This window comes from Phascolarctobacterium succinatutens CAG:287 (assembly GCF_000434895.1).
In the GTDB taxonomy this organism is placed as follows: Bacteria; Bacillota; Negativicutes; order Acidaminococcales; family Acidaminococcaceae; genus Phascolarctobacterium_A; species Phascolarctobacterium_A succinatutens_A.
In genome coordinates this window covers 1-57,671 of the sequence record NZ_FR892810.1, presented here as the reverse complement: position 1 = coordinate 57,671, position 57,671 = coordinate 1, and the positions used below count along the sequence as shown (strand labels likewise).

The following is a 57,671-nucleotide window of genomic DNA, read 5'->3' as shown; positions in this document are numbered from 1 at the left end:
TTAAGGATTTTACCGCGCATATGGATCAGGGACAGCATATTCTTAACGGTACAGTTAACCTGCAGGGTGCAGAGCCTGTGGCGGACCTTATGCTGACAACGAAGAATGTGCGCATTGAGCCGCTGATGGTGCTTGTGGGCAAGCCCGATATAGTTACCGGTAATCTTGATAATGTGATGCAGGTAAAGGGCAGCCTCAGTCACCCCTATATTCATGGTGAAGTGCATGCGTCCGACGGCAGTGCCGCTAAGCAGCTGTTTAATAATATCAGCGGTCATTATGCTTATGAGGACGGCCTGCTGCGCTTGCAGGATTTTGTAGTAGATGCCTTCTATGGACGTCTTACCTTGGATGGCACGATGACTGTCGACCGTAGGCTGAACTTTGTTATGGATGCCCAAAATGTAGATCTGGAGCATTTGCCAATTAGTGACGAAACAGTTGCTTTAGGCGGCAAGGTTAATGCCAAGGGACATCTGAGCGGTACACTGACAGCTCCCTTCTTTGATGGTGAAGTCAGCAGTGACAGAATAACGATTAACGATGAACCGTTGACGGAGCTCAAGGGTACGCTGGCCAGCAATGGTCGTGATGTGAATAAGCTGAACGCTTCCTTTAAGCAGCCTTATCGTGATGATCCAATCAACTATGGCCTGTATAGTGCAGATCTTAATATTAACCTGGTTCAGCACTTTATTGAAGGCAAAGTAGAAAACCTTTGGGGCGATATTGGTGGCCTGCTGCGCATGGCGCGCCAGGATTACGATATCAATGGCCTGATGCAGGGAGAGCTGCTGTTCAGCTACAAAGGCCATGGCGAGGGTGTAAAAATTAAAGCTGCTGCTGATAACGTCAAAATCCATGATTTGAACTACGCGCAAATGCGTTTTGAAGGACGCATTGATAAGGGCGGCGTGCTGCATTTTGACAACGTCAAAATGCAGGAGCAGGATGGCGTAAGCGATAGAGGAATTATTGCTGTCGGCGGTTCGGTAGATCTTAAGCAAAGAATGCTGGATATCGAGGTTGCAGCAGTGAAGGCTAACCCGGCGATTGTTACGGCAGTTATGAAGGATCCGCCGGAAATTAAGGGCGAAACCGATATGCTGGTGCAGGTGCAGGGCAGCTTTGATAATCCCAAGGGAACTGCTTCGCTGGAAATTGCCAACGGTTCTGTTGCAGGCGTAAGTGTAGACGATATGACGGCGATGCTGGCTTTGGCAGATGATAACATTAAGCTGCAGCAGCTGATTGCGACGAAGGATGCTTATGGCGTCAGTGCTTCCGGTGATATTCCGCTGGATCTGTTCCGTGATAAAAAGCAGCGTCATAACCCTGATGCGCAGATGAACATTGTGATGGACCTGGATAAGGCGCGCTTGGGAATTTTGCCGGCGCTTACCAAAATGGTAGAATGGGGCGTAGGCGATACGCAGGGCAAAATCCGTTTGGCAGGCACGCTGGAGGAGCCACTGCTGTTCGGTTCGGTAAAAATCGCCGGCGGCAGTGTTAAGGTTAAATATATAAATACTGTTTTTGATGATATCAATCTGGACGTACTGTTTAACGGTAATACTGTACAGCTGAAGAACCTGTCTGCTAAGTTAGGCAAGGGCATGCTCAGTGCCGAAGGCAGCTATGCACTGCATACCGATGCTGATACAGCCTACAGTCTGCATATCAAGGCAGATAAGGCGCAGCTGGCCTCCAAGATTTTCACCGGTACGATTACCAGTGACGTAACTCTGCAGCCGGAAAAATACCCCGATATGAAAAACCGCAAGGGCAATGCTGCGCCGCCTATGGCCTTCCGCCCGCGTATCAGCGGCAGTCTGCGTCTGGATGACGTGCTGATTAATATGCCGACGGTTCCCGAGCTGAGCGAGGGGGACAGCAATATCGGCCTGGATATGAAGCTAATACTGGGGCCGAAGGTGCACCTTTATAACAGCTATCTGTATGATATCTGGCTTAAGGGCGGTATTGATATCAAGGGCAGCACGCTCTTCCCAATGATTGACGGTACGATTAAAGCTGATAAGGGCACTGTTAAATATTTACGTACCGACTTTAAGCTGAATAATGCCAGTCTGGTATGGGTTGATCCGGGAAGCTTTTTGCCGAATGTCAGCCTCGACAGCACGGCGCGCTTCAGCCGTTATAACATTTTTATGAAGATTAATGGGCCGGTAAGCGAAATGGATCTGCAGCTTACCAGTGATCCGCCGCTGACGCAAAATACGATTGTGCGTATGCTGACGCTGCAGCGCGAAAGTGCCGGCAGCAATGAGGTTACCAGTGATGATATGGCAAATCTGATGACAGTTGGCCTGCAGATGACGGTGCTCGGTGACGTAGAAATGTTTGTCAAGCAGACACTGGGCTTGGATCAGTTCCGCATTTATACCGGTAAAACGCGCTCTGGCATAGGCTTTGAAAGCGTTCATGACCGTAATAAAGAGTTGACGGCAGACGAGAAAAACCAGTATAATGTTCTAGTAAGCAAATATCTGAATAATAACTTTATGATTGGTTATACAACAAGCTTCGATGCTGTCGACAGAAGTATTTTCGGACAGTATGATATCAGTAAGCACATGAATATAACATATTCCCGCAGCTATGACCTGGCCAAGGATCCCAAGGATTGGTATGGCCTGGAATATAAGATATCGTTCTGAGCATTGCTGTGCAAATGTAGATAAGAAGGGAGGTGAACAGATGCTGCAAGGCTATTTGGAAGAGCTGAGAAAGACTTTGCTGCTGGAGCCGGAGGAAGAGCTGGAGCTTTGGCGGCGTGATGCTGACGGTGACGAAGCGGCGCACCAACGCCTGATGACGGCTTATCAGCCGTTAGTTTTTAAAATTGCTGCCAGCTTCAGGCTGCCGGAGGCAGAGACAATGGAGCTGATTCAGGAGGGCATGGTTGGCCTGCTGGAGGCTGCAGAAAGCTACGATTACAAGCGGCAGGTAGCCTTCAGCCTGTTTGCTTCCTATCGCATTAAGGGAAGCATGGTGGATTATCTGAGGAAAAGCTCAGAAAAGGGCATGCTTTACCTGGACAGTGAATTGTCCAATGGTTTTACCCTCAGTGATGCGTTGCCTTCGGAGCTGGCTTCGCCCAGCGAGGTTGCCGAACAGCAGCTGCTTTGCGAAAAGGTGGCGCAGGCTATGGACCGCCTGCCGCTGAAGGAGCAGCAGGTGCTGCAGGGCATGTATCTGGAGGACAGGCCGGCGCAGGCAGTTGCCGACGCTATTGATGTAAGCCTCGGTCATGTTTACCGCCTGCAGAAGCAGGGAGTTCGTCGCATCCGCGGCATGCTTTCACGCTTCATCCATGAATTTAACAAGGAATAATATATAAGTCAATATATGACGAAAAATAGCGAAATTGCCAGTTAGCCTTACTAAATCTGCTGTAATCATCTTAAATGGCTTGTGAAAATACAGGACGTCAGCTGATTATATAAGACATAGTTATTAAAAACAATTATGTACAGAAAGGGGTAAAAGCATGACGCAGCCAAGCCGCACATTGTTCCATCGCATTCGCTGCATAAAAAGTAGTCTGGATAAGGCGGAGCAAAGCTTTATGGATAATAAGGATATACGGGGCGAGCTTGATTTGATGCTGGCGGAGGCCGAGCTGAAAAACCTGCGTCGGAAAAAGGACCGCCCCTGGAGCTGGAACCGTCAGGTTCTGGCAGTCTGTGCAGCATTTTTGTTAGTAGCTGCTGGTTTTGGCGGCTGGTGTTTTGCCAGAAACCATTACCGTGCCAAGGCGCAGGCCGTGTTGCCGCCGCCTGCGGCAGCACCCGTGGTTAAGCCGGAGCAGAAAATGCCGGTACAGGATTCTGTGCCCAAGACTGCAGCTATACAGAAACAGCCTGCTAAGGATACACCGGTACGGGAGAAGCAAGGCGCTTCCGACCGTGTTACTATATCTAAAGCCGATATGCACAAATTAGTGCAGTCAGCGCGAGTTGAGTTGAGTGACTCTAAATGAATCATGAGGAGGAATATCGATTGAAGAAACAATACTTATGGCGGCCTTTGACAGTAGGCCTGGCAGCAATGCTGCTGGCTGCTCCTGTTTACGCCGAAGAAATCCCGACACCTGCTGCAGGTGCTGGTACCTCTGTAACGCAGACTGCACCGGAAAGCCAGCAAGAAACAAGCCTGGCACCATATTTGGGAAAGACCATTACCAAGCAGATTATTGCCGGTAATAAGACTGTGCCTGAGGCAGAGATTGCTGCTGCTTTGAAAACCAAGCCTGGCATGCAATTTACTGAAGCTGGCCTGAGCGAGGATTTGAGTGCTATTTATGACATGGGCTGGTTCTATGACCTGCGCCCGGAATTCAAGCTGGTTCCGGAAGGCGTACAGGTAATCTATCATGTGATGGAAAACCCCGTTTACCAGAAAACTGAGGTTGAGGGCAACACTGTGCTGAATAAGCAGAAGGTGGCAGGCTTCTTTGACCTGGAGCAGGGTAAGATTGCTAACCTGAAGGATATCAATAAATGCGTCCAGAAGCTGGAGGAGGAATACCGTTCCAACGGCTATATCCTGGCGCGTGTTACTGACGTGCATATGGAGCCGGACGGTACCTTGAAGGTTACTGCCAACGAGGGCATCGTAGAAGGCTTTAAGGTTAAGGGTAATGTTAAGACAAAGGATTATGTTGTTACCCGTGAAATGAAGCTGAAAAAGGGCGAACCCTTTAATGCCAAGGCTGCACGCCGCAGCATGCAGCGTGTCTATAACCTGGGCTATTTTGAAGACGTTAACATCAAGCTGAACCCTGGCCGTGAGCCTAACGGCGTTGAGGTGGAGATTTCGGTAGTAGAAATGAACACCGGTACCTTTGGCATTGGCGCAGGCTACAGTAATGCTGACGGCTTTGTCGGTATGGTTTCTATCGGTGATAAGAACTTCCGCGGTATTGGCGATAAGATTAATGTACGCTGGGAGTTCGGCGGTGAGGATAACAAGAACTATGACTTCAGCTATACCCGCCCCTGGCTGGACGACAAGGAAACCAGTGCTACCATTAACCTTTATGATATCACTAACGAATATGCCGATTACAATATCGATGGTGACGAAATTGCCCGCTACGACAAAAAGCGTCGCGGTCAGGAAATTACCTTCAGCCGTAAAACCCATAATGAGTTCGTAAGTAACTACATTACGCTTAAAAACCGTGATGATATCTACAAGGGCGAAGCTGACGGCTACGAAGGCGATTCTAACCAATATTACGAACCTGGATTTAACAAAAGTGATAAATTTGAGAAGGACTGGATGCCTGAAGATTATCGTGAACGCCGTAAGGAAAACTTTGGTGTTACCCGCAGTATTACCTTCGGCCGTGTATATGATTCCCGCGACAACATCTATGATCCGCATGAAGGTAAGCGCATCGGCTACAGCGTAGAATGGGCCGGCGGCATGGGCGGTGACTTTGACTTCACCAAATGGACCGCTGATTGGCGCTATTACTATCGTGCAGGCGGCGAAAGCGTTTGGGCACTGAACCTGGGTGTAGGCTATGCCAGCGGCGATATGCCGTTGTCTCAACGCTTCACCATGGGCGGCAGCGATACCCTGCGTGGCTACGAGGATGACCAGTTCCGCGGCAACAGCATGCTGAAGGCTACTTTGGAATACCGCTTCCCGATTGTCAAGAAGGTACAGGGCGTGCTCTTCACCGATAACGGTTATGCCTGGGATAAACGTCATGAGGATGAATTTGATATGGGCCTGCTCAAGAACAGCTACGGCGTAGGCCTGCGTATCAACTCTCCTTTGGGACCGGTTAAGCTGGACTATGGCTATGGTGAAGATGGCGGCAAATTCCACTTCAGCTTTGGTGGACAGTTCTGATTTTGCGGAGAATATTTAGGCTATGAAGCTGAATAAGATTCTGTTCTGTGCTGCAATGACAAGCATCTTGCCATTGCAGCATGCTTTTTCTGCACCGGTTAACAGAGTAGAGGTGCAGGTTATAGATACAAACGGTGGCACCAGCCAGCTGCTGCTGCAAAAGATGAGCGATAGCATGCAGGTGGTCGCAGACCAGCTGTTTCTTGATAAGGATGCGGTGAAAATTGCTGCAGCCAGGGAGGATTATGCCAGGTTGCTGACGGAAATCGGTGACAGGGTATTTACCGGCTACGAGCTGACTGATGTTCAGCTTGATGTAGGTGAAGCGACACAGGTGTGCTTGTATGCACGTCCCTGGAACAAGGTTATCGAAAAGCCCTTTATCGATTTGCAGTTTTCCGGCGTAGAGCCGCAGACAGCAGCTTTGCTTGAGCGGCGTATTCCGGCGCTGCAGGCTCAGCTGGAGCAGGCCATCAGCGGTGCCTCGGTAGATGCAGGTGACTGGGCTGGCGGCGTACTGCGCAAGCTGGTACGCAGCGAGGTGCAGGCACAGCTGCCTGAATTTAAGCCGGCTGTTGACGTGCTGCAGGAGGACGGACGCACTGTAGTGCAGGTTGTTATCTATCCCGTAGGGCAGTTGGTGCGCGACATTCGCTATGAGCTGCGCAGTGAGGATATTCCCAATGTGCTTTTGATGCAGATGAAGTACAAATATGCCGGTGAGTGCGACAAGCTGCGCGGCTTGCCGGTGGCTTATGTGCAGCGGCACCGACAGGAGCTGGAGCAGCAGCTTTTAGAGAAGCTTATGACTGAACCGGAGGTAAAAAACTATCAGCTGCGGCCACAGGTGAAAATCACCCCGGGTGCGGATCTGGGTGTCAGCATTATGATTGAATCAGATGATTACAAAATCTGGTTTGAAGGCTATGGTGATATCGGCCGTGATAAGGATAACCTTTCCGGCAAGGCGCATCTTGGTAAATTTATTTCGCCGCGTGACGAGATTTTTGGCGAGGCAGAGGTTATCCTGGATGATGTCCAGTGGCGCTTCGGCACCGGTTATACGCATTATTGGGGCAAGAGCAGCTGGAGCTATGTACGGCGTATGCCTATGGGTGACAACAATTACCGTCTGGAATATTGCCTGAGTCCTAAATGGCGCTTGCGGGCGGAACATTTTTCCGGTGATGACCGTAACGAATTTGGCGTGCGCTACCGTATTCATGAGTTCCTAAGTGCGGAATATATTTATGGCGGGCAGGAATTTTACCTGCGTCTTATAGGAAATCTGTAGCAATTCTTGAAAGAATGAGCGTAGACTGATATAATAAGATATATTATTGCAACAGACGGGACAGAAGCAGATGACAGCAGCTTACTGTTGTTTTCTGCTCTTGCCGCTTCTGAATTTTTGTATGAGGAAAAGAAGGTAGGGATTTAGATTATGATGCAGAAATTGCGTAACCCTAAAAATGTAAAACTGATCTCCTTGTTTATTGCAGCCATTTTTGTACTGGGCTGCTTTGCGCTTTCTGTAACGCAGAGCGGTGTTGGCAAGAGTGCTTTTGCAGCCTCCAGCGAATCTGCTATCGGTGTAGTTAACTATCAGATGCTGGTAGCACAAAGCCCGGATTTGAGCAAAGTTAACGAAGCTATGAACAAAGAAATCGAATCTGCCCAAAAGGATTTCAATGAGAAAAGCAAAACCATGAATGAGGCAGAAAAGAGAAAGTACTATACCCAGACTCAGGAACGTCTGGCTAATAAGCAAAAAGAGCTTATGGACCCCGTACTGAAGAAAATTGAAGCTAGCATCAAAAAGATTGCTGACAAAAAAGGTTTGGCAGTTGTAGTAGATAAGAACACTGTTGTTTTCGGCGGTGTAGATATTACCGATGAGGTTGCCAAGGCTATGCAGGCAGGAAAATAACAGCTTCTGCAGCGCATTGCTGCTCTGAAGTTGGCAGATTGCCTTGCGCAATGTCAATTTAATCGCGGTATTTACGGATGTACAGCAATGTTATTGGAGGCAGGAATGAAGAAGAACAAGCTGGTAAAAATAAGTGCTATTATTGCAGCTGCTCTGCTGATTTCGGCATGCAGTACCAATGTCCGGGGACCGCAGGAAAAAATTGCTGTTATCAACTGGGAGCAGGCGGTAAGCGCCCATCCTCAGTATACTAAGCTGGAGCAGGGCGAAAAAATCCTGCAGGATCTGCTGAACAAGCGCAAGGGGCAGGAGGAGTTGGCCAAGGCGCAGCTAAGCAGCTTGAATAAGCTGCGCAGTCTGCGGCAGCTCAGCCAGCAAAGCTTCATGGAGGCTGATTTCAATACCCGGATGGTAGAACAGAGGGAGATTGAAAATGCTAAGCTACAGAAGTTTGTAGCACAGGCTGAGGCAGAAGCAGACAGCAAGCTGGCTGCACGCAAAACAGAGGTTGAAGAAGCCTATAAGCTGAAGCTGTTTAATTTACGCGCGCTGCTGGAGACCGTAAAAATGAAGCCTGATGAACGTCAGGCGGTTGAAAAGCAGCTGCAGCATTTGCAGCAGGAGCGTGGTGTGCAGATTGGTGAGCTGCAGGCGGAAAAACGACGCCTGGTTGATGCCAAGGTACTGCCTTATAAAGAGCAGGCTGAGCAGCGGATGCGTGAGATGGCACAGAAGTATCATGCTCAGGCTATGCAGCAGCTCAAATCGCCGGAGGAACGCGACAAGGAAATGCTTGATACGGCACCGAAGGCCTTAAACAATGCGCTGAGTGTTATCGACAGAGAAATTGATAAGCAGCAGGAGAAGAATGATAGCTTGAAGAAGCAAATCAATCAGGATATCGAAAGTCAGGCTGTGAAGCTGGCGCATGAACGCGGTTATACTATTGTTTTTAATAAGTTTAGAGTTAATATGAAGGCGGAGGATATTACCGATGCCATAATCAAGGCCTTAAAAAAGACGTGATACGTTCACGTGCCCGGGCCTGATTCATGCTATAATTAAGTGAGGTTAAAAATTATGAAAAAAATTATTGCTGGTTTGATGATTGCAGCATCTATGTTTACTTTTGGCTGCAGCGGACGCAATGCTGATTTTGGTACTGTTGATATGAGCAAGATTGAAGCTGAAGCTCCTATCGTAAAAACAACTCAGGAAGATGTTACTAAAAAAATGACTGACCTGAAAACCCAGATGGATAAGGATATGGCAGGCAAAACCGGCGATGATGCCAAAAAGGTTGCCGAAGATTATGGTGCTAAGGCTAAGCTGATTCAAAGCGAGGCTCAAAATAAACTGAAGGCCAGCCTGGATACTGCACTGAAGCAGGTTTCCGATGAGAAAAAGCTGGGCGCTATTTTAGATAAGCGCGCTGTTCCACAAGGCGGTACTGATGTTACTAGTGATGTAATTGCAAAAATGAAATAAGCAGCACCCTGAAGCGGGCGGGTAGTCCGTCCGCTTTTTGCGTAAGTAGCTTTATGGTGGAGGTATGAAATGGAGAAGAGTGTACAAGAATTAGCTGAGTTTTTAAAAGGTACAGTAGAGCATGATAACCCCGAATTGCTCATTACCGGTGTCAATGGACTGGTGGAGGCAGGTCCGAAGGATATTTCCTTTGCTGTGCCGCCTCATGTAGAGCATTGTCATCTCAGCAAGGCCGGTGTAATGGTTCTGAGCCCTGAGGATCCGGAGCTTGATGGTCGTCCGGTTATCAGAGTTGCTAACCCGCGTGCAGCTTTCGCTGCCCTGCTGGAGCTGTTCCGCCCGCAGGAGAAGGTAGAGCGCGTTATCAGTCCCTATGCTTATGTATCCAAAAAAGCAAAAATCGGCAGCAATGTTGCTATCCAACCCTTTGCGGTAGTAGAGGACGATGCTGAGATTGGTGACGGCTGCGTTATTTATCCACACGCTTATGTTGGCAAACGCGTAAAAATGGGCAAGGATTGCACTCTTTATCCTAATACCACCATCCGTGAGGATTGCGTGCTGGGCGACAGGGTTATTCTGCAGTCCGGTTCTGTTATCGGCGGTGATGGCTTCGGCTATATTACTCAGAACGGCAAGCACAGCAAGGTGCTGCAAACCGGTAATGTAGTGCTGCAGGATGATGTAGAGATTGGCAACAACACCTGCATTGACCGTGCTACCGTGGACAGCACGATTGTTGGCAAGGGCACCAAGATTGATAATCTGGTACATCTGGGCCACAACGATATCTTAGGTGAAAACTGTCTTGTTGTTGCGCATGTGGGTATTTCCGGCAGCGTAACTGTTGGCAATAATGTTACCTTTGCTGGCCAGGTTGGTACTGTCGGTCATATTACCATTGGCAACAACTGCGTATTTGGTGGCAAAACCGGCATTACCAACAATGTTCCTGATAACTCTGTTATGGGTGGCTTCCCTGCAATGCCAATGAAGGAATGGCTGCGCCAGGAAGCAAATTTGCGCAAGGTGGGCGATATGCTCAAGCGCATTAAGGCTCTGGAAAAGGAACTGGCAGAGCTGAAAAAATAAGTAGGTGGTGAAGGCTTGTTAGGTTATTATATAGTCAAGCTTTTTAGTAAATTTATGTGTGTTTCACCCCTGTGGCTGCGCAAGCTGGTGGCAAAATTTCTGGGCAGCGTAGCAGTAATGGTTGTACCGCGCTGGCGTATGCAGATGGCAGAGGCCAACATTCGCGAATGCCTGGGGGTTGATGAAGCAAGAGCGGCCCAAATCGCTGAAGAAAGCCTGCATCGCTTTGGTCGCATGGTCGTGGAGGTTATGCGCTTCCCCTTGCTGAATAAGGATAATATTGACCAAAAAGTAATGGTAGAAGGCCTGGAATATCTGGAGGCTGCCTATGCACAGGGCAAGGGCGTCATTATGGCTACCGGCCATTACGGTAACTGGGAGCTTTTAGGCGCAACTGTAGCGCTGCATGGCTATCCTATGCTTTCCATTACGCGTAAGCAGAATAATGGTCACATGGATAAGCTCATCAATGAATTCCGCCAGATGGTAGGACAAAAGGTTACCTATAACCGTGGTGAGCATGGCTTGCTGGCAATCAGCCGTATGCTGCGTGAAAAAAATCTTCTGGGTATTCTTTACGACCAGGATACGAATGATGATGGCGTGCGCATTGATCTGTTCGGCAAGGATTCTGTTATCCCGATGGGACCGGCGGCGCTTTCGCGTATTTACGGTTCACCGATTTTACCAATCTTTCTGCACAACAATGCAGATGGCAGCTGTACTGCTAAAATTTATCCTCCCTTGTACACCCCGAAAACGAAAAACAAGGAGCAGGATTTTTACGCAGTAACCCGTGAACTGGTTACAATTCTGGAGCATGAGATTATTGCGCATCCGGAAATGTGGTTCTGGGTGCATGACCGTTGGAAGGACGGACGCCAGCGGTTTGGCAGAAAAAAATAAATTTGATAAAGGAGGAGCAAAATGACCGAACAAAAAAAGGAATACCAGCATACAATTGCTAAAGAGGTATCCTATTCTGGCATTGGTCTGCATTCCGGCAAGGATGTGCTGATGACGCTGAAGCCTGCAGCACCTGATACAGGCATCATCTTCATCCGTACCGATTTACCTGACAGACCGGAAATAAAAGCTTTGCCGGAGAATGTAAGCTCCACGGTAAAGGCAACAACACTTAGTGCCAATGGTGCTGAGGTTTTTACAGTTGAGCATCTTATGGGTGCGCTGTCTATGATGGCGATTGACAATATCCGTATTGAAATGTCTTCCCCGGAACCGCCGGTAACCGACGGCAGTGCTAAGGTTTTCTGCGAGCTGATTGAAAAAGCAGAACCGGTGCAGCAGGAGGCAGAACGTCATATATATGCCGTTGATAAAGCATTTTCCGTTTATGACAATGACCGTTATATCGTTATTTTACCTTATGACGGCTACAGAATTTCTTTTACATCCATCAACAGTCATCCGATGCTGGGAACCCAGTATTTCGATATCCTGCTCGATAAGGAGAGCTTTAAAAAGGATATTATGGCTGCCAGAACAGTGGCTTTTACTTCCGAGCTGGAAATGCTGCGTAAGATGGGACTGGGACTTGGCGGTTCGTTAGAGAATGTAGTTGTTTTTGATGATGAAAAAATTCTTTCTGTGCCGCGTTTTGACGATGAACTGATCAGACACAAGATACTTGATGCCATCGGCGACTTGTATCTGCTGGGACCGATTAAAGCGCATGTTATTGCCGTAAAAACAGGCCATGCCTTTAATTCCGCAATCGCTAAGCAAATACAGGCTTACAGAACAAAGGGGGAGTAATAAATGACAGTATTAGATATTAACGAAATTAAAAAGATTCTGCCGCATCGTTATCCGATGCTTTTGGTTGACCGCATTCTGGAAGTTGAGCCTATGAAGCGCGCAGTAGGTATTAAAAATATTACCGCTAATGAAATGCAGTTCTTAGGTCATTTCCCTAATGAACCGATTATGCCCGGCGTTCTGCTGATTGAGGCTATGGCTCAGGTTGGCGGCGTTGCTATGCTGTATCCGGAAGAAAACCGCGGCAAGATTGCTGTTTTCGCTAAAATAGACAATGTGCGCTTCCGCAAGCAGGTTGTGCCCGGTGACCAGGTTGTAACCACCGCTGAGGTAACTAAAATTATGCGCGGCAGCATGGGTATCATTCATTGCGAGGGTAAGGTTGACGGCAAGGTTGCCTGCGAATGCGATTGCACCTTTGCTATTATGGACCCGAAAGAAAATTAATCAGCAAAATACAAAAAAGCTGTAATTGGTAGAATAAGCGAGCAATACAGCTAAAATTAATGCTAATTTCATTTAACTGTGATTTTTGTAATGTTAAAAATCGTGGATACCTGTGATTATAGTATTATATTTATATTTAATTGCTTGATTAACATCTTGTTTGGGGAGTGAAAATAATGAGTTCGGTTATTATGCCAACTAGTGGTATCCATGAAACTGCAATCATTCATCCGTCTGCTAAAATCGGCAAGGACGTTAGCGTAGGTCCTTATGCTGTTATCGACGAAGATACGGAGATTGGCGACGGCTGCGTGATTGGCGCACATGTGACTATCCATCCATATACTAAAATCGGCAAGAATTGCCACTTTTTCCCGGGCTGCTCTATTGGCGCAGTACCGCAGGATTTAAAATTTGTAGGTGAAAAAAGCTATACCATTATCGGGGATGGCGGCAGCTTCCGTGAATGTTGCACTGTTCATCGTGCATGCGGCGAAGGCAACGAAACCCGTATCGGCAACAATATCCTGATGATGGCCTATACCCATGTAGCGCATAACTGCATTGTAGGCAATAATGTTATCATGTCCAATGTTGCTACGCTTGCAGGCCACGTTATCGTTGAGGACCGTGCCGTTATCGGCGGCTTGTCTGCAGTACACCAGTTCTGCAAGATTGGCCGTAACGCAATGATTGGCGGTATGGCACGTGTAACCCAGGATGTTCCTCCGTTCATGATCTGCGCCGGTGATCCTGCCTTTGTTTCCGGCCTGAACAGCGTTGGTCTTTCCCGTGCCGGTATGCCGGTAGAAGAGCGCAGCGAGCTGAAAAAGGCTTTCCGCATTCTTTATCGCAGCGGCCTGCCACTGCAGGAGGCAATCAGCACTATGGAGCAGGAGCTGACAAGCTCCGAGCCGATGGAACATCTGCTGCGTTTCCTGCGCAATGTTGAACGCGGTATTATCCGTACACGCAGAGGCTAAGGCTATGGAGGTGCTGGGCGTACTTTCAGGTGTCGGACATCTGCCGGTAGAGGTAGCACGCTCGGCAAAGGAGCTGGGTTACCATGTTGTCGCTGTAGGTGTTGTTCCCGGGATTGACGAGGAGCTGCCTGGCAGTGTTGATGCTTATTACGATATCAACATCGGCAAAATTGGCAAGATTATTTCTACGCTGAAAAAAAATAAGGTTACCAAGGTCACCATGATCGGTAAGGTAACAAAGGAAGTTTTGTACAAAGCAGGCAGGATTGTTCCTGATCTGCGGGCGATAAAAATTTTAGCTACTATTCCGAACCGTAAGGATGATACTATCATGAATGCGATTGTTAAGGAGCTGGAGGACGAAGGCATTGAGGTTATGGATCAGACCTTGCTGATCAAACCGCTTTTGCCACAGCCTGGCGTTCTGACAAAGCGTAAGCCTACAGAGGCAGAGCTTGCGGATATGGAATTTGGCTTTGAGATGGCGAAGGCTATCGGCGGACTTGATATTGGTCAGACCGTAGTTGTAAAAAATCGTGCTGTGATGGCAGTAGAAGCAATTGAAGGCACTGATGCCTGCATTTTGCGCGGCGGTTTTTTAGGCAAGGGCGGTGTGATTGTAGCCAAGGCTGCCAAGCCGAAGCAGGATCAACGCTTTGATATTCCCGGTTTTGGTACGACAACGATTGAATCTATGATTCATGCCGGTGCTACCGGAGCTATCATTGAAGCAGGTAATACTATCATTCCGGAGCGCGAAAAGGTGATTGCGCTGGCAGATGAGCACAATATTACCATTCTTGTAAAATAAATATCGTAAAAATTTCGTATTTCTTAGCGGCTGATAGCTTATGTCAGCCGCTTTTTGTGTTATAATATATACTGAATATATATAGGTAAATGCAAGGAGACATCATGGCGAAAATATTAATATCTGCCGGAGAAGCCTCTGGCGATATCCATGCAGCTGCTGTGACTGCTGCTATAAAAAAACTTGATAGCAAGGCTGAGGTCTTTGGCATGGGCGGCGACGCTCTGCGTCAGGCTGGCGGCGAGGTGCTGTGGGACATTAAGGACCATGGCGTAATGGGCTTTGTGGAGGTTATCCGCAAGCTGCCGGATTTATTCCGCCTGCGCAGTGATTTTGCGCGCATTATGGACGAACGCAAGCCGGACTGTCTAGTGGTTGTCGATTACCCCGGTTTTAATATGAAGCTGGCTAAGCTGGCTCATGATAAAGGAATTCCCGTTGTATCATATATTGCTCCGTCGGCATGGGCCTGGAACAAGGGCCGTGCCAAAAAGGTTGCGAAAATAGTGGATAAGGTTGCCTGCATCTTTCCTTTTGAATACGATGTGTATAAGGAAGCAGGTGCTCCCGTAGAGTTTGTAGGTCATCCGCTGCTGGATATTGTACATCCTACAATGACAAAGGCCGAGGCTGAAGCCTGGGCCGGCAAGCAGCCCGGCAAAAAGCTGGTGCTGCTGATGCCCGGCAGCCGTCTGATGGAAATTGAAAAAATGCTGCCGACGCTGCTGGCAGGCGCCAAGCTTTTACAGAAGCAAATGCCAGATGTGCAGTTTGTTATGCCGCGTGCCAATACTATTCCGCTGCTCATGCTGCAGGAAAAAATTGCGGCGTATGGCATTGAGGTGAAAATTACCGAAGGCCATAACTATGATTTGTTCAGTGTGGCGGACCTGGCGCTGGCAACCAGCGGCACAGTAACGCTGGAGGCTGCTTTATGCGGACTGCCGAGCGTGATTGTCTATCGTACATCGGCACTGAATGCATTTATAGCGCGTCTGGTAATTAACATTCCCAATATCGGCTTACCTAATATCGTAGCCGGCAGAACAATTATGCCGGAGCTGCTGCAGGAGGACTTCACCCCGGAAAAATTAGCGAAAACTGCAGTAGAGCTGTTGCAGCCTGAGCGTCAGGCACAGATGCAAAGCGATTTGTCATATATGAAGCACAGACTTGGTGAACCCGGTGCGGTAAATCGTGTCGCTCAATTAATCTTAAAAATGACTGAGGAGAGAAAATGAATTTATACTTTCGAGCATTGAAATATATTAAACCATATTGGAAACGAGGCTTGGCAGCTGGAATTTGTACTATTATTGCTGCAGGTGGTACAGCTTATTTGCCGTTTGTTATCAAGGATATGGTTGACCAGGTGTTGAGTGAAAAAAATACAACTATGCTGAATTGGATAGTATTAAGCATTATTGTTGTATTTGTTATTCGTGGTATTGCTTATTATGGTCAGAGCTATCTGATGAACTATGTCGGTCAGCGCGTGATTATTGATATCCGTAAGGCCGTTTTTGAAAAGCTGCAGCGCCTGAGCATGAGCTTTTACGACAAGCATAAAACCGGTACGATTATGAGCTATGTGACCAACGACGTAAGTGCATTGCAATCTGCGATGGTGGACAACGTTGTGGAAATGATTACTGAAACAGTGATTTTGGTAGCTTCTATTGTCATGATGATTTATTTGGACTGGAAGCTGTTTCTTGTAACCTTTGCAACCTTTCCGGTGGTACTCTTCTTTATCGACAGTTTTGGCAAACGCATCCGTAAATCCGGTAGTCGTATTCAGGAGGCTGCTGCTGATATTACCTCTGTACTGCAGGAGGTTGCTTCCTCTCCGCGCGTAATCAAATCCTTTGTGCGTGAAGGCTATGAAGTGGACCGTTTTGACAAGGAAAATATGAACAACTTCCGTGCTAATATGAAGTATGCACAGCTTTCCTCAACGCTTACTCCGACGATTGAATTTGTTGCGGCTGTCGGCGTTTCCATTATTCTCTGGTACGGCGGCAACAGCGTTATCAATGGCAGTATCACCGCAGGCTCTCTGGTAGCCTTCCTGACCTATGCTGTTAATATTTCTAACCCGATTAAACGTTTGAGCCGCGTTATCGGCAATATTCAGAAGGCATTGGCTGCAGCGCAGCGTGTTTTTGACGTACTTGATTTACCGGAAGATATTAAAAATGCACCTGATGCCAAAGCTCTGCCGAAGGTGAAGGGTGATGTACGCTTCAATGATGTAAGCTTTGCTTACAACGAAAACGAAGAGGTGCTGAGCCATGTTTCCTTTGAGGTTAAGCCAGGCGAAATGGTTGCCTTTGTCGGTCCTTCCGGTGCTGGTAAATCTACCGTAGCCAGCCTGTTGCCGCGGTTCTACGATGCGATTAACGGCAGCATTACGATTGACGGTCAGGATATCCGCAAGGTTACGCTTGATTCCCTGCGTGAGCAGGTTGGTATCGTACCGCAGGAAACAGTGCTGTTCAACGGCTCTGTTTATGATAACATTCTTTACGGCCGCCTTGATGCGACTCGTGAGGAGGTAGAGGCAGCAGCAAAGGCTGCTAATGCCCACGACTTTATTATGCAATTGCCTGATGGATACGAAACAATGCTGGGTGACCGTGGCATGAATATTTCCGGTGGCCAGCGTCAGCGTATTTCCATTGCCCGGGCAATATTGAAAAACCCGCAGATTCTGATTCTCGACGAGGCAACCTCTGCACTAGATACGGAAAGCGAGCGCGTGGTACAGGAGGCTCTGGACCGCCTGATGGTAGGCAGAACATCCTTTGTTATTGCGCATCGTCTTTCAACGATTAAAAATGCCGATAAGATTATGGTTCTGGAAAAGGGCCAGCTTATCGAGCAAGGTAACCATGATGAGCTAATGGCTATGGACGGGCTGTACGCGCATCTGTATAAGATTCAGTATCGCAGCAAGGAAGCCAAGTAAGGCGAAAAGAGGTTAGTAAATGTATATACTCTACAATATTCTTATTTTAATAGTGTTGGTAATTTTTATTGTCCCCTATTACACTTACCGCCTGTTTACAGAAAAAGGCTTCGCTTTGCGCTTTAAGCAGAGTCTGGGCTGTGTAGATGAAAAGGAAATCGCTAAGGTTATCGGCAAGGACTGTGTTTGGATTCATGGTGCGTCCGTAGGTGAAATTGTTGCCACCAGTCCGCTGGTTAAACAAATCCGCAAGGAAATGCCGGAGCGTCCGGTGCTGGTATCTGCTTTTACCGTAGGCGGCTATAACATGGCTAAACAAATTATTCCTGAAGCAGATGCTATCATCTACTTCCCGCTGGATTTACCGTTTGTCGCAGAATCCTTGGTCAAGCGTATTCATCCAGGTGTATTCATGCCGGTAGAAACCGAGCTGTGGCCTAACTTCCTGCGTGCTATCCGCGAACGCCATATTCCCGTAATGATGGTAAATGGCCGTATTTCCGAAAAATCCGTTAAAAACTACAAATATCTTTATGGTATTTGGGATGATATGCTCAATACCGTAACCCGCTTCTGCATGCAGTCCAGCATTGATGCCGACTATATTGCGCATCTTGGTGCTGACCGCAGCAAAATCTTTGTTACCGGCAATACCAAGTTTGACCAGACCTACGCCGAGGTTACGCCGGAGGATTTGGCAAAATATCGCTTTGAGCTTGGCTTGAAGGAGAATTATCCTATTATCGTTGCCGGTTCTACGCATCCGGGTGAAGAAAAGGTACTGCTTGAATCCTTTAAGGCTATCCGTGAAAAATATCCTCATGCGCGTTTGATTATCGCACCGCGTAAAACTGCCAGAGCAGATGAAATTGCCAAGCTGGCAAGTCATTACGGCTATGAAACAGGCTTCCGTTCCAAAATGCTGGAGGAAAGCGGCGAGCGTAAGGAATATCCTTTGCTGATTATTGATACAATCGGTGAGCTGGGACGTATTTATGCTGTAGGCGATGTTGTTTTTGTCGGCGGCTCCTTCAGCAATACCGGCGGTCACAACGTACTGGAGCCTGCTGCTCATGCCAAACCGATTCTCGTTGGCCCGAGCATGCAGAACTTTAAGGATTCCTATGCACTGTTAAGCAAGGTTAAGGCCTGCAAGATGGTGAACAACAATGATGAGCTGACGAAGGAAATGCTGGACATTCTGGGCAATGATGAGCGTCGTGCGCAGATGGGTGCGGCTTCCTTGCAGGTTATCAAAGAGAACCGCGGCGCAGATGTGCGCAGTATCCGTTATCTCAAGGAGCTGCTTGATTTAACTGCTGTGCCTGCCCGTGAATACAAAAGCTATCCGATTAATACGCGTAACCTGACGGATGAGGGCGGCGGACGCCTGCGTCACGGTGATGCGATTATCCAATATGTTATGCAGGTTGCCTATGGACCGGAAACTCCGTTCTTCGGCTGGCTGCTGCTGGCAGTTCTGCGTGGCATGTCTTATTTATATGAGTTTGGTGTCTGCTGCAAGCTGTCTATGTATAATTGCGGTCTGCTGCACAGAGAAAAGCTGAACTGCTGCGTTATCTCTATCGGTAATATTACCGTCGGCGGCACCGGTAAAACTCCTACCGCCCAGAAGATGGCGGCAATTATCAAGTCTATGGGCTATCGCGTTGTTATCCTGAATCGCGGCTACCGTTCGCATTGGGGCAAGGAGCTGGGCGTAGTTTCCGACGGCAATAAGATTTTCATGACTGCCTATGAAGCAGGTGACGAAGCTTACCTGATGGCCAAGACTTTGCCGGGAATTCCTGTTATCATCGGCAAAAACCGTGCTGTTACCGGCCGCTATGCTGTCGAAAAGCTGGATGCCGAGGTTATCATTATGGACGATGGCTATCAGCACTGGCAGCTGGAACGCGACCTGGATGTAGTTCTGGTAGATACGCTGAATATGTTCGGCAACGGTTGTGTGCTGCCGCGTGGTACTCTGCGTGAGCCGCTCGAAAACCTGAGTCGCGGCGATTTGTTTCTGCTGACTAAAACCGACCAGAGCAGTAAGCTGAGCCGCATTCAGCTACGTCATACTATTGCCAAATATAATGACAAGGCACCGGTAGTGGAAAGTATTCACCATCCGAAAAATTTTGTGGAAATTGCCGACTGGTACAAGGGTATTTCCGAAAATATCAAGGATCTGGAAGAGCTGCGCGGTAAGGATGTTATGGTCTTTTCCGCAATAGGCAACCCGTCCTCCTTTGAACAGACGCTGTCAAGTATAGGTTTGAATATCATGGAGGCTGTACGCTATCCCGACCATCACGATTACGGTATGCTGGAAATGCAGTACATCAACGAGCGTGCCAGCAGCCTGAAGGCTGTAGCGATGGTTACTACGGCGAAGGATGCTGTTAAGATTCCGACTGAATTTATTTATTCTGCCCGCGAAATTCCTCTGTATATCCTGAACATGGATATCTGTATTACCGAGGGTATGGATAAGTTCAAAGAATATATTGATCATGCCATTAAAAAGGAGCTTGATAAAAAATGAAAGTTTTATGCGTAATTCCCGCACGTTATGCTTCTACCCGTCTTCCGGGCAAACCGCTTTCCCTGATTGCAGGCAAGCCGATGATTCAGCACGTTTATGAGCGTGCCTGTCAGGCTAAGCTGCCGGACGAGGTAGTTGTAGCTACTGATAATGAGCTTGTCAAAAAGGCTGTAGACAGCTTTGGCGGCAAAGCAATGATGACTTCTCCCGACCATCCGAGCGGCACTGACCGTTTGGCCGAGGTAGCGCTGAACTATCCTGATGTTGATGTTATTGTTAACGTACAGGGTGATGAGCCGATGATTCCGGCTGAGGTTATTGACCGTCTTGCTGAATGCTTTACCGGTGACAGCGAGCTGCAGATGGCAACATTGAAGGTTGCTATGGACGAGGAGGATTACAACAATCCTGCTGCCGTAAAGGTTGTAACCGACCTTAACGGCTATGCACTGTATTTCTCCCGCAGCCTGATGCCGTATCCGCGCAATAAGCCTGAAGGCTACAAGGTTTACAAGCATGTAGGCATTTATGCTTACCGCCGCAGCTTCCTGCTGAAATATGCAGCACTGCAGCCGACACCGCTGGAAAGAGCGGAAAGCCTGGAGCAGCTGCGTGCGCTGGAAAATGGTTATAAGATTAAAGTTCTGGAAAGCGATTTCCAGGGCATCGGTGTTGATACCCCCGAGGATTTGGCAGCAGTCAATGAGCTGTTTGCTAAAATGAATAAATAAGCTGGAGGATACTTATGCAAATCGTTAAAGTTGGTAATTATGAAGTAGGTCAGGGCCATCCCCTGATGCTGATGGCAGGTCCCTGCGTGCTCGAAGGCTATGAGCGCAGCCTGATGATTGGTCAGCGTACAAAAGCAATCTGCGACAAGCTGGGCATTCCCTATGTATTTAAGGCTTCCTTTGATAAGGCTAACCGTTCCTCTTATGCTTCTTTCCGCGGACCCGGCATTGAAGAGGGCTTAAAGCTTCTGGCACAGATTAAAAAGGATCTGGGCGTTCCTGTAGTAACCGATATCCACGAGCCCTGGCAGGCTGATAAGGCTGCCGAGGTTGTAGATATTCTGCAAATCCCGGCTTTCCTGTGCCGTCAGACTGATTTGGTTTATGCAGCTGCCAAAACCGGCAAGACTGTTAATGTAAAAAAAGGCCAGTTCCTCGCACCTTGGGACATGAAGAATGTTATCAAAAAGGTTGAGGAAGCAGGCAATCATAACATTATGCTGACCGAGCGCGGTGCAAGCTTCGGCTACAACACATTGGTAACCGATATGCGTGGTCTGGCCATTATGCGTGAGCTTGGTTATCCCGTAGTTATGGATGCTACTCACAGCGTACAGATTCCTGGCGGTCAGGGTACCTCCAGCGGTGGTCAGAGCCAATATGTTCCGCATATGGCACGTGCTGCTGCTGCTGTTGGCATCGATGCTCTTTTCTTAGAGGTGCATGATAATCCGGCAGAAGCATTGAGCGATGGTCCAAACATGGTTAAGCTGGATAATCTGGAAAAATTATTGACCGACGTACTTGCCATTGACAAGATTGTACGTGGCTAAAGGTAGGGTGAGAACATGGAAGCAATGCTAAAGCATGCACAGGATGTTTTGCGCATGGAGGCAGAAGCAGTTTTAGAGCTGGTGCCGCGTGTAGATGAAAATTTCGCTGCGGCAGTAAAACTGATTTTAGATTGCCAGGGCCGTACTGTTATTACCGGTATGGGCAAATCCGGTCTGATTGGCCGCAAAATGGCAGCAACCTTAGCCAGCACAGGTACACCGTCCTTTTATCTGCATCCTGCAGAGGGCATTCACGGTGACCTGGGCATGGTTACCGAAAGCGATGTTGTTATTGCGCTTTCCAACAGCGGTGAAACCGGTGAGGTTTTGAATATCCTGCCGTCTTTGCGCCGCATTGGTGCCAAGATTATCGCTATGGTCGGCAAGCCTGATTCTACCTTAGGCAAAAATGCTGACGTGGTACTTGATGTTGGTGTCAGCAAGGAGGCTTGTCCGCTTGGTCTTGCTCCGACGAGCAGCACGACTGCAGCGCTGGCCTACGGCGATGCGCTGGCCTTGGCGCTGCTTAAAAAGCATAACTTTACCGCAAGCCAGTTTGCTATCTTCCATCCGGGCGGCAGCCTGGGACGCAAGCTGCTTTTGACTGTAGGCAGCATTATGCATAAGGGCGAGGATAATCCGACTGTATTGGCAGATACCAAGGTACAGGATGCATTGTTTGTTATTACCGATAAAGGCCTCGGTGCTGTATCCGTTGTGGATGCAGACGGCGTTATGCAGGGTGTGCTGACTGATGGTGATATCCGCCGCGGTCTGAGCAAGGGTGTTGATTTCCTGCAGCGTCCTGTTTGCGAGCTGATGACGAAATCTCCGAAAACAATTACCGAAGACAAGCTGGCAGCGCAGGCTCTGCATCTTATGGAAAGCAACAAACCGAAACCGATTACCGTGTTGCCTGTTATTGACAAAGACAATAAGGTTATAGGCCTGCTGCATATGACCGACCTGGTAAGACAGGGAGTGGTGTAATGAAAAAAATCTTAGAATTTCCCTTTGGCAATAAGCAAAACAAACATGAAGAAATGTTGTCTTTTGATGATGAGATAGAATCTATATTTGATGAAGATGACGAGGATGATGATTTCTGTGAATTCGATGAGTTCATGGAAGAGTTTGCTGATGCAGCACAAGGGATTCGTATGCTGGCTCTTGATGTAGATGGCGTGCTGACTGATGGCACAATTTACATGGGCAATGACGGTGAGCTGTTCAAGGGCTTTAATGCTAAGGATGGCATGGGCATAAGCTATGCTATGCGCAACGGCATTGATGTTTGCATAATTACCGGGCGTAAAAGCGAGATTGTACGCAGAAGGGCTGCGGAATTAGGCATTACCTGCGTACTGGAGGGTGTGCGTGATAAGGCAGCGGCGTTAGAAAAAATAGCTGATTCCTACAGACTTGATTTAGAGGAAATTGCTTATGTAGGCGATGACCTCAATGACCTTGCACCTATGAATATTTGCGGACTGTCCTTTGCTCCGGCCGATGCTGCTGATGCAGTAATTGATATGTGTGACTTTGTATTGATTAATGATGGCGGTAAAGGTGCTGTAAGAGAGGCTGTTGATCTGCTGTTAGATGCACAGGGAAAGTTGGAGTCTGTTATTGATTCCTACATTAATTCCGGACAAGGAGATAGACAATAATGTGGCTTTATTATTTATTAAAAACTATGAGTACCGTAATTTCCTGGCTGCCCTATAAGGCAGTTGTGGTTATTGGTAAGGTTATGGGCCACCTCTATCATAAAATTGCCAAGAAGCAGCGTGTGCGTGCTGAGGAAACTATCCGCGAGCGTTTAGGCTATAGTCAGGAGCAGGCTGAGGCTACAATCAAATCGCTGTTTGTGAAGCTTGGCATAACCTTTATGGAAATCATGTACATGCCGGCACTGAACAAGGACAATATCCGCGGTCTGGTAACCTTTGACCGTCCGGAGGTCCTGTGGGATGCGCTTAAGGAGAAGCATGGCGTTGTTATGCTGGCCTGCCATATGGATAACTGGGAATGGCTGGGCGCTGCACTGGCGCTGAACGGTTTTCCGCTGAGTGCAGTAGAAAAACCGCAGCCCAATCGTGTGTATAGTGATTTTATGAATGAGCTGCGCAAGGGCGTTGGCCAGGAAATCTTTTCACGCGGTACAAGTGAAATCCTTGGCTGTGCGCGAGCTATGAAGAAGGGCCGTATGCTGGGACTGATAGCTGACCAGGATGGCGGTTATGATGGCATTTTCGTTCCCTTCCTGGGTAAGATGGCATCTACACCTAACGGTCCGGCATATTTTTCCCGTAAATTCAAAGCACCTATTGTGCCGATTTTTATAGTACGTAAGCCTGACGGCTATGGCCATAAAGCGATTGTACGCGACCCTATCCATTATGAATTCACCGGCGACCAAAAGCTGGATGATTATAATGTTACCCTGAAAATGACTCAGGAAGTTGAAAAAATAATCAAGGAATATCCTGATAACTGGTTGTGGTTCCAGCATCGCTGGAATACACCATACACCCCACCGGAGGAGGAAAAGCAGCCAGATGAAAAATAAGAAAGTAATTCTGTCAGTATTGGCAGGCATTGTAATTGCCGGTGCAATTATTGCCTGGCTGATGCTGAGCGGCGATAAACCTATAACTGTAAAACCGGGTGATGGTGTTACAGCGCAGATTAATGCTTCCTTAAAAAACAGTATGGTTAAAAGGGAAAAGGATGGCAAAAAGCTGTGGGAGTTTACAGTAGAAGAGGTCGTTAACGATAAGGCTAAAAACACAGCCTATCTGAAGGGCATCAAAGGCAAAGTTTATCGTGCGGACGGCAGCTTTATCGATATTTCTGCCGATAAAGGCAGTGCCGGCATGAAGAGCAATGACTTTTTCCTGGAGGGTAATATTAAGGCTGTACTGAATACCGGCGGCGAGCTTTATGCCGATAAAATAAGCTGGAATCAAGAAAAAGAGCTTATTACGGCAACAGGACATTTTAAAATGCATAAGGATGCCTATACCGCAACTGCGGATAGTGCTGTAACTACCAGTGCTTTTAAGCATATTAAGCTTAAGGGTAATGCTAAAGTGGAGAAAGGCGGCGAATAAGATGGCTTACAAAAATAGATTACTGCTGACACTGGCGGCAGCTATGCTGGCAGCAGGCATAACAGCAACTGCTTTTGCGGCTCCGGGCAATTTCAGCGTTAAGGCTGATGAGCTGGAATACGATCTGGGCAGCGGTGAAGCTGTGGCAAAAGGAAATGTTGTATTGATGCAGGATGGCGGCAGAGCTACTGCCGACTACGCCAAATTCAACAGCAAAAGCAAGAGCGGTGTTTTAACCGGCAATGTTATTGCTGACCGCGATGACGCACATATTGTGTGCAATGAGTTTATCGTGCACAATGAAAATGACCTGTCTGCCGTAGGCGGCGCTATGATTACCAAAGCAGGCAAAAGCCTGAGCTCTGACAGAGTTGATTACTACAAGGCGCGCGAATTTGCCGAAACAATCGGCGGCTGGGCGCGTCTTACCGACAGCGACGGCAGTGTGTTGAATGCGGCAAGAATTGATTACAATATGGCACAGGGTGTTGCCAATGCTTATGGCGGTGTTGATATCCGTAGCGATGCGCGTAGCCTGACAGCTTCTGCTGACAGCGCTGTCTACAAAACTGATAACAGCGGTTACGTAGAGCTTATCGGCAATGCCAAAGCAACCCAGAATGGCAACAGCGTTGCCGGCGACAAGCTGCGCCTGACCAATACCAACGTGGCTATTGCCGACGGTAATGTAGATATTATCTATATTCCTGAAAAGCAGCCTGCGCTGCCCGGTAAAGAAAAGCAGAGCGCAGATGATAAAGCTTTAGCCTAAGAAGCGGAGGGCAAAGTTTTGGTTATAACAACAGATAATCTGGTAAAAATTTATAATACCCGTCACGTTGTTGACGGAGTAAGCATCAGCGTAGAGCAGGGCAGCGTAGTAGGACTTCTCGGTCCTAACGGTGCCGGCAAGACGACAACCTTCTATATGATTGTCGGTATTGAAAAGCCTGATGCAGGTACCGTGATGCTTGACGGCAAGGATATTTCCGCAATGCCCATGTATCAAAGAGCGCGTGCAGGTATCGGCTATCTGCCGCAGGAGGCTTCTATTTTCAGCAAAATGACGGTAGAAGATAACATCATGGCGATTCTGGAAACAACTGATTTGAATGCATCCGAGCGAGAAGCGAAGATGAACGCTCTGCTGGATGAGTTCCGTCTGAATCATGTACGCAAGAGTGAAGGCAAGGCGCTTTCCGGCGGTGAACGTCGCCGCGTAGAGATTGCTCGTGCGCTGGCTACCGACCCGGCCTTCATTCTGCTGGACGAACCGTTTGCCGGCATCGATCCTATCGCCGTAGCGGATATCCAGGGCATGATTGCACATCTGGCACAGCGTGGCATCGGCGTGCTGATTACGGACCATAACGTTCGTGAAACATTGAGCATCGTTGATAAGGCCTATATTTTGGCTGAAGGTCATATTTTGCTGCATGGTGACAGCGAAACAATCGCTAATGATCCCGTTGCGCGTAAATATTATCTTGGCGATAACTTTAGCATGTAACAGGAGGAAGAAAAGTGCGCTTACGATTATTAGACCGTTATGTACTGAAGGAGCTTTTATACCCCTTCGTTTTCGGCATCGCTGCTTTCTCCAGTATTTTTATTGCCAGCACGATGCTGTTTAAAATTACGCAATACATGACTAAATACGGTGCTCCGCTGGAGACTGTAGCACGTTTATTTATGTATAATCTGCCGGAGATCATCAACTACACCTTCCCGATGTCTATGCTGTTGGCGGCGCTGATGGCCTTTGGCAAGCTTTCCGGTTCCAGTGAGATTACGGCAATGAAGGCCGGTGGTATCAGCTACTACCGTATTGTTGCACCGGTGTTGGTAGTTGGCTTCTTTGTCAGCATGTTCTCTGTAATTTGGGCAGAAAAGGTAGTGCCTACGTCGAAGGCGACGGCGTCACGGATCCTTAACGAGGAAATACGCCACAATACGCGTCCGACAACGCAGGACCATATTATTATCAAAACTATCAGCGGTGATACCCAGCGTGTAACATATGCTAACAGATTTGATGAAAAGCTTGGCAAGATGACCGATATCACTATTGAAGAGTTCAATAAGGGCAAGATTTCCCGCATTCAGACTGCTAAGGAAGGCTACTGGGAAAACGGCAGCTGGCGTATTGTAGATGGCAACGTTTTTGCGTTGGATGACAAGGATGGCGTACAAAGCAGTGCCAAATTCAAGGAACAGATTATTCCTTTGAACTTCTCGCCTAAGCAGATTTCCTGGGAGCAAAAGGAGCCTGAGGAAATGACTATCCGCGAATTACGCGAATATATCAGTATGCTGGAATCCCAGCATTCCTCGGCAGCACGTCAATGGTGCGAAATCTTTATGAGAATCAATATTCCGCTGGCAAGCTTCTTCTTTGCTATGATTGGTGCCTGCCTGGGTACTCAAAAGCAGCGTACCAGCTCTTCTATTGGCCTTGGCATCAGTATTATCGTAATATTTATCTATTACGCGGTAATGACCTTTACTACCGGATTGGGCAAGGGTGGTGCAATGCCGCCGCTGCTGGCCTGCATGCTGCCTAATATTCTTTGCTTAGGCGCAGGTCTTTATCTGATGAAAAAGAAAAATGCCTAAATAATTTAGATGAGTGAGTCATGGAGGTGAGTACTTGGTAGGTATAAGATTAATTATCATTATGGCCGTTGTAGGTGGCCTGATTGCCTATCTTGCCGATAAAATGGGCAGTAAAATAGGCAAGAAGAGAATGTCGGTATTTGGCCTGCGTCCAAAGCATACGTCAATATTACTTACAGTACTCGGCGGTACCATTATTGCTGTTCTGACTATCAGTGTTATGGCAATAGCATCACAGAGTGCGCGTACAGCCTTGTTTGGCATGGAAAAAATTCAGCAGGAGCTGCTGCTTTTAAACAAAGAAAAGGCAGATACGAATGCTGCACTTGAGCAGGCCAAAGGCAAGGTTGATGAGCAGAATAAAAAAATCAGTGAGCTTGATGCTAAAATCAAAGAAGCAGTTGCCGAAAATGATGCGATGGAAATCAAGCTGGCCCAGGTTAATGACATGTACAGCCAGGCACAGAATGAGGTAAATTCGCTTACACATTCCAAGCTGCAGCTGACGAATGAAATTGACGAGCTGGAAAAAACCACCGAGGCTTTGCGTAAGGGTATCATCAATATGCGTGAAGGCCAGGTATATTACCGCGCCGGTGAGGTTGTCTTTGCCGGTATTATGCGCGGTGGTCTGAAGCATGAGGAAAACATGATTCAGATGAACTGGCTGTTGCAAAATGCAAATGAAGCAGCATTGCAGCGCTTGGGTGTTATCCACGATGAACAAAAGCCTCTGCAGGCTATCTGGATTGGTAAAAACGTTGTCGATAATGCTGTAGCAAGATTGGATAAAAGCAAGGGTAATATGCTTTTCCGTATCCGTGCTGTTGCTAATATCATAGTTGGCGAGCTGGCAGTATGCGATATTGAAATGGTAGATAATCAGCTCGTTTATCCTGACGGAACCTTGATTTTCAGTGAGCAGTATAATCTTGGTAATAACGGCTCGAGCTATGAAAGCGTGCTTATGGAATTCCTGACACAGATTAACCATAATGCAGTAAAGGCCGGTGTGCTGCCGGATCCGATGACGGGTAAGGTTGGCAGTATGGATGCAGCTACGATGATTGAAGCAGCAAATTCGATGCGTCGTACCAGAGGCAGCTTTATTCTGCGTGCTTATGCTAAAGGCGATATTACGACAGCCGGACCTGTAAGGGTAAGGCTGGAGGTGGTTCCGGTCAATGAGTAGTTATCTTGGCGTAGATCCGGGGCGCAGCAAAACAGGATTGGCATTAGTTGCCGCTGATGGCAAAATCTTGAGCCTGCATATCGCTATGACGGATAATCTTGCTGCAGAGCTGCGACAGTTTGTCGGTTCAGCTAAGCTGCAGGGAATTATTATGGGCAACGGTACCAATAATAAGGCTATAGGCGCAGTTTTGCGTGAGCTTTATCCGGATTTGGTACCGGAGCTTGTCGGTGAAGCATACAGTACGGAAGAGGCCCGTAGCCTGTATTGGCAGGAGAACCCTCCGAAGGGTTGGCGCAGGCTGGTGCCGTTAGGTCTTTTGGTGCCGCCGGAGCCGCTTGATGCATATGCTGCTGTTGTGCAGGTACGCAGATGGCTGAAGAAAAATGAGGAAGTAAATTAATGAATAAGCTTGGCGATTTAAGCTGTAAGGAATTTTTAACTGAGCTTGCAAGCGCCGCGCCCGCCCCTGGCGGTGGCGGCGGCGCTGCTATGGCCGGCGCTTTGGCGGCAGCACTTGCTTCCATGGTTGCTAATCTGACAATTGGCAAGGAAAAGTTCGCCGACCACGAGCCGGAGGTCAAAGAGCTGCTGAAGCAGGCGGAAGCAGAGCGTGTACGTCTTTTGCAGCTGGCAGACGATGATGCCGCTGTTTTCAACAGCTTTATGAGCTGTTATAAGCTGCCCAAGACTACCGACGAAGAAAAGGCAGCACGTACAGCGGCAATCCGCACTGCAGCAAAGCAGGCGGCAACCGTACCGCTGAACATTGCCCGCAGCTCCTTTGCTGTCCTGAAGCTGGCAGACAGGCTGGTAGTGGCAGGAAACCCCGGCGTGATTACTGACGGTGCTTGCAGCGGTTTGTTGGCGCGTGCGGCGCTGCGCTGTGCGGAGTACAATGTGCGCATTAACCTGGGACTGACCAAGGATGAAGCGTGGAATGCGCAGGCTGCAGCAGAGCTGAAGCAGCTTTTGGCAGAGGCAGAGACTTTGGAAAACCGTTTGCTTGCAGTAACGGATAAAGCGTTGCAATAAGGCTTTATTGCTCGGTGCGGTAGAAGTACTTGACGTAAGCGTGTTTTTAAAGTATAATAAAATTCTGATGGAAAGGTGGCCGAGTGGTTGAAGGCTCTAGTCTTGAAAACTAGCGAAGGTGCAAGCCTTCCGTGGGTTCGAATCCCACCCTTTCCGCCATTAAAAAATTATAATAGGGTCTTGCAATTTAGATAAGAATCTGTTATAATAAACAAGTAGTCTAATGGAGTGGTACTCAAGCTGGCTGAAGAGGACGGTTTGCTAAATCGTTAGACGGTTTACCCCGTGCGTGGGTTCGAATCCCACCCACTCCGCCAACTATGGCAATCGGCTCTCAGAGAAATCTGAGAGCTTTTTTGTTTGCCAGAATAAGAGATAGTAGAAAATAAAAACGAAAAATCCGTTGATAATTTCCCGAATATAGTATCTAATCGAAGTGAGTAGAAAATAAAAACGGAAATACTGTTTTTAGTCTGAGAGGTAATCATATATATACTACTGATCACTGTAAATAGTTTGATTAATAAATAAGTGATGTATTAATCAGGACAATAAAGGAAAAACTTTAGATTTATATACTGTTTTCGTTGAAATCTCACAAAAATAGCTCTATAATTATAGTATAAAGTGTTTTGAAGGTGAGAATTGTGCTTATTCAGTTTAGCGTGGAGAATTATCTGTCCATAAAAAAGAAATTGTCTTGTCTATGCTGGCAAGCAAGGATAATGAGCATGAAGAAGCTTTGATTGAGGATAGAGGCAAACGGTATCTAAAATCCTCTGTTATTTATGGAGCTAATGCGTCTGGCAAGTCAAGTGTCCTTAATGCATTTTGGTTTATGGTTAATTACGTTCTGACTTCGCATGAAAAACAGCTACATAAGAGCATTGAGCGTGTTCCTTTTAAATTTGACAAGCTCACCCCAAGCCAGCCTACTAGATTTGAGGTTGTCTTTATTACTCAAGGTATAAGATATACCTATGGTTTTGCTGTTACGGATAAGGAAGTAGTAGAAGAATACTTATATTATTATCCTAACGGCAGGCAAGCACTTATATTTGAGCGGAACAACTGCTCTGAGTATCGTTTTACGAGCGATATAGAGGAGCAGACGGTGCTTAAAGAGCGTACATCAGCTAATAAGTTATATCTTTCTGTTGCTTCAAATTGGAGCTATAGCAAAGTAATACCTGTTTTGGAGTGGTTTGCTTCGTGCCAGATTATTACTAAAAATTCAGTAGCAGATGCGTATGGTGTTAATGCAGAGCAGCTCAAGGATAGTGATTATCGCAGTGCGATAGCTTCTATGCTGAAGGTAGCTGATTTTGGTATTCAATCATTACAGGTTAGAGATATAGATCCGTTGTTGAAACTGTCTAAAGGAGCAATAAGTTATCTTAATGTAGAAACGGTGCATACAGTTCAAGATGATGTTGGCGAAACGAATACGTATGTGCTTAATATGGCTGAGGAGTCTGATGGGACAAACAGCTATTTTAAGCTTATAGGGGTTATTAAGAAAGCTTTGGAGCAGGGGACATTGCTAGTGGCTGATGAAATAGATGCTCATCTGCATCCGCTGCTAACCAAACATCTCGTAATGCTGTTCAATAATAGCGATACTAATCCTAATGGCGCACAGCTTATTTTTACTTCTCATAATACTAATCTGCTTGATTTAGATATTCTTCGTAGAGATCAGATATGGTTTACAGAAAAAGATAATTTGACAGCAGCTACGGATTTATTTTCTCTTTATGATTTTTCAATACGCAAAGATGCTAAGGTTGAAAAAGGTTATCTTTTAGGCCGCTATGGCGCAATACCGTTTATTCATGGAGAATTGCTAAATGGCTAAGGGTAAGATTGAGAAAAGAGAAGCTAAACGCAGAAATGTAAAACCGATAGCGTGTGCTTCGGGCGCACTCTCTGAAACGATAGGAAATGAAACGAGGTATTAACAATATGAAATTATCTGATTTCATAGGTGAAGCTACGGAATATGATAAGAAAGAAATGCTTGAAGAACGCAAGCCTAAAAGTTGGTTAAAAAGCGTAAGCGCATTTGCCAATGGGATTGGTGGAGCATTGTTTTTCGGTGTGTCCAACGATGAAGTTCTTGTCGGGTTAGATGATGCAAAGGGCGTATCTGAAAAGATTAGCGAAGCTATCAAAACTAAAATGGATCCTGCCCCACAAGTGATTTTGAACATCCACGCAGAGGACGGCAAAGAGTTCGTTTTATTGCGAGTTCCGTCAGGGCAGGAAACTCCTTATTACTATACAGGCGATGGTAACAGGATAGCTTATGTTCGCATCGGCAATGAGAGTGTCCCTGCAAGTGCTGTAGATTTGAAGCGGCTTGTTTTGCGTGGAAGCAATACGTCTTTTGACAGTCTTTCTACGCGTTATTCATTTGAATCGCTTGCCTTTACAAAGCTGCGCTCTGTTTATCGTATGAGAACAGGTACAGAGTTAACGGATTCCGATTTTATTTCCTTTGAGCTTGTTGACGAAAACAATATGCTAACCAACGCAGGCATGTTGTTGGCGGATGAATCTCCGATGCGGCACTCTCGCCTGTTCTGTACCCGTTGGTATGGCTTGAACAAAGCCTCAGGTATTATTGAAGCACTTGACGATAAGGAATACAGCGGTTCATTGGTATCTTTGTTGCAGAACGGCACCGAGTTCGTTAAGAACAATACCAAGAAAAGGTGGAAAAAGGTTGGCAATGGACGAGTGGAGATGCCCGAATACCCCGAACAGGCAGTACATGAGGTAATTGTCAATGCGCTGATTCATCGTGACTATATGGAGATCGGCAGCGAGGTACACATTGATATTTTCGATAACCGCATGGAAGTATATTCCCCAGGCGGTATGTTTGATGGCTCTATCGTACAAGAGCTTGATATGGACAATGTAGCATCCAAACGCCGTAATCCAGTGATTGCTGATATTTTCAGCCGTATGCACTTTATGGATCGTCGTGGCAGCGGTTTCAAGAAGATCAAGGCAGATTATCGTCATGCGGTTAATTATCGTCCCGAAGTCGAGCCAATTTTCAGATCGACACCCAAATCATTTTTTGCTACGCTCTACAATCTGAATTACAAAGTTCCAATTGAAAAGGTGTTAATTGACCCGAAAAAAGTTGCAGTTGACGGAGAAAAGGTGTTAATTGCTTCTGAAAACCTTTTAATTGAAGCTGCGATTGACAGTTTGAACGCAAACAAGAATACTAAGGAAAACGCAAAAAAACTGTTTGCCTACATGAGCTTCGATGGTGTATTTGGACGTAATGATATAATAGGCATTGTAAACATCTCTATTACTGCTGCCGGTAATCTCATAAATAAACTAAAAGAAGCAGGAGTGATTGAAGCGGTCATCGGGCAAGGTAAAGGCAAGTATAAGTTTACAGAACAAAAGAAGTAAGCGTGACACTGTAAAACAGAACTTCCTATTAGTGACTAAGATAATTTAGGGCAGACAGAAGAGAAGCGACTATTGGGCATACATTATTAGGCGCACCTAGGTGACTGTTCGCTCAATCAAAAAGCTAATGCCTGTTATCAGCCAACATAGCAGATAACGGGCATTTGATTAAGTATATACAAGTCCAATCAAGACGATTTCCTCCGCACAGTTGCGGATATTTTTTTGTTGCTTAAATTTGTTTCTCATTTTTCCTTATGCGGTCTATATGTTTTGCCTTGCTTACCCATTTTGGAAGCACAGCGATTGCAGCAGTAGCGTTTGTCTGCACGGCGTCCGCTGATGAGAAAATAATTGCTGCATTCAGGATTGGCGCAGCGGTGGTATTCGCCCGGATTGAGCAGCAGCTGATACAAATCAAGATAAACTGCCTGCATAAGATAACTGCATTGCCAAAGGCTGGTAAATTTTTCTTGCGCCAGGTCCATTTGCGGTCTGGCGGTATAGATATTATCGTTGATGATATCGAGCAGGATGCGTCTGGCAAAAGCGTTGTCAAGGCTTATGCTTGGAATATCTTCAGCGAGAATCATGGCAGTAAGCTGTTTCTTCGTCAGCAGGTCCTTGTCATAATCAGCAAGTGTGTGCAGCATATGCTTGTCTACGACTGCGAGAAAGTCTTGCAGCTGGCAGGCGTAGTCTGCATCTGTTTTGCGGATATTTTTGAGCAGCTGCGTGTGCGAAATACGCTTGTGCGTAGCAAAGTATTCTGCTGCCTTGAGCGTAGGTGTTTTGATGTGCGGCAGCAGGTAGTGAATGCAACGTGCGCTGTAATGCAGCAGGTAGGCAAGTGCATAGATAACGCCTGCCTGTGTCCCTTCGTGTCGGAAGAGATAGCTTTGGACAATAAGCAGGCTGCGGACGATTTTGACGCAGCGGGCAAAAAGGCGCAGGCTCATAATGTCCATTTCGTCTACTTCGAACAGGGTGTAATTCAAGGTAACCTCGGCATCATTGGCAGCATAGTCTTTTTCTGCAAGGATATCTCCCATAAAAAGGGTAGTGTCGATAAAACTGAAATCGTTGATGATTACAGAATGATTTTCGTCATCAAGATGTGCACGTTTCTCAAGGCAGCGCTGCGAAGAATAGGGCAGGCCGTAGGCATTGCAGAAGGCAAGCACCTGCTTTTTATCGTTTTCGTCAATATTGGCGAAGGCTATAGCCAGGGAAGAAGCTGCCGCACCTTCCTCACTTTGTGAAGCGATAGTTTGCGTATGAAAGGGGCCTTGGGCGCAGATAAAGTCGTCCTGACCGTTAAAAAAGCGGCGAATTTGATAATTGCCGCAGATATTATTGGTGAAGAATTTGGGAATCACTGGCGCCGGAAAGGCGCGTTGCATTGTCGTCATAGGTATAACCTCGCAAAAATCTAAAATCTTATGTTGCTAGCAGATGCTGATGTTTTGTCGGCATCTGCTTTTTCGTCATTATAATATCACAAAAAAGAAATTTTATCATGGTGTTATTGTTTCTGACTTCATCTTATACTAAAAGCAGGCGGTGGTCAAGTAAGCTTGCGGATTTTATGTCAAATATATTCCATATATATAAAATCTAAAGCACCGCAAGAGCCATCTTTTTAGTGCATAATAGAAGGGAAGAGATAAGAAGTGATGCTTTTTGTTTGAAGAAAAATATAAAACTATTGGCTTAAATATTATGTATTATCGCAGGTCATTGAGTCTGACGCAGAGCGAGCTGGCGGAGAAAGCCCAAATGTCAAGGGCGCGCGTCTCGGATATAGAATGCGGTAAGGGACCGTTTAATATGGAGTCTATATTTTTGCTGGCGCAGGCCCTGGGGGTTGACCCGGTGCGGCTTCTGCAGGAGAGAAAGTAAGAAGCAGCGGCAATAAAAAATATTAGAGGGAGGCAGATATTATGTCAAAGTATTGTATTAAGTGTGGAGCCGAAATTGACGACCAGGGAAGGTTTTGTCCGGTATGCGGGACAGATCAGTTACCAAAGATTGAGCCGACAAATGTAATTTGCCCTAAGTGCGGTACAACTTATCCTATTGGTGTCAAATTTTGCACAAAATGTGGTTTTCAGTTGGGAAAAGCTCATAGCAATGATAATCCCAAGGATTTTAAAGAAATCTTTAGCAGACTTTTTGGCAATAATCCCGAACGTAAACCTGCTTTGAATAAAGAGATTTTTAAAGAGCAGTTTTTGAGCTTTGAGGGACGCATCAATAGATTGGATTATTTCCTCAAGAGCATGAGTAGTTGTTTGGTGTTTTTTATTATCGCCTGCATCATCGACGAGTTTGTAGATGATTACTATATGGAAGCAATTGATTATCTGGCTTGCTTCATTGGCTTAATAGCTTTTACTCTATTGGTTTGGATAAATAGTGCTATATCGGTTCGTCGCTTGCACGATTTGGATAAAGATGGCTTATTAGTATTATTAACCTTTGTGCCACTTCTCAATGGCTTTTTTGAGTTGTATTTACTGTTTGCGCCTGGTACGGTAGGTGATAATCGCTACGGAGCAGATCCTTTGCAATAGTACTTTTTTTATAAAACATTTAACTGGAAAAGTTATATAGGGAGGTCATAGTGTGAAAAAGCTGTTTTTTTATGCAATGCTTATCTTAACAGTGGTGCTTACCGGTTGTGGTAAGTCAGAAGAGCAAAAAATACATTCCATGTATCTTAACAACAGTACGAAGGTTGCTGAGATGGAAACAGAGCAGGCTCAGGCCATGCTGGAAAATCGCAATATTGATAAGCAGAAAATGCTCAAGCAGATTAAGAATTTAATTGAAGAAAATGACAAGAATATCGCCAAGCTGAGTGATGAAAAATATGATGAAGCGAAGGCCAATGAGAGCTTTATGGATTTCAGCAAGAAAATGATGGACAGCAAGGATAATGGTCCTTCTAAAAAGGATGGGGAGAAAGCCATCAAACGCTACCAAATAGCTAATTACGCTAAAAGCGTGAAGGATTATCTGCAGGCTTATAATGTTTATCTTAAAAGAGTCTGCTCTAATATGGAACAATATTCTGGCAATAATGGACCAATGGAAATGGAAGCCTTTGAAAAGGTAGAATTCCAAAATGCTGTTTTGCAGCACGATTTAAACTGGTATGGCATGGCTAATGATGGCGAATTTCATAAGGGAGCCGCTTATTTAGATTGCAGTGGCGCTTCGTATCGAGTTCAAGAAATTGGCGATACCAAGCTAGGCTTTGCCGTGCTTGAACGACGCAAGATTGATGATTGGGTTTATAGTGTAACGATAGCTTTTACTAATATGAGCAAAAATGAAACAATAGACCTTGATAAGCTTTCTGTTAACCTGAGAATTGGCAATGACTTGCTAACGCCTAAAAAATTTAATGTTATTACTTTTGGCGATCGTAATGATTTAAAAGGCTTCAAATTGAATTCTAAGCAAGTTTTGACAGTAGAGTGCCAATATTTCTTAGAAAGTAAATACAAGGACTTTAATTTACACTGGACTCAGTTGGAATTAGATAATGGTAAAGGCAAGCTGCTCATCAATACAGGTGCCTATAAATATAATGTGGAAGGCATTTTAAACATGCAGCAGGAAGAGAACAATAGTAAAGCAACTACATACAGCAATAGCAATGCAAATAGCAATGTGAATAGTAATGTGAATAGCAGTGGACCGAAGTATAATTTATTTCATCCGCAAGCGTTTTTGAATGGCGATAAATATATACCGGAAGTATTCCAACGACAAGGAGCACATCGTTATGTTGATTGTCGCAGTGCAAAAATTTTGTCGCGCAATAATGGTCAAACAATTGTGCAATATGACATGATTGTAATAGGTAGCACTGGGCAGCAAAGTCGACAGCAATGTATTGTAGGTCTGCTTACTGGTAAAGGATATCTTGTTCAATATCAGGCTGATGATGGTTCGTGGCATCCTATGGATAGGACAACTGCTTCGCTGGCCGGGTATAACGCCGGTTTGGTATTGATTGATTATTTACAGCTATAAGGTAACAGGCAGGGCTGCGTTTTGCAGTCCTGCTAAAAATTTATTTAATATGTTGAACTTTAAATATATTCATGCTCATATGGCAAATGGGTGATTTGACGTGAGTTTGAAAAAAATGCACCATAACTTATTATCAAAATCATGGCGGAAATATAAATTACGTAAGCACCTTGCAAAGCTTAATAGGTAAAGCGCAAGAAATTAAACTATATGTAAAATTGTGAAAAATTGTGCAAAGATATGAAATTGATAATGTGCGATAATATAGTGGGAAAGGGAGCTAATGCTAATTATTTGCACAGAGATATAAGAAAATAGGCACTAAGATGCCTTACTTGCAGGCAATTGAAGAGTTTGATACAGGAATAGGTTGCCAGGAAGCTAGGGATTACGATGAGTGAGCTAATGGAAGGAGTAGAAGATACTTCTCAATAAATTTTGGAGGCGGCGTATGAGTGATAAGATAAAGCGTAGTCAGGTAGATGATATTAACAGACGCAATAATGCGGCTGACAGCTATAAAAACAGATCCTTTGGCAATAAAAAAAGTATAACTGACGAATATACGGGTAAGAGAATTTTTTATAATGCTAATAAGCATATTAATGAAAAGCAATCAAACGTTGACCACATTGTTCCGTTAGATGAGCAAATCAGGCGTTATGGTTCTGATTTGACGCCGGAGCAGATAAGAACAATGGCTAATGCTGATGCAAACCTTGCTAATACCAATGCCTCGCTGAACAAGTCCAAGGGTGCGCTGAATAACCACGAGTATATAGCAAAAAAATATACTGAAGCAGGCGCTGCGCAGATTAATGATGTATCAGAGACTTTATTTGGCAAGAAAATCTTCAAGACAAATAAAAAAGCTGTTGACTGCCCGGATGCTGTGACGAGCGTTAATATGCTGAAAGAAGAAGTGAAGGCAGAGGCTCATATACGGACACAGGCGACTAAGTATAAAATAGAAAATACGGTTAATGAAATAAAAAACAGCAAAGTTATCAGTTCTAAGCTGGGTGCAGTTGCGCCATCGGTCAAGAAGGCAACTGCTGCCGGCAGGGAAGCAGCCTTTGTAACTGCAACTGTTTCCGGCTTGACCAATCTTGTGGGCTTGGTGAAAGGTGAACAGGACATTAAGCAGGCTGTAAAAAATGTCGGCAAGGATACTGTAAGGAGCTTTGGCAGTGCTGCCGGTATTTCGGTAGTACAGGATGGTGTTGTCGCAGTAGCGAAAAAGGCTGGGGCGAAGGATTTCGCCAAGCTAGCAGGAAAAAATTTGCCGATTATGCAGCTGACGATGGCTGTAGAAATAGGTGGCATTGTGGCGAACTATTTAGATGGCAATATCAGCGGCGAAGAATGCTCTGCGCAAATTGTTTGCGGCACTGCCGGTGTATTGGCAGCAAACATGGCGTTTGCCTTGGGCGGACCGGTGGCGGCAGTGGTTACTTCCCTGGTTGTGGGGGAAATAACCAGGGCGGTCACTAAATATCAGATGGAACGCAGGCTGGATAAAAAACGTCAGGCGGAATTTAAGCATATTATTAATACTGCACTGCAAAGTCTGGCGCAGCAAAAGCAGCGGATTGATGAATACAATAAAGCAAAAGATGCATATATGACAGCGGCCTTTGAAGGTGGCTTTGAGCTTGTTATGCAGGGAGTTTACGCAGTAGATGATAAAGCAATCACCCAGGGCCTGAATGATATTTTGGCGGTGTTTAACCAAAAATGTGCTTTTCAGTCACTGGAGGAGTTTAACAGTTTTTTTGACGATAAAGATGCGGTGCTGACATTATGAAGGGGGCAGATGATATGATCGGACTGGTACTTGGGGCAGTTTTGGGCAGCGGCCTTTATGGCGCAGAAAAATCAATGCAGATAGATAGCAGGACGAGAAAGCGTTATGCTAAAGCTTTTGCGATGGAGCAAGAAGCTCACAGGCTGGTGGAAGTAAAGAAGCAGGCAGCAGATAATGCTATGAAGAAGCTTTCCAACCGTAAGCGTTCGATATTGATTACTTCAATGCAGAATTTTGTTACTGTGTATGGCAAGCTCATGAAAATTGACTTTCGTGATGACAAGATGCTGGCAGTTTTAAACCAGCAAAGCTTTAGCCCTAAAGAGATACAGATTATCAATGCAGTGGCACAGACAGCTGTAAGACCAATGACTGATAAAGAAATTGCTGTCAGCATCTTAAAGGGCTTCGGCGTATTTGGCTTAGGCAATGCGTTTATCAATGATTCTGAAAGGGAACTGCAAATGGCTGGCGCGCAGCTGCGCAGTTCACGTGTTGTCTACAGCCAGGCTGAAAATTTAGCTGCTGTTTTAGACGGCGTGATAGCTTCCTGCAATAAGGTGTCTGATTTACTGCCAAGGTTAAACAGGCTGTTTATGCAAGCTATCAGCTATTCAGATGAACTGATTGCTGCTAAGGGCAGGGACAAAGCTGCTTATACAGAAAACGATCGCAAGGCCTTTTGCAGCTGCATAAATCTGGCGGTTACACTGAAAAAAATAATTGATGCTCCTGTACTTACGGACGAAGGAAAGGTTACGCAAGAAACAACGGAAGCGTTGGCAATTGGCAGTCAGTGTATGCAGGATATAAAAAATTTGTAGATTTGGAGGAATCAAGATGAAAAAATTTGTAGTTAGTGAAAAATGCATTGCTTGTGGCAACTGCTTATTAGAAACAAAACTTTTGCAGGAAGATGCTGAAGGCAAGGCTGTTCCTGTAAATGGTGGCTATTTTAGTGATGATTTTTTAGCCAAGGCTGAAGAAATTGTTGCCGGTTGCCCTGTACAAGCTTTAAGCATAGCGGAAGGCGAAGGCGCAGACTTAAGCAAGCTGCCGGAAAAACTGCAAAACGCTTTAGCAAAGATTACCGTTCCGAATGTTACCCGAAAAGATGTTGAGATGCACGCACAGGATTACCGTATGACCTGCTCCTATCCGCAGGGAGAATATCGTTATGATTATTCCAGCGAAAGCAGAGCTATGAGTGCTGCGGAAAGTGAATTTGATCGTATCTGCTATTCGCAGTATAAGAAATTCATTCTTGAGGTTTTTGTGCAATATAAGGAAGACAAGCTGAGAAGATTTTATACTTTTGATGAAAGCGGCTTCTGGGGGCAGATTAACAAGCAGTATGCAGATGTGCTGCAGGAATTTGCCGGAGCGGCAGCTGCAGGCGGAATTAAGCTGCCGGCAGACTTTAAAGAATTTGCGGTTTTCCCGGGCGGCAGTGCTAATGAGAAGGATTCTGTGCTTGTGTATATGCTCAATGTAAGGCTTAAAGAGTTTGAAGAGCGCGGCTGCAGTGATGTAATGAGAGAGTTTAATGGCTGCAATTATACTTCCCGTAGTGATTATAGGGATTATATGGATACAGATGATACAGAAGTATATGCAGGCACTAGCTTCTTCGGTAATGATAAATATGAAGAGAAATATTGCTATAAAGATGTAAATAAGGCTTGCGAAGAATATATAGGAGATTTGAAGGACGCCATTAATTATGTGGATTACGATTCCCAGGTTATCGATACCATTGATGCGGCCTTAAAGGATTACAAAGAGCGTGTCCAAAAGGAAATAGATAAAAAGGTTGCCCTGCTGAGTAAGGCCGTTGCAAATTCAAAAACAGCACAGCTGAATAGCGGCGTTGGAGATTCCAAAGTAGCACTGCTGAAATAAAAATTGATAGGATTAAGTAAGCATTACTTTGTTGTTGGGTTAGAAGACCTTAACCCACTCCGCCAACTATGGCAATCGGCTCTCGGAGAAATCCGGGAGCTTTTTTCTTATTCAAATATCACAAAGAAGAAATTTTATAGTGGTATTATTGTTTCTCATTTCAATTTATACTAAAAGCAGGCGGTAAGTAAGGAAGTTTACAGCATTCATGTCAAATATATTCCACATATATAAAATTTAAAGCACCGCACGAGCTACCTTTTTAGTGCATAATATAAGGTGAGAGATAAGGAGTGGTACTTTTTGTTTGAAGAAAAATATAAAACTATTGGCTTGAATATAATGTATTATCGTAGGGCATTGAGCCTGACGCAGAGCGAGCTGGCGGAGAAGGCCAAAATGTCAAGAGCGCGCGTTTCAGACATCGAATGCGGCAAGGGACCCTTTAATATGGAGTCTATATTTTTGCTGGCGCAGGCTTTGGGGGTTGACCCGGTGCGGCTTATGCAGGAGAGAAAGTAAGAAGCAGCAGAAATAAATAATGATGTAAGTACATTGGCGAGCTCCAAAAAGCAAGGCGCAAAAAAAATTAAACTATATGTAAAGTTATGAAACAATTGTGCAAAGATAAGAAATTGAGAATGTGCGATAATATAGTGGTAAGAGGAGTGAGAGCTAAATGTTTGCGTCGCGATATAAGAAAATAGGTGCCAAGATAGTTTTTTATAGAAAATTGAAGAGCATGACACAAGAGAAGCTTGCAGAAGAAGTTGGCATTACGCCGCAATATTTATCGCGTATTGAAAATGGCGGTTATACAAAAAGCGTATCACTTTCAACCTTAATGAAGATTGCCGAGAAACTAGGTATTACGATGAGCGAGCTGATGGATGGGGTGGAGAATGGATAAAATCAAAAACTCTCATTAATAAACTAAATATAAAACGTTCTTAAAACAAAAAGGTCAAATTTATGTCAATGTTATTAAGGGGAAATGATTGTGCAAAAGTATTATCCGTTTCCATGCGATTGCTGTGGGGAATGTTGTAAACATGTGAATAGAATACTGCAATTATTAGGATTTGATAGAGGCGATGGTATTTGCAAATTCTTGAATGTGGATAACAGATGTTCAATTTATTCTATCCGGCCGAATGCTTGCAATGGTAAGTATGTTTACGAAAAGTATTTTCCGTATATGAGTGTTCGTGAATTTCATCGTATTATTTACTTTTTTTGTAAAATAATAAAAGGAGAAAAAGAATGAAAGATTATATAAAAATAAACAGAGCGTTAGATAATCAATATCTAAAGGCTATTGAAGAAAATATTACTAATTTAAGAAAACAAGGCTTATATCCTGAAAAATTTACATATCCGATTACGTTACAATTTGAATTAACAGGACGATGCAATCTTGCGTGCAAGCATTGTTATAATAGATCTGGTGATGCTGATAGGGAGACGTTAATGACACCAGATAAATGGTGCAGTTTGGCTAAAGAGATAGTTAAAGATGGCGGTATTTTTCAATGTATTCTTTCTGGCGGAGAGCCATTATTATTAGGTGATCGCCTATTTGACATAATGGATATTTTGCATGATGATGGGACTTCTTTTGTAGTTATTACAAACGGTTACCTGCTGACTAAAGAAAAAGTAAAACGCTTTAGTAAGTATAGATATTATTGGTTTCAAGTATCTATTGACGGTTCAACAGCAGAAATTCATGACGAGTTCAGGGGGGTGAGAGGCAGCTTTGAACGAGCGGTAAATGGTGCTTTGGAAATTTCTCAAGCTGGTATACCTCTTGTAATTGCTCATACGGTAACTCCTAAAAATCTAGGAAAAGTTGAGGATATGGTAGATTTAGCTTATAGCATGGGGGCAAGCAGAATTATTTTAGGTGAGGTTTTGCCTAGTGGAAGAGCTATTACTAATGAAGATATTATTTTAACGAAAGAACAAAAAAATTGCTTGTATGAAGTTATTAGTAAGCTTCAAAATAAGTATAACGAGAAAATAGAAATTAGAAGAAGTGCTGATTTGGGGCATCAAATGAAAAGGTATAGCTTAGAGAATAATGCTGGCGGTATCATTAGACCTAATGGGGAATTCCGATTAGATTGCATGGCTCCGTTCATTATTGGCAATGTGTTAAATACTTCACTAAAAGAGTTATGGATGAAGCACGGAATTAATGCATGGAAGAGTGAAAGAGTTCAAAAATTTATTGCCTCAATAAACGAGGAGACTCAAAAGGGCAATATTCAAAATCATGTTGATAAAGATATTTTAGTCTAAAACAAAAAGCTGACTTAAAATATAAAAAACTACAAAAGACCGAGAAAATCGGTAAAAATAAAAGATATTATAAGGAGTTGTTTGCTATGAAGAAAAGTTATATAAAACCAGTGGCTATGTGCTTTGATATGGGGAAAAGTGCGTTTCCGATGGTAGGTGCAGCTTTAGCTGGTGGTTACGTAATTGGAAGAGCAGTAGCTCATGCTATGAAAGCGAGCCCTGTAATAAAACTGAAAAATTTAGGTAGGTGAATTGTGGTGGTGTACGATTTTTTTAAAGATAAGATTCCTAGAGTTATAGCCTTAAAGACTAGGGAAAATGAAGATTTTTTAATAGCAGAATCAGACGGTTTAGATATTTTTTATTTAAATGAAACGGCTAAAAATTTTCTGGAATTATGCGATGGAAAAAGAAAAATCGAAGAAATAAAAGAAATGTTTCTTAAGGATTACGTAATTGACGAAAATAGTTTAGAACAAGACATAGTAAATCTGATTAGGGATTTACAATGGAAAAATATTATCAGATTGGAGGATAAAAAATGAAAAAATATAGTAAACCATTAATTAATAATTTATATCCTAGTGAGGGTGCTATTCCCGCTGTCGTAGGCGCTGTTGCCGGACTTAGTGCAGCATCAGCATTTTCTGTGGGCACTGCTTCTGGTTTAATGCTTAGAGATATTCACAGTAAAGCTTTACTGTCTGTAAACAATAATTCAATAAGATTCAATCAATAATTTATTGTTATTGGAATTGAGTGGATCTAATCGTTAACTTTCAGGTGAATCTTAAGAATAATAGTACCTTTTTTTGAGCTTCCAGTTAAAGATAACACCTCAGATGGTTTAATGTTGAGTAATTTAGTGATATAATTTTCGGAAGATATACTGTCTCAGCCTCCTTTTTAGAATGTATATTTCGGTATATTAACATTCTGGAATAGGAGGTTTTGTTTTTTGCTTAGATATGTAATATTAATTTGTATGCTTTGTAAGTGGAGACTTTATTAGACGCTTATGTAATTTTTGTGGCATTTCTCGTTTTTATTATATTTATTCGTAAGAACTTTAAGAATGCGCGAAGTATATCATGTCTTTAAAAAATTTGTAGCAGGATTTACTAATAGCTTCGATTGCGCTAAAATAAGATTGATATGTAGTACCCGCTACTTTTCGGAACAATAGGTTTGACGCAAAAATCACTATTGATATTCTTTTTGTTAACGGCACAAGCTTTCATATAATTGGGTTTAGAGTTAATCTAGGAGAAATTGAGATGAAAACAATAATAATATTTGCAGGTGCTGCAAGCATATATGGATTGGCAGATATAAAAGCTGCTTCTAAAAATTCGGATTTCGCATTGCAATTTGTTGAAACACCTGAAATGGCAAAATATATTAGTTCAGATGATTTGAAAGAAGTAAGTGTTAAAAATGATATTAAAGATGAAGATTCAATAGTAGTGCCATTAAATGAATATTGGGTAACATGGTGTAAAAAGAATGTAAAAAGGTGTAGAATTTCTACTAAAGCATTTAAGGCTAGTCGGTCTAAAAAATATTTAGCGGATTGCATGATGCAACACGGATTGCCATCGAATAGATATGAAATAACGAGCAATGTAAAAAAAATAGTGTCAGATAAACAAAAAGTATATATTATAAAACCAGATAATCAATATTCAGGACACGGCGTCAAAATTATTTCTGCGTTAAATTATCACAATATAGATAAGTATTTAATTGATGCGTCTATTGTCGACGAAAAGGTAAAAAAAGTATTAGATATTACAGCTTCACCATCAATATGTTTTGAATTTATTGATGGCGTAGAATATAGTGCGGATGTTTTTTTCTTTCAGGGTAAAATTTCTGTTGTTAGGGTATGCAAAAAATACAGAACAATTATTGATAATGCTCCGTGTGTATTAGCATATGTATTAGAAGAACCAACAGAGCTTATAAGAAGATATTTAGAATTATGGTGCAATGCGTTGTTTGATTATGATAATATTTCATTCGGACAATTCGATTTTATTTCACCTACTAGTGTCAGCAATGTGCTAGTTCCGATTGATTTCTCATGCCGAGTGGGTGGAGGAATTTCAGAATTACTGAGATACCATGGTGGTAATTTATATAGGGATTCCTTAGAAGTGTTGTTTGGAGAAAAATGCATAGCTAATAAAGGAAATTTCCAAAATGTTTTTCAGTTGAATTTTATCCCTAATACTATGGGAACGCTAATAAATGATAATTTTCTTATTAACGATTTACAGGCTATAAAATTAAAAAAATTAGGAGATAGAATTGATAGATTAGATCCTAGTGCCAATAATCGATTAGCTATATGTTTAGGAGATAATTTCTCAGAAGCGTATTATAAGAAAATAAAAGATAGACTACTAATCGGTAGCCAATATATTAAGCATGATGAGGTTTGAGATGGATAGTGTTTGCATAAAATCATTTAAATTAGCTATGAAAATGCAGGGAATAGAAATTGATAAAGATGAATTGATTAAGTGTACTTCAAAGATTAAAACTTATGAGGACCTAAAAGCAATTGATAGAGATAATACTCATATTTTATATCCATGGGTTCCGGCATTAGTATATGATATTTTGGGGTATAATGAATATAAAAGCTGCGATTTGAACATCGATGAATCTGATACCTATCTTTTATTTCGGCCAGGCGAATCATTTGATAATGAGGTATATGAAGCTCTTCAAGAAAAAGGTGATTTTGAAATACAAGAATTTCAGTATGTTTTTTCAAAAAAATTAATATCACATTTATATGGGGGATTTCCTTGGTTTTTAGCGTATTGTAGTACTTGTGATGAACTCAATATATGGGATAAAACAGGAATTGCAGTATATGTAAAAGAAAAAAATGATGTTCCTTGTATAAAATGTAGTGTTGAAATAAAAAATAGATACAGAGATAAGCATCCGGAAAAAACTAAAGAAATAAATCTTAGCGAAGAAAAAGGCTGTGGGTATAATGGGATAATTCATTCTTTCCATTGTCCGAATTGCATAGAAAAACGTAGACATAGTATGGCAATTGAAAAAGCACGTTTGTAAAGGGGGGAATCAAGTGGATCGTTATATACTTGGCGTTCATAGTGGACATGATTCTTCAGCATGTTTATATAAAAATAATCAATTACTCTATGCAATTGCCAGAGAGCGATTAACTAGAAAAAAACATGATTCTGGAGAACCTATTGAATGCATAGAATATTTACTTAAAGCTGCTGGTATTACGTATAATCAAATTTCGTTAGTTGTTCGTGTAAATTGGTATGATTCAACTGAAATTAATGATGATTATTATAAGAAGTTTTCAAAAGTAATTGTGAGATATGAGCATCATTTATTTCATGCATATGCAGCATCTTTAGCAGCTAAATTTGACAAGACATTAATTTATATAATGGATGGGCGTGGGTGCAGACCAGTTGATAATGGATGTTCGAGCTTATCAGAAGAAGATTTATTTGAAGCAGAATCTCTATATCTACTGGATAATGGCGAAATAACTGAATTACAAGCTGAAAAGAAATATGCTGTTCATGAAAGTGCATCTAAGCATAAATACAAATGGGGATCACATATGGACTCCATAGGATATGCCTATGCCGATGTTAGCCGACTGATTTTTAAGGATTATAATGCAGCTGGCAAAGTTATGGCATTGGCAGCATATGGTGTGGGGAATGCTGATGTACCAGAATGTCTGTATTTTGATAAAAAATTACATGTTCGTAAAGAATGGTTAGATTATTTAAATTCACAAGATTATCCACTATCATATGAGTTGCAAACAGCAAAAAATATTGCATGTGCTCTTCAATTCGAATTAGAAAGCTACATTCAAACCCGTATTAAATATTTTTCTGAAAAATATAATGTCCTAGATTTTTGTTTTTCTGGTGGGGTTGCATTAAATTGCCTTAACAATGGAAAATTAATAAATAGTGGATTGATTAATTCATTGGGTCTTTTTCCAGCAAGTGGAGATGACGGAATTTCTATAGGAGCAGGACTTTGGGCAATTAGAAAAATATTTAAAGATAAGAGTAAAATTGAGTGGGACTATGCATTAGGAAAAAGTTATGGTGAAATATGTTATGATGAATCTGTATTATTTCAGGTAATAAAAGATATACATGATGATAAGATTATAGGACTATTTGAAGGTGGCTCGGAATATGGTCCGCGAGCTCTTTGCAATCGAAGCATTATTGCTTCTGCAAAAAGTAAGAACATGAAGGATCGGCTCAATTTACAGATAAAGCATCGGGAAAACTTTAGACCTTTTGGAGGTGTAATATTAGAGCGTAATCTGAAAAAGATTACTGATGATAGAATAGCTAGTCCGCTTATGCTATCGGCAATAAATATTAAACCTGAAATGATAGATTATATGCCAGCTTTGGTTCATAAAGATAATACTGTTAGAATTCAAGTTATATACGAGAATCAAAATAAAAAGCTGATTTGGAAAATTTTAGATTATCTTGAGAAAAAATATGGGGAATTAGTATTGATTAACACTTCTTTTAATGGCAAAGGAGAACCTATTGTAGAAAGTCAATCAGACGCTTTGCTTTCTGCCAAAAGAATGAAGCTTGAATATGTTTATATGAATGGAGAAAAGGTAGATATAATATGAACTTGAAAATTATAACATATATGCGAAGCAATGAGGCTTTTAATGATAATATAAAAAAGATACTTACGCTTTCGTTAAAGCTTAATACAAAAATCTCTTGTATCATATTTACTGATAATGATAGAAAATTTGAATTTGATGGCATAAAAATCGATAGTATAAATTTTCCGGGAACAAAGTATATTAGGCTACTGTATTTATTTGAAAGAGAACAAGAGGATTGTTTATATTTGAGTATTGATAACGATATAAATGTAAATGACGAGACAATACTCAAGTTTTTAGAAAAAGGATTATCAGGGAAATATGATATTGGATGGGGACGAATTTATGCCCAATCACAGTCTGGCTTTATATCAAATCTAGTGGCGACGGATAAACACTTATCTCATGATTTGATAAGACCTTTATCGTGGAAATTAAATATGGGAATTAGTATACCAGGACAATGCTTTTTTATTAGACCAAAAGCTTTTCAAGATAAATTATATCAAATTGATACTTTTTTAGATGATCTTGCTATTGGCGCTTATATAAGTAATAATAGGAAAGACTATAGTATATTACGATCGTCTTTTCTTCTTGGTTACGAAAAACCTAATACAAATTTTGGGGGATTATGTAGACAACGTAAGCGTTGGGCGAAAGGTTTCTATCAAATATTCTCATATCCGAAACGAAAAGAATATCAAAGCAAATTATTATTGCATGCAGCATTTTACCATTTTAGTTGGATAGTCAATTGGCTTATGATTGGATACATTAGTTATTGTAATTTGTACGCTGGAATGATTTATATTTTAGCAATCGCTTTACTTATGACTAGAAAAGATTATAAACTACTATTTTATGGTGTAATTTATCAGTTGTTTTTTCCAATATTTCATATCGTTTGGATTTTTAATATACTAAGAGGAGATAAGAATGATGATAATGCCTGAAACTTTTTTAAAAGCTATGATATTAACGCATGGGGTACAATTTACTGATGAAGCTCTTTTATATGCACGTAAGACAAATGCCAAGATTCAGAATTTGGTATACAATGCTCCGGTAGGAGCAGATAACTTCCGTCCTCAAGAATTATTGATACGTCATTCGGATGGATTTGAAACAGTATCTTCTTGTGTGGCTCCTGGAAAGTTAAAACCAGTAGTGGTTGATTGCAAAAATGGGGAATTATTTGCGACTGTTGATAATAGAAAAGTTGAAGATATTTCAATCTCTTTTATTGAAGAACCTGACTACTATTCTTATAAATTAGAAGAAGATTTAGTTGCAAAGGATTTTGTATCTGCTTGTGGTTTGGATGAATTGAACATAATTCCTTGGAAAGGATGCAATATTTCTGCAGGTTGTCTTTTCTGTGGTGCAAACACTGTTGCTGGTGAAAACAAAGCAAGTATTTTTACGGCATATCAGGTTTCTTCTCCCGATTTTTGGAATGAAAATAAGGATACATATCTAAATTATCTCACGAAATCAGTCAAAGCGGCTATTAAGTCAAAATGTTATGATGAACATATGCATGTGATTCTGATTTCTGGAGACTTATCTGATCAAGTGTTAGATATGCAAGCTCACATTTATTGTGATATTGTTAGGGCAATAAAGCCATTAGTAGAGAAAAAGTCTACTGAAGGTATTATAGCAGTTTGTATGCCGCCCAATGATTTAGACATACTAGAAGACTTTAAGGAAGCCGGAATTGAAAAAATAGTATTTAATTTTGAGCTTGGGAATGAAGATGATTTTGCAAAATATTGTCCAGGAAAAAAGAACATCGGATTTAATCATATCTTAGATGCTTTAAAAAAAGGTGTTGATGTATTTGGCTATGGTAATTCTTGGACTAATTTTGTTTTAGGTTTAGAACCTATTGGAAATTTGCTTAAATTTAATCAATACCTTGCTTCTCAAGGTATTGTTTCTAGTGCAAATGTGTTACACCTTGATAAAGGAAATCGTTTGGATTGTGATGTCCCGTCATTTGAAACTGTTATTAATTATTTTTATTCATTAGATAAAATTTTGAAAGAATATAACCTGGATCCGTTTTATTGTAGTAAAGCTTTACGTACTAGCCTTTCGAATGAAGCTCGTTTTAATCGTATAGTGCTTTGATTTTTATGATTACTATCAACGACGATTTGCTGCGTTTGGTTTTTAGGAGGAAATGATGAGTACTATTTTGGTTACGGGAGGAGCTGGATTTATTGGTTCCAATTTATGCCGTCGACTGCTAGATAATTTACAGAACCACGTAATATGTTTTGATAATCTTACGACTGGAAATATAAATAATGTAAGAGTATTGTTAGAAACTGAGAGATTTAATATAGTAAATGGAGATATATTGGATATATTAGATGTTTTGGATTCTTCATATAAAATCGATGAGATTTATAACCTTGCGTGTCCAGCAGCTCCATTGAAATATCAAGAAGATCCAATATATACTACTAAAGTAAACACGATATGTGTATTGAATTTATTGAATTTGGCACGAAAAAATCATGCAAAGTTTTTACAGGCTAGTACAAGCGAAGTTTACGGAGATCCGTTAATTTTTCCACAAAAAGAGAATTACTTGGGAAACGTTAATTGTACAGGTATCAGATCATGTTACGATGAAGGGAAAAGATGTGCTGAGTCCTTGATTTTTGATTATGCGAGGAAATATGGTTCTTTGGTAAAGGTTGTAAGAATATTTAATACGTATGGCCCATTTATGTCTGCTGATGATGGTAGAGTTATTTCTAATTTTATAGTTCAGGCGTTAAGGGGAGAGAACTTAACTATATATGGAAGAGGAGAACAAACTAGAAGTTTTTGCTATATTGATGACTTGGTGGATGGTTTATTAAAAATGATGTCAACGGAAGATTCATTTCAAGGACCTGTTAATTTAGGGAATCCTGATGAAAGAACAATTTTTGATGTTGCTAGTTTAATCAGATTGTATTGTGAAAATAGTTCTGATTTTTCTTATAAGGCTTTGCCAAAAGATGATCCTAAAAGACGTTGTCCAGATATTTCTTTAGCTATGAATGTTTTAAAATGGAAACCAAAAGTTGATTTGGAAGTAGGATTGGAAAAAACAATCCAATATTTTAGAGATATAGTGTAGCATTGAAATATATTAAGCACAAAAGAACGAATCGTTAATGCTTTTTATAATAAAAGCATTAATAGATATGTTTTTATTATTTCTGCGGCACTTCTCATATTAAAACCCTATTGACAACCATCCTTAAAAGTGCTATAAATCTATATTTGGCAGATGTTTTATGCACATGAGAGGATGAATATATATGAGAAAAAATACCCAGTTTTTACTGGCAGCCACAATGCTGGCTGCTAATATATCTCTTGCGGCTCCGGCTTTTGCCGACAGCCTGCAGACATACAATCTTGACACCATGGTTGTTACCGCGCAGCGCGAAAGCAAGCGTGATGTAGATACGCCTGCTTCCGTTACTACCGTTTCCCAAAAGCAGCTTGTTGAAACAGGCGCTGCTAATCTTTTTGATGCTTTGCGTCTGCAAAGCGGCGTAACTACCTACTCCTATGGCGGCAGCCAGTCCCTTGGCGGTATGAATGCCAAAATCCTGATGCGTGGTGCTAACAAGGGTACCGTGGTGATGATTGACGGCATGCCTGCCAACATCAATGAAAGCTATTATCTGGACTCTATTCCTGTGGAATCTATTGCACGCGTAGAAATAGTTAAGGGCGCTGCTTCTACTCTTTACGGTTCCGAGGCTTCTACCGGTGTTATCAATATCATCACGAAAAAGAAGATGCCTAACACTTTGTCACTGACTAAGGGCGAATACGGCAGGGAAAAGGCAGCGCTGACATTGAATGCCGATAAGCTGAATTTGGCAGTGGCGCTGGAGCAGAGCGACCCGATGAAGGGTTATAGCAGTAACTATAAGCAGATTAACGATTTAAACAAAAAGTCCTTTACCGCCAGCTATAAGTTTGATGATAACTGGAGCTTCTCGCACCAGCATAACGACAGCAAGTATTCCTATGATCAGTTTGAAAAAACCTGGAGCAAGCTTACCGAGGATGCGAATTACCACTACATTGATGATTTTTCACGCTTGCAATATAAGGATGACAGCGTGAGTGCCAATTTGTTTTATAACCGCAGCAATCGCAGAAATCAGACCTACAATGTTACCGGCTCTAAATGGACCAAGTCCGATCATTTACGCTTTGATACCATAGGCCTTGATTTGCAAAAGCAGATTACCGGTAAATTCGGTGATGTTATTGTTGGTACGACGGTTTCCCGTGATTCCTATAAAAATGATATTACCGTAGCAAAAAACATTAAACCCGGTACGAAGATTAATGAATTCAGAACAAATTATGCTGTGTTTGCACAGCTTTCTAAGGATCTTGGCGCAGGCTATACTGCTACCGTAGGTGCCCGTGAAACTGTTGTAGAGGCCAATAAGCGTTATGATGCCTTTACACCGCAGTTTGCTTTGCTGAAGAAGCTGGATAATAACAGCAGCTTATATGCAAATGCGGCAAAATCTTTTAAGATGCCTACATTTACCCAAATTTACGGCGGCGGCGGTACCAACGTTGCGGCTAATCCATTTCTGGAGCCTGAAGAAGGTTGGACCTATGAGTTCGGTTACAAAAAGGCATCTAATACAAGCATGTTCAAAGCTGCTTTGTATTATATGGATTTGGATACTATTGAGTACGAAGGCAGGGGAACCAGCTCCAATCCGTCTGTGACACGTAATATGTCCTTTAAAAATAAAGGTCTGGAAATGACCTATGAGAAGGATTTCGGTAGCAAATACAGCTATTCTCTGGGCGCTAATTTCTGCAATCCTATGGGCAAAAATAAAAAAGGCGTATGGGAGCGTAAATTTGCACGCGAGCAATACAATGCAAGTATTAAATACCATGATGCTAAGTTCAATGCTGCGCTGACAGGCATGTTTACTACGGATAGAGCCAGCGGTTGGGGCGATTTGCTGCCGGTAAACTTTATTGCCGGCTATAAGCTCGACAAGAGCAGTAGCGTAGAGCTTGGCGTGGAGAATATTTTCGACCGAGATGATATCGTAAGCAATCCTGGCGCTACTACCAAGTATTACTGCCTGCCGCGCATGGTGCATGTGACCTACACTTATACCTTCTAAAAGGTTTGCGCCAGTTTTGCTCTTTTATAAACGATAGTCTGAACTGACCATATTAAATATCCATAAATTGAGCTTATTCAGATGCCAGTCGATAGGTTATAATGATTACATTATTAAAGTGAAGGAGTGTGTCTTTATGACCTTGATGAATAAAGCATTGACTATTGCCGGCAGCGATACAAGCGGCGGTGCCGGTATGGAAGCAGATATTAAAACTATGGAGGAGCTGGGCGTTTTTGGTATGCCTGCTTTGACCTGCATTGTAACAATGCACCCGACTACCTGGGAACACAGCGTATTCCCTCTGCCTTTGGATTTGGTGGAAAAGCAGCTGGTGACAGCGATTGAAGGTGTTGGCATCAATGCGATGAAGACCGGTATGCTGGGCAGTGCTGGGCTGGTAGAGCTGGTTGCGGCGACGATTGATAAGTACGCTTTGCAGAACGTGGTTATTGACCCGGTTATGGTCTGCAAGGGCTGCGATTTGATTTTGGTGCCGGATGCGGCAGAAGCTATCAAAAAGCTGCTGATGCCGCGCTGCGATGTTATTACCCCGAATACCGTGGAGGCTGCTTATCTTGCGGATATGCCGGAGGTTACTACCGTAGAGCAGATTAAGGAAGCAGCAGTGAAAATTGTTGCTGCCGGTGCGAAGAGCGTTGTTATCAAGGGCGGCGAGCGTCTGAGCGATAATTCCGCTATTGATATTTTCTACGATGGCAAGGAATTCACAGAAATGGCTGTGCCGAAGATTTATCCTTCCTACAACCATGGCGCAGGCTGCACCTTCTCGGCAGCAATCACTGCAGGTTTGGCAGACGGCCTGAGCATGAAGGAAGCTGTGCTGCAGGCAAAGAAATTTGTCACTGCTGCGCTCAAGCATGGCTTTGCTATCAATAACATTGTCGGCTGCACCAACCACACCGCATATAGAAAATACAGCGAATAAAGTAAAGAAAACCGTCATTTCCTCAGCTTGTTGGGGAAATGACGGTTTTTGTATGCAAAAATAAGTATTACAGTGTTGTGGAATCCATAGTGCAGTCTTCCAGCAGCTTTTTGGCATCAACATATTGCGCAATGCCTGCAGCTACCTTCTTCGATTCCTTCATCGCCAATACGACGGTAGCAGGACCGTGTACTACATCGCCGCTGCTGAAAACGCCGGCGCGGGTGGTCATGCCGTAGGGACGGTCACGGGTAATAACAAAGCCCTGCTTATCAATCTGAATACCTTTGGTACTGGAAACAATACGTGCTGCGGGTTTCTGGCCTACTGCGAGGATAACGCAGTCGCAGGGGATAAGCTCCTGACCGCCTTCTGCAATAAACTCACCGTTTTCGGTTTTGGTGATGTTTTGCAGCAATAAACCGGCCAATTCGGTTTCGTCCGCTGCCGTAGCTTGACGGCGGATGTTCTTTAAGGCGCGCATCTGCTTTTTGTTGAAGTAGGCGATAGGCTGTTTCAGGAAGCGGAACTGTACACCTTCGGCAACAGCGGCTTCATATTCAGATGGAAAAGCAGAAATTTCAGCTTCCGTTTTGTGGTAGACGATGGTGACGTTTTTGGCACCGCGGCGGATAGAGGTGCGGGCTGCGTCCATAGCAACGTTGCCTGCGCCGACAACGATAACGTTGTCACCGGTGTGCAGCAGTGTTTCGCTGGCATCCAGCTTGCCTCCGTCAGCCAATACAACCATACGCAGGAAGTAGGTGGCTGTCAAAATACCGGACAGCTCCTTGCCGGGGATATCCAGCGTGCGCGGCAGGGAGGTACCTGTGCCCATGAAAATTGCATCGTAGCCTTGGGCAAAAAGGTCATCAACGGTAAAATCTACACCGGCAAGCTGCTTGGTGCGTATTTCTACACCGATGTGCTGCAGCTCGCTGATTTCACGGCGGACAACATCCTTTTGCAGACGGAATTCCGGAATGCCGAAGAGCAATACGCCGCCCGGTTCGCTTTGAGCTTCAAAAATAGTAACGTCAAAATCCATCTTGGCCAAATCGCCTGCTACAGTAAGACCTGCCGGACCGGAGCCGATTACGGCAACCTTACCGCGCAGCTTGCTTGATGGCTGTGTAGGCTTTAAATCATTGTTATGGGCAAAATCAGCAACGAACATTTCCAGGCTGCCGATTTCAATACCGCATTTCTTTTTGGTCAACACGCAATGTGCTTCACACTGCCGCTCATGCGGGCAGACACGTCCGCAGATAGCGGGCAGGTTACTGCGTTCGGAAATGATTTCGTAGGCCATGCCGATATTACCCTCGCTTAAGGCACGGATAAAGCCGGGAATATTGTTTTCAATCGGACAGCCGGTGCGGCATGTAGGGCGCGCACAGTTCAGGCAGCGGCGTGCTTCCTGAATGGCTTCTGCTGTGGTCATTGTTCTGCTCATTTTTCTACCTCTTTTTAGTCATAATGCTTACTTTGAGTATCATAAATAAGATTTTCCAACTCCTTGAGGCGGTCGTTGATTTCTTCCATATGCTTGGCGAGCAGCTCTTCATAATCTGCTACCGGATCGGGCAGCTTATCATGATTCAGGTCAATCATGCTTTCAGCATCATTGTTGGAGGCAATACGTACACCGTTACGTGTTACAACACGTCCGGGTACACCAACAACGACGGAATTGGGCGGAACCTCTTTAAGAACTACGCTGCCGCTGCCAATTTTGGAATTGTCGCCTACCTTGAAGGAACCGAGCACCTTCGCACCGCTGGAAACAACAACATTATTGCCGATGGTGGGATGGCGCTTACCCTTTTCCTTGCCAGTACCGCCAAGGGTAACGCCTTGATAGAGCGTGACATTGCTGCCAAGCTCGGCGGTTTCACCGATAACAAGTCCCATACCGTGGTCAATGAAAAGACCAGGGCCCAGTTTAGCACCGGGATGGATGTCAATACCGGTAAGAAAGCGGGAAAATGTATTAAGCAGGCGTGGGAATACTACCCAGCCCTTCAGATAAAAGTGATGCGCTATACGATGGAGCCAGATGGCATGTAGCCCGGGATAACACATTGCGGCCTCCAGTCTTGTTTTTGCGGCCGGGTCGCGCAGCATAATGGCATCAATATCTTTTTTCATCTGAGCAAACATGTCAAGACTCCTTTCTTTATATTATATCAATATGTGCTGTAGTTGTCAGCATTTAGCTGCGCTAAGACAAGCTCTTTCTGCCGACAAATACCATTTTTATATTTTAGCACAGAAATTAGTGAATAGTAAACAGAAAAACTGTAAAACTTAACGAAAATATGACTAGTGAACATTTTTCTGCACTTATAAAGTGGACAAAATTCTGAAAAACGGCTAATAATGCATCAAATTACACACTATGAGGTAATGATTTCTTTTGTAAGTGTCCTGATTTGACTTTACCTATAATTATGCTATAATTTAGGTAAATACTTAAAAATTTTTATTTATGTACTTGTTGAAAAGACAGGTACGCTGGAGGCGCACTAAAATGACAAAAGAAATTTTAAAAGAAAAAGCGTGTGCTGCAATTGACGCATATGCAGATAAGATAAAGGCTATTTGTGCCAGCATCAACGATGAACCGGAATTAGGCTTCAAGGAAGTCAAAACCGCTGCCAAGGTTGCAGAATTTATGCGTGACCTGGGCCTGCAGCCGGAAACCGGCCTGGCAATCAATGGCGTTAAGGGACGTGCCAAGGGCGGCAAGCCCGGACCGACAGCTGCCGTTTTAGGCGAGCTGGATGCAGTTGGCTGTCCGACAAGCCCGAAGGCTGATCCTGCCACAGGCGCAGCGCATGCCTGTGGCCATAATCTGCAGATTTCCACCATGCTTGCTGCTGCCTGCGGCATCGTAAAATCCGGCGTTCTGCCGGAGCTGGCCGGTGACGTTGTGTTCTTCGGTGTTCCTGCTGAGGAATATATCGAAATTGCGTACCGCAAAAAGTTAGTGGAGTCCGGCAAGCTGCATTTTATGAGCGGCAAGGGCGAGCTGATTTATGAAGGCGCTTTTGATGATATTGATATGGCTATGCAGATGCATGCCGATAAAAATATGCCGAAGCCTACGGTTTCTATCGGTGAAAGCAGCAACGGCTTTGTAGGTAAAACTGTGCGCTATATCGGCAAAACCGCTCATGCAGCCGACGCTCCGCATGAAGGTGTCAACGCGCTGAATGCTGCCTGCCTGGGCCTGATGGGCATCAACGCTTTGCGTGAAACCTTCCGCGAGCAGGATGTAGTGCGTGTACACCCGATTATTACTAAGGGTGGCGACTTTGTAAATTCCGTGCCTGATGATGTACGCCTGGAGCTGTATGTGCGTGCGAAAACCATGGATGCTATTGATTCTACCCATACGCGCGTTGACGCAGCGCTTAAGGCCGGCGGTGATGCTGTCGGTGCCCAAACTGTCATCGAAACATTGCCCGGCATGTTCCCGTTGAGCTGTAACAAGCGTATGAACGAGCTGTTTGCAGCAAATGCTAAAATTGCTTATCCTGACGTAGAGATAAAGGATGCCGGTCATTTCAGCGCCTCCACCGATATGGGTGACGTATCACATCTGATGCCTGTTATCCATCCGTTTATCGGTGGTACGGACGGCCTGTTGCATACACCTGACTTCCATATGGTAGATTTTAATGCTGCTGTGCTGCTGCCTGCCAAAGCCTTTGCCATGATGCTGATAGATTTGCTGTATGATGATGCGAAAGAGGCTAAGGCTATTCTGGCTGACTTCAAGCCTATCCTGACCAAAGAAGAGTATATTGCAAAGTTAGAAAGCTATTTTAATAAGTAATTGAGCCACACAAGGCTATAATATGATAAAATATACATAATAA

The 57,671-nt window shown here is 43.8% G+C and carries 55 protein-coding genes and 2 tRNA genes (1 of these 57 running past the window's edge); 54 read left to right on the top strand and 3 right to left on the bottom strand.

Translation table 11 applies throughout. The features are described 5' to 3' along the window. From BN587_RS08455 to BN587_RS08295, 33 genes are all read left to right on the top strand, one after another. On the top strand, positions 1 to 2,681 hold the 3' portion of the coding sequence (locus BN587_RS08455; protein ID WP_021720691.1) for a translocation/assembly module TamB domain-containing protein. Its footprint begins 1,609 nt before the window's first position; only the last 2,681 of its 4,290 coding nucleotides appear in the window; the start codon falls outside the window, past its left edge; it ends in the stop codon at positions 2,679 to 2,681. A gap of 40 nt (positions 2,682 to 2,721) precedes the next feature. Next, positions 2,722 to 3,357: a sigma-70 family RNA polymerase sigma factor gene (locus BN587_RS08450; protein ID WP_021720690.1), complete on the top strand. Its 636-nt coding sequence runs from the start codon at positions 2,722 to 2,724 to the stop codon at positions 3,355 to 3,357. Positions 3,358 to 3,514: 157 nt separating this feature from the next. After that, on the top strand, positions 3,515 to 4,006 hold the full coding sequence (locus BN587_RS08445; RefSeq protein WP_044484636.1) for a hypothetical protein: 492 nt from the start codon (positions 3,515 to 3,517) through the stop codon (positions 4,004 to 4,006). Between the two features lie 20 nt (positions 4,007 to 4,026). Further along, complete coding sequence (locus BN587_RS08440; protein WP_021720688.1) at positions 4,027 to 5,892, top strand: BamA/OMP85 family outer membrane protein; 1,866 nt, start codon at positions 4,027 to 4,029, stop codon at positions 5,890 to 5,892. 22 nt (positions 5,893 to 5,914) lie between these two features. Continuing rightward, positions 5,915 to 7,186, top strand: a complete 1,272-nt coding sequence (locus BN587_RS08435; protein WP_021720687.1) for a hypothetical protein — start codon at positions 5,915 to 5,917, stop codon at positions 7,184 to 7,186. Between the two features lie 150 nt (positions 7,187 to 7,336). Continuing rightward, positions 7,337 to 7,822, top strand: a complete 486-nt coding sequence (locus BN587_RS08430; RefSeq protein WP_021720686.1) for an OmpH family outer membrane protein — start codon at positions 7,337 to 7,339, stop codon at positions 7,820 to 7,822. A gap of 105 nt (positions 7,823 to 7,927) precedes the next feature. Further along, positions 7,928 to 8,848: an outer membrane protein gene (locus BN587_RS08425; RefSeq protein ID WP_021720685.1), complete on the top strand. Its 921-nt coding sequence runs from the start codon at positions 7,928 to 7,930 to the stop codon at positions 8,846 to 8,848. A gap of 54 nt (positions 8,849 to 8,902) precedes the next feature. After that, positions 8,903 to 9,310, top strand: a complete 408-nt coding sequence (locus tag BN587_RS08420) for an OmpH family outer membrane protein (RefSeq protein WP_021720684.1) — start codon at positions 8,903 to 8,905, stop codon at positions 9,308 to 9,310. A 69-nt stretch (positions 9,311 to 9,379) separates the two neighbouring features. Continuing rightward, positions 9,380 to 10,402 (top strand): UDP-3-O-(3-hydroxymyristoyl)glucosamine N-acyltransferase, encoded by a 1,023-nt coding sequence (gene lpxD / locus BN587_RS08415; protein WP_021720683.1) that lies wholly within the window; start codon positions 9,380 to 9,382, stop codon positions 10,400 to 10,402. Between the two features lie 15 nt (positions 10,403 to 10,417). Continuing rightward, complete coding sequence (locus tag BN587_RS08410; RefSeq protein ID WP_021720682.1) at positions 10,418 to 11,308, top strand: lysophospholipid acyltransferase family protein; 891 nt, start codon at positions 10,418 to 10,420, stop codon at positions 11,306 to 11,308. A gap of 21 nt (positions 11,309 to 11,329) precedes the next feature. Then, positions 11,330 to 12,178 (top strand): UDP-3-O-acyl-N-acetylglucosamine deacetylase, encoded by an 849-nt coding sequence (gene lpxC, locus BN587_RS08405; protein ID WP_021720681.1) that lies wholly within the window; start codon positions 11,330 to 11,332, stop codon positions 12,176 to 12,178. A 3-nt stretch (positions 12,179 to 12,181) separates the two neighbouring features. After that, positions 12,182 to 12,628, top strand: a complete 447-nt coding sequence (fabZ, locus tag BN587_RS08400) for a 3-hydroxyacyl-ACP dehydratase FabZ (protein WP_021720680.1) — start codon at positions 12,182 to 12,184, stop codon at positions 12,626 to 12,628. A gap of 176 nt (positions 12,629 to 12,804) precedes the next feature. Next, entirely contained in the window at positions 12,805 to 13,611 is an 807-nt protein-coding gene (gene lpxA, locus BN587_RS08395) for an acyl-ACP--UDP-N-acetylglucosamine O-acyltransferase (protein ID WP_021720679.1), read from the top strand. Between the two features lie 4 nt (positions 13,612 to 13,615). After that, entirely contained in the window at positions 13,616 to 14,422 is an 807-nt protein-coding gene (locus BN587_RS08390; RefSeq protein ID WP_021720678.1) for an LpxI family protein, read from the top strand. A gap of 104 nt (positions 14,423 to 14,526) precedes the next feature. Next, on the top strand, positions 14,527 to 15,663 hold the full coding sequence (lpxB, locus tag BN587_RS08385) for a lipid-A-disaccharide synthase (protein ID WP_021720677.1): 1,137 nt from the start codon (positions 14,527 to 14,529) through the stop codon (positions 15,661 to 15,663). After that, a complete protein-coding gene (msbA, locus tag BN587_RS08380) occupies positions 15,660 to 17,393 on the top strand; it encodes a lipid A export permease/ATP-binding protein MsbA (RefSeq protein WP_021720676.1) in 1,734 nt (577 codons plus the stop codon). The genes lpxB and msbA overlap by 4 nt, the downstream gene beginning before the upstream one ends. 19 nt (positions 17,394 to 17,412) lie before the next feature. After that, positions 17,413 to 19,944: a tetraacyldisaccharide 4'-kinase gene (gene lpxK, locus BN587_RS08375; protein ID WP_021720675.1), complete on the top strand. Its 2,532-nt coding sequence runs from the start codon at positions 17,413 to 17,415 to the stop codon at positions 19,942 to 19,944. After that, positions 19,941 to 20,675 (top strand): 3-deoxy-manno-octulosonate cytidylyltransferase, encoded by a 735-nt coding sequence (gene kdsB, locus BN587_RS08370; protein WP_021720674.1) that lies wholly within the window; start codon positions 19,941 to 19,943, stop codon positions 20,673 to 20,675. Before lpxK ends, kdsB begins: the two co-directional genes overlap by 4 nt. A 14-nt stretch (positions 20,676 to 20,689) precedes the next feature. Next, on the top strand, positions 20,690 to 21,508 hold the full coding sequence (gene kdsA, locus BN587_RS08365; protein WP_021720673.1) for a 3-deoxy-8-phosphooctulonate synthase: 819 nt from the start codon (positions 20,690 to 20,692) through the stop codon (positions 21,506 to 21,508). Between the two features lie 15 nt (positions 21,509 to 21,523). Next, on the top strand, positions 21,524 to 22,498 hold the full coding sequence (locus tag BN587_RS08360; protein ID WP_021720672.1) for a KpsF/GutQ family sugar-phosphate isomerase: 975 nt from the start codon (positions 21,524 to 21,526) through the stop codon (positions 22,496 to 22,498). Further along, on the top strand, positions 22,498 to 23,178 hold the full coding sequence (locus BN587_RS08355) for a KdsC family phosphatase (RefSeq protein WP_021720671.1): 681 nt from the start codon (positions 22,498 to 22,500) through the stop codon (positions 23,176 to 23,178). Before BN587_RS08360 ends, BN587_RS08355 begins: the two co-directional genes overlap by 1 nt. After that, positions 23,178 to 24,080, top strand: coding sequence for a lysophospholipid acyltransferase family protein (locus BN587_RS08350; protein WP_021720670.1), 903 nt, complete (start codon positions 23,178 to 23,180; stop codon positions 24,078 to 24,080). The genes BN587_RS08355 and BN587_RS08350 overlap by 1 nt, the downstream gene beginning before the upstream one ends. Next, positions 24,070 to 24,624, top strand: a complete 555-nt coding sequence (lptC, locus tag BN587_RS08345) for an LPS export ABC transporter periplasmic protein LptC (RefSeq protein ID WP_009144997.1) — start codon at positions 24,070 to 24,072, stop codon at positions 24,622 to 24,624. The genes BN587_RS08350 and lptC overlap by 11 nt, the downstream gene beginning before the upstream one ends. A gap of 1 nt (position 24,625) precedes the next feature. After that, on the top strand, positions 24,626 to 25,396 hold the full coding sequence (locus BN587_RS08340; protein WP_021720669.1) for an LptA/OstA family protein: 771 nt from the start codon (positions 24,626 to 24,628) through the stop codon (positions 25,394 to 25,396). Positions 25,397 to 25,414: 18 nt separating this feature from the next. Further along, positions 25,415 to 26,134 (top strand): LPS export ABC transporter ATP-binding protein, encoded by a 720-nt coding sequence (gene lptB / locus BN587_RS08335; protein ID WP_021720668.1) that lies wholly within the window; start codon positions 25,415 to 25,417, stop codon positions 26,132 to 26,134. A gap of 14 nt (positions 26,135 to 26,148) precedes the next feature. Next, positions 26,149 to 27,240, top strand: a complete 1,092-nt coding sequence (locus BN587_RS08330) for an LptF/LptG family permease (RefSeq protein ID WP_021720667.1) — start codon at positions 26,149 to 26,151, stop codon at positions 27,238 to 27,240. 34 nt (positions 27,241 to 27,274) lie between these two features. Next, complete coding sequence (locus BN587_RS08325; RefSeq protein ID WP_021720666.1) at positions 27,275 to 28,432, top strand: DUF3084 domain-containing protein; 1,158 nt, start codon at positions 27,275 to 27,277, stop codon at positions 28,430 to 28,432. Then, positions 28,425 to 28,835: a hypothetical protein gene (locus tag BN587_RS08320; RefSeq protein WP_021720665.1), complete on the top strand. Its 411-nt coding sequence runs from the start codon at positions 28,425 to 28,427 to the stop codon at positions 28,833 to 28,835. The genes BN587_RS08325 and BN587_RS08320 overlap by 8 nt, the downstream gene beginning before the upstream one ends. After that, complete coding sequence (locus BN587_RS08315; protein WP_021720664.1) at positions 28,835 to 29,467, top strand: cyclodeaminase/cyclohydrolase family protein; 633 nt, start codon at positions 28,835 to 28,837, stop codon at positions 29,465 to 29,467. Before BN587_RS08320 ends, BN587_RS08315 begins: the two co-directional genes overlap by 1 nt. A 69-nt stretch (positions 29,468 to 29,536) precedes the next feature. After that, a tRNA-Ser gene (locus BN587_RS08310) sits at positions 29,537 to 29,626 on the top strand. A gap of 66 nt (positions 29,627 to 29,692) precedes the next feature. After that, positions 29,693 to 29,784: transfer RNA gene (locus tag BN587_RS08305), tRNA-Ser, on the top strand. Between the two features lie 389 nt (positions 29,785 to 30,173). Further along, positions 30,174 to 31,325: an AAA family ATPase gene (locus BN587_RS08300; RefSeq protein WP_021720663.1), complete on the top strand. Its 1,152-nt coding sequence runs from the start codon at positions 30,174 to 30,176 to the stop codon at positions 31,323 to 31,325. Between the two features lie 107 nt (positions 31,326 to 31,432). Further along, positions 31,433 to 32,908 carry an ATP-binding protein gene (locus BN587_RS08295; protein ID WP_021720662.1) on the top strand — a complete coding sequence of 492 codons (1,476 nt, stop codon included), beginning with the start codon at positions 31,433 to 31,435 and terminating at the stop codon, positions 32,906 to 32,908. A gap of 245 nt (positions 32,909 to 33,153) precedes the next feature. Here BN587_RS08295 and BN587_RS08290 read toward each other — a convergent pair whose 3' ends face one another. Beyond that, positions 33,154 to 34,320, bottom strand: coding sequence for a hypothetical protein (locus tag BN587_RS08290; protein ID WP_021720661.1), 1,167 nt, complete (start codon positions 34,318 to 34,320; stop codon positions 33,154 to 33,156). A 271-nt stretch (positions 34,321 to 34,591) separates the two neighbouring features. Here BN587_RS08290 and BN587_RS08285 point away from each other — a divergent pair, with 271 nt between their 5' ends. The 20 genes from BN587_RS08285 (at position 34,592) to thiD (ending at position 53,784) form a co-directional block, all read left to right on the top strand. Continuing rightward, entirely contained in the window at positions 34,592 to 34,810 is a 219-nt protein-coding gene (locus BN587_RS08285) for a helix-turn-helix domain-containing protein (RefSeq protein WP_021720660.1), read from the top strand. A gap of 41 nt (positions 34,811 to 34,851) precedes the next feature. Then, a complete protein-coding gene (locus BN587_RS11455; protein WP_021720659.1) occupies positions 34,852 to 35,484 on the top strand; it encodes a zinc-ribbon domain-containing protein in 633 nt (210 codons plus the stop codon). A gap of 52 nt (positions 35,485 to 35,536) precedes the next feature. Continuing rightward, entirely contained in the window at positions 35,537 to 36,955 is a 1,419-nt protein-coding gene (locus tag BN587_RS08275; RefSeq protein WP_021720658.1) for a hypothetical protein, read from the top strand. Positions 36,956 to 37,406: 451 nt separating this feature from the next. Further along, a complete protein-coding gene (locus BN587_RS11450; RefSeq protein WP_021720657.1) occupies positions 37,407 to 38,762 on the top strand; it encodes a hypothetical protein in 1,356 nt (451 codons plus the stop codon). Positions 38,763 to 38,776: 14 nt separating this feature from the next. Further along, entirely contained in the window at positions 38,777 to 39,586 is an 810-nt protein-coding gene (locus tag BN587_RS08265) for a hypothetical protein (protein ID WP_044484632.1), read from the top strand. Positions 39,587 to 39,602: 16 nt separating this feature from the next. Then, positions 39,603 to 40,664, top strand: coding sequence for a ferredoxin (locus BN587_RS08260; protein ID WP_021720655.1), 1,062 nt, complete (start codon positions 39,603 to 39,605; stop codon positions 40,662 to 40,664). 303 nt (positions 40,665 to 40,967) lie between these two features. Beyond that, on the top strand, positions 40,968 to 41,186 hold the full coding sequence (locus BN587_RS08255) for a helix-turn-helix domain-containing protein (RefSeq protein WP_021720654.1): 219 nt from the start codon (positions 40,968 to 40,970) through the stop codon (positions 41,184 to 41,186). Between the two features lie 157 nt (positions 41,187 to 41,343). After that, positions 41,344 to 41,574: a helix-turn-helix domain-containing protein gene (locus BN587_RS08250; RefSeq protein ID WP_021720653.1), complete on the top strand. Its 231-nt coding sequence runs from the start codon at positions 41,344 to 41,346 to the stop codon at positions 41,572 to 41,574. A 353-nt stretch (positions 41,575 to 41,927) separates the two neighbouring features. Beyond that, positions 41,928 to 42,968: a radical SAM/SPASM domain-containing protein gene (locus BN587_RS08245; protein ID WP_021720652.1), complete on the top strand. Its 1,041-nt coding sequence runs from the start codon at positions 41,928 to 41,930 to the stop codon at positions 42,966 to 42,968. An 86-nt stretch (positions 42,969 to 43,054) separates the two neighbouring features. Then, a complete protein-coding gene (locus BN587_RS11965; protein WP_021720651.1) occupies positions 43,055 to 43,219 on the top strand; it encodes a hypothetical protein in 165 nt (54 codons plus the stop codon). A 9-nt stretch (positions 43,220 to 43,228) separates the two neighbouring features. Further along, positions 43,229 to 43,513 (top strand): PqqD family protein, encoded by a 285-nt coding sequence (locus tag BN587_RS08240; RefSeq protein WP_044484628.1) that lies wholly within the window; start codon positions 43,229 to 43,231, stop codon positions 43,511 to 43,513. Further along, on the top strand, positions 43,510 to 43,707 hold the full coding sequence (locus BN587_RS08235; protein WP_021720649.1) for a hypothetical protein: 198 nt from the start codon (positions 43,510 to 43,512) through the stop codon (positions 43,705 to 43,707). Before BN587_RS08240 ends, BN587_RS08235 begins: the two co-directional genes overlap by 4 nt. Before the next feature lie 538 nt (positions 43,708 to 44,245). Beyond that, positions 44,246 to 45,415: a hypothetical protein gene (locus tag BN587_RS08230; RefSeq protein WP_021720648.1), complete on the top strand. Its 1,170-nt coding sequence runs from the start codon at positions 44,246 to 44,248 to the stop codon at positions 45,413 to 45,415. Position 45,416: 1 nt separating this feature from the next. After that, positions 45,417 to 46,064, top strand: a complete 648-nt coding sequence (locus tag BN587_RS08225) for a hypothetical protein (RefSeq protein ID WP_021720647.1) — start codon at positions 45,417 to 45,419, stop codon at positions 46,062 to 46,064. Positions 46,065 to 46,077: 13 nt separating this feature from the next. After that, the gene (locus BN587_RS08220) at positions 46,078 to 47,658 is read left to right on the top strand and encodes a carbamoyltransferase C-terminal domain-containing protein (protein WP_021720646.1); all 1,581 of its coding nucleotides are present in this window, start codon (positions 46,078 to 46,080) and stop codon (positions 47,656 to 47,658) included. Further along, positions 47,655 to 48,599, top strand: a complete 945-nt coding sequence (locus BN587_RS08215) for a glycosyltransferase (protein ID WP_021720645.1) — start codon at positions 47,655 to 47,657, stop codon at positions 48,597 to 48,599. The genes BN587_RS08220 and BN587_RS08215 overlap by 4 nt, the downstream gene beginning before the upstream one ends. Further along, entirely contained in the window at positions 48,583 to 49,782 is a 1,200-nt protein-coding gene (locus BN587_RS08210) for a radical SAM protein (RefSeq protein ID WP_044484627.1), read from the top strand. The genes BN587_RS08215 and BN587_RS08210 overlap by 17 nt, the downstream gene beginning before the upstream one ends. Before the next feature lie 52 nt (positions 49,783 to 49,834). Further along, the gene (locus BN587_RS08205; protein WP_303684941.1) at positions 49,835 to 50,788 is read left to right on the top strand and encodes a UDP-glucuronic acid decarboxylase family protein; all 954 of its coding nucleotides are present in this window, start codon (positions 49,835 to 49,837) and stop codon (positions 50,786 to 50,788) included. A 184-nt stretch (positions 50,789 to 50,972) separates the two neighbouring features. Beyond that, the gene (locus BN587_RS08200; RefSeq protein ID WP_021720642.1) at positions 50,973 to 52,835 is read left to right on the top strand and encodes a TonB-dependent receptor plug domain-containing protein; all 1,863 of its coding nucleotides are present in this window, start codon (positions 50,973 to 50,975) and stop codon (positions 52,833 to 52,835) included. A 136-nt stretch (positions 52,836 to 52,971) separates the two neighbouring features. Continuing rightward, on the top strand, positions 52,972 to 53,784 hold the full coding sequence (gene thiD / locus BN587_RS08195) for a bifunctional hydroxymethylpyrimidine kinase/phosphomethylpyrimidine kinase (protein WP_021720641.1): 813 nt from the start codon (positions 52,972 to 52,974) through the stop codon (positions 53,782 to 53,784). Between the two features lie 67 nt (positions 53,785 to 53,851). On the opposite strand, the gene BN587_RS08190 is transcribed toward thiD, so the two are convergent. Both BN587_RS08190 and cysE read right to left on the bottom strand, forming a co-directional pair. Further along, a complete protein-coding gene (locus BN587_RS08190) occupies positions 53,852 to 55,240 on the bottom strand; it encodes an NAD(P)-dependent oxidoreductase (protein WP_021720640.1) in 1,389 nt (462 codons plus the stop codon). 14 nt (positions 55,241 to 55,254) lie between these two features. Further along, positions 55,255 to 55,947 carry a serine O-acetyltransferase gene (gene cysE, locus BN587_RS08185; protein WP_021720639.1) on the bottom strand — a complete coding sequence of 231 codons (693 nt, stop codon included), beginning with the start codon at positions 55,945 to 55,947 and terminating at the stop codon, positions 55,255 to 55,257. 370 nt (positions 55,948 to 56,317) lie between these two features. On the opposite strand from cysE, the gene BN587_RS08180 reads away from it, so the two are divergent. Next, on the top strand, positions 56,318 to 57,628 hold the full coding sequence (locus tag BN587_RS08180) for an amidohydrolase (protein WP_021720638.1): 1,311 nt from the start codon (positions 56,318 to 56,320) through the stop codon (positions 57,626 to 57,628). Positions 57,629 to 57,671: the final 43 nt, after the last annotated feature.

Excerpts from the sequence above, each read along its gene's own strand:
- BN587_RS08450 (WP_021720690.1), top strand. The coding sequence starts at position 2,722 with ATGCTGCAAGGCTATTTGGAAGAGCTGAGAAAGACTTTGCTGCTGGAG.
- BN587_RS08445 (WP_044484636.1), top strand. The coding sequence starts at position 3,515 with ATGACGCAGCCAAGCCGCACATTGTTCCATCGCATTCGCTGCATAAAA.
- BN587_RS08435 (WP_021720687.1), top strand. The coding sequence starts at position 5,915 with ATGAAGCTGAATAAGATTCTGTTCTGTGCTGCAATGACAAGCATCTTG.
- BN587_RS08430 (WP_021720686.1), top strand. The coding sequence starts at position 7,337 with ATGATGCAGAAATTGCGTAACCCTAAAAATGTAAAACTGATCTCCTTG.
- BN587_RS08425 (WP_021720685.1), top strand. The coding sequence starts at position 7,928 with ATGAAGAAGAACAAGCTGGTAAAAATAAGTGCTATTATTGCAGCTGCT.
- BN587_RS08420 (WP_021720684.1), top strand. The coding sequence starts at position 8,903 with ATGAAAAAAATTATTGCTGGTTTGATGATTGCAGCATCTATGTTTACT.
- lpxD (WP_021720683.1), top strand. The coding sequence starts at position 9,380 with ATGGAGAAGAGTGTACAAGAATTAGCTGAGTTTTTAAAAGGTACAGTA.
- lpxC (WP_021720681.1), top strand. The coding sequence starts at position 11,330 with ATGACCGAACAAAAAAAGGAATACCAGCATACAATTGCTAAAGAGGTA.
- fabZ (WP_021720680.1), top strand. The coding sequence starts at position 12,182 with ATGACAGTATTAGATATTAACGAAATTAAAAAGATTCTGCCGCATCGT.
- lpxA (WP_021720679.1), top strand. The coding sequence starts at position 12,805 with ATGAGTTCGGTTATTATGCCAACTAGTGGTATCCATGAAACTGCAATC.
- BN587_RS08390 (WP_021720678.1), top strand. The coding sequence starts at position 13,616 with ATGGAGGTGCTGGGCGTACTTTCAGGTGTCGGACATCTGCCGGTAGAG.
- lpxB (WP_021720677.1), top strand. The coding sequence starts at position 14,527 with ATGGCGAAAATATTAATATCTGCCGGAGAAGCCTCTGGCGATATCCAT.
- msbA (WP_021720676.1), top strand. The coding sequence starts at position 15,660 with ATGAATTTATACTTTCGAGCATTGAAATATATTAAACCATATTGGAAA.
- lpxK (WP_021720675.1), top strand. The coding sequence starts at position 17,413 with ATGTATATACTCTACAATATTCTTATTTTAATAGTGTTGGTAATTTTT.
- kdsB (WP_021720674.1), top strand. The coding sequence starts at position 19,941 with ATGAAAGTTTTATGCGTAATTCCCGCACGTTATGCTTCTACCCGTCTT.
- kdsA (WP_021720673.1), top strand. The coding sequence starts at position 20,690 with ATGCAAATCGTTAAAGTTGGTAATTATGAAGTAGGTCAGGGCCATCCC.
- BN587_RS08360 (WP_021720672.1), top strand. The coding sequence starts at position 21,524 with ATGGAAGCAATGCTAAAGCATGCACAGGATGTTTTGCGCATGGAGGCA.
- BN587_RS08355 (WP_021720671.1), top strand. The coding sequence starts at position 22,498 with ATGAAAAAAATCTTAGAATTTCCCTTTGGCAATAAGCAAAACAAACAT.
- BN587_RS08350 (WP_021720670.1), top strand. The coding sequence starts at position 23,178 with ATGTGGCTTTATTATTTATTAAAAACTATGAGTACCGTAATTTCCTGG.
- lptC (WP_009144997.1), top strand. The coding sequence starts at position 24,070 with ATGAAAAATAAGAAAGTAATTCTGTCAGTATTGGCAGGCATTGTAATT.
- BN587_RS08340 (WP_021720669.1), top strand. The coding sequence starts at position 24,626 with ATGGCTTACAAAAATAGATTACTGCTGACACTGGCGGCAGCTATGCTG.
- BN587_RS08320 (WP_021720665.1), top strand. The coding sequence starts at position 28,425 with ATGAGTAGTTATCTTGGCGTAGATCCGGGGCGCAGCAAAACAGGATTG.
- BN587_RS08315 (WP_021720664.1), top strand. The coding sequence starts at position 28,835 with ATGAATAAGCTTGGCGATTTAAGCTGTAAGGAATTTTTAACTGAGCTT.
- BN587_RS08300 (WP_021720663.1), top strand. The coding sequence starts at position 30,174 with ATGCTGGCAAGCAAGGATAATGAGCATGAAGAAGCTTTGATTGAGGAT.
- BN587_RS08295 (WP_021720662.1), top strand. The coding sequence starts at position 31,433 with ATGAAATTATCTGATTTCATAGGTGAAGCTACGGAATATGATAAGAAA.
- BN587_RS08290 (WP_021720661.1), bottom strand. The coding sequence starts at position 34,320 with ATGACGACAATGCAACGCGCCTTTCCGGCGCCAGTGATTCCCAAATTC.
- BN587_RS11455 (WP_021720659.1), top strand. The coding sequence starts at position 34,852 with ATGTCAAAGTATTGTATTAAGTGTGGAGCCGAAATTGACGACCAGGGA.
- BN587_RS11450 (WP_021720657.1), top strand. The coding sequence starts at position 37,407 with ATGAGTGATAAGATAAAGCGTAGTCAGGTAGATGATATTAACAGACGC.
- BN587_RS08265 (WP_044484632.1), top strand. The coding sequence starts at position 38,777 with ATGATCGGACTGGTACTTGGGGCAGTTTTGGGCAGCGGCCTTTATGGC.
- BN587_RS08260 (WP_021720655.1), top strand. The coding sequence starts at position 39,603 with ATGAAAAAATTTGTAGTTAGTGAAAAATGCATTGCTTGTGGCAACTGC.
- BN587_RS08250 (WP_021720653.1), top strand. The coding sequence starts at position 41,344 with ATGTTTGCGTCGCGATATAAGAAAATAGGTGCCAAGATAGTTTTTTAT.
- BN587_RS08245 (WP_021720652.1), top strand. The coding sequence starts at position 41,928 with ATGAAAGATTATATAAAAATAAACAGAGCGTTAGATAATCAATATCTA.
- BN587_RS11965 (WP_021720651.1), top strand. The coding sequence starts at position 43,055 with ATGAAGAAAAGTTATATAAAACCAGTGGCTATGTGCTTTGATATGGGG.
- BN587_RS08235 (WP_021720649.1), top strand. The coding sequence starts at position 43,510 with ATGAAAAAATATAGTAAACCATTAATTAATAATTTATATCCTAGTGAG.
- BN587_RS08230 (WP_021720648.1), top strand. The coding sequence starts at position 44,246 with ATGAAAACAATAATAATATTTGCAGGTGCTGCAAGCATATATGGATTG.
- BN587_RS08225 (WP_021720647.1), top strand. The coding sequence starts at position 45,417 with ATGGATAGTGTTTGCATAAAATCATTTAAATTAGCTATGAAAATGCAG.
- BN587_RS08215 (WP_021720645.1), top strand. The coding sequence starts at position 47,655 with ATGAACTTGAAAATTATAACATATATGCGAAGCAATGAGGCTTTTAAT.
- BN587_RS08210 (WP_044484627.1), top strand. The coding sequence starts at position 48,583 with ATGATGATAATGCCTGAAACTTTTTTAAAAGCTATGATATTAACGCAT.
- BN587_RS08205 (WP_303684941.1), top strand. The coding sequence starts at position 49,835 with ATGATGAGTACTATTTTGGTTACGGGAGGAGCTGGATTTATTGGTTCC.
- BN587_RS08200 (WP_021720642.1), top strand. The coding sequence starts at position 50,973 with ATGAGAAAAAATACCCAGTTTTTACTGGCAGCCACAATGCTGGCTGCT.
- thiD (WP_021720641.1), top strand. The coding sequence starts at position 52,972 with ATGACCTTGATGAATAAAGCATTGACTATTGCCGGCAGCGATACAAGC.
- BN587_RS08190 (WP_021720640.1), bottom strand. The coding sequence starts at position 55,240 with ATGAGCAGAACAATGACCACAGCAGAAGCCATTCAGGAAGCACGCCGC.
- cysE (WP_021720639.1), bottom strand. The coding sequence starts at position 55,947 with ATGTTTGCTCAGATGAAAAAAGATATTGATGCCATTATGCTGCGCGAC.
- BN587_RS08180 (WP_021720638.1), top strand. The coding sequence starts at position 56,318 with ATGACAAAAGAAATTTTAAAAGAAAAAGCGTGTGCTGCAATTGACGCA.